We start from the raw sequence: 54,757 nt of genomic DNA, 5'->3' as shown, positions 1-54,757 counted from the left end.
GCGGCGGAGAACGTCGCGTTACCGATGCTGTTCAACCGGCACGGCAGGCAGGAGTCGACGAACGCCGCCGCTGACGCGCTGGCCCGGCTGGAGGTGTCCGACTGCGCCGATCAGCGGCCCGGCGAGCTGTCCGGGGGGCAGCTGCAGCGAGTGGCCGTCGCGCGGGCGCTGGTGACCGGCCCGCGCGTGGTCTTCGCCGACGAACCCACCGGAGCGCTGGACACCCTCGGCGGCGAGCAGGTGATGAGCGCGCTGCTGGGCGCGGCCCGCGCCGGCGGTACCGCCGTGGTGCTGGTCACCCACGACAACCGGGTGGCGGCCTACGCCGACCGCGAGATCGCCCTGCGCGACGGCGCCGTGCTGACGGGGATCAGCCGATGATCGCCATCATGCGGATGCTGAACAGGGGGCGGTCGCGGGCCGAGCGGGCCCGCGCCTGGCTGGTCGCCGCCGGCACGGGGCTGGCGACGTTCCTGGTCTGCACGGCCGTCAGCCTGGCCGACTTCCGGGACGAGGGCGGCTCGCTGACCGGGCTGGCCCTGGCCCTGCTGGCCCTGCCGGTCGCCGGCCTGGTGCACCAGTCCAACCGGCTGGGCTCGGCCACCAGGGAGCGACGGCTGGCCGGCCTGCGGCTGGCCGGGGCCACGCCGGGCGACGTGCGCCTGCTCGGCGCCCTGGAGGGCGGCCGGTCGGCGCTGGCCGGCTCGCTGGCCGGCGCCGCGGTCTATGTGGTCGCCCATCTCTCCGGGCCGCTGATCCAGGTGCCGGTGGTCATGGCCGTGATGGCGCTGGGCGGAGCCCTGTCGGGGGCACGCGCCGGCCGGAACATCATCGCCTCACCGCTGGGCCTGGTTCGCCGTTCGCGCCTGCGGGGGCCGAGAGTGGTGGACCTGCTGCTCGTCGTGGCCGGTGTGGGCCTCTTCGTTGTCGGAGCCGTATGGAAAGGGGGCTTCCCGCTCGCCGGGAAGTACGGGGCGGCTCTGGCCATCACGGCCGGGGTGGTGCTCATCCTGTTCGGGGTGACGCTGGCCACGACCTGGGTGATCAGGGCGTACGCGCGCCGCGCCGGCCGGCGGGCCGGGTCGCCCGAGACGCTGCTGGCCGCGCGGCTGGTCGAGGCGGATCCGAGGGCCTGGGCCAGAGCCCTGTCCGTGGTGGGCCTGACGGTGTTCTTCGGCGCGGGCGCCGGCGCCCAGCAGGCGGGCGTCGGCTACCACCAAGCCCACGCGCTCGTCGACGCCGCGCTCCTGGTGGCCCTGCTGACGTCGGCGGCCGCCCTCGTGGTGCACCAGGCCGAGGAACTGCTCGATCACCGCCGCTCGTTCGCCGCGCTGGCCGCCTCCGGGGTGCCCGAGCGGGCGCTGGGCGGGGTCCTCGTACGGCAGGCGGTCATCGCCGCGCTGCCGATCTGCGTCGTGGCGGCGGTCGCGGGAGTCGTGGTGGTGATCCTGCCCCTCGCCGACACCTACCAGGTGGGGTGGCTCGGCTGGGCGGTCGCCAGGGCCGTGGCCATGGCGGGCATCGGGGTTCTGGCCGCGGTGCTCGTGGCCCTGGCGGCACGCCCGCTGCTGCGCGACGCGCTCCGCCTGGAGAGGCTGCGCGCCTGAGAGAGGCGCCGGCCGTGGACGCGCCGGATCCCCGAGGCACCCGGCCCGGGGATCCGGCGCGCCGCGTCAGCGTTCGCTGGAGGCGGCGCGGTAGTGCAGGTCCTGCACGTACGGCGTCGCGGTGATCGCGTACGGCGAGACCACCTTCGCCACCACGGCCGAACTCCTGGTGACCGAGGCCGAAGCGGTGCCCGCCTTCAGCGGGAACGTCTTGGCGGACACCCCCGCGGGCGCGTCGTAGGTCTGCGTCGTGCCGCCGACCGTGACGGACACCTTGCCCGCCGCGGTCAGCATGGTGAGCACCTCGACGGTGTCCCGGGCCGCGGTGCTGCCGTCGCGCAGCTTCATCAGCTTGGTCTGCGTGTACGACGGCGCGGCCGCGACCGGCTGGATCCGGTGGGTCAGGTACGCCGTGTCGTTGGTGATCTTCGGGCAGCCGAGCTTGTAGCAGGTCAGGTAATAGGCGTTGATGTCGAGATACGTCCAGCCGGCGTTCCTGGAGGGGGCGAACTGGGTGTTCTCGGAATAGTCGTTCCAGGTGGTGAGCTGCGCCCACTCCGCCTCGCCGTCGATGGCCCCCTTCCAGGTGACCCGCAGGTTCTCGGTGTTGCCCGCCTCGTCGAACACGCTCTGGTTGGGACGCTCGTCCTGGACGGACACCGGCTGCATCCAGATCTTGCCCATGCCGTGTGCGCGGTCGATGTTCGTCTTCAGGCCGGCGTTGGCCGCGGGGCTGCGGTTGCCCCAGTTCGAGAAGCCGTAGCTGATGGAGGCGAACGCGTCGCGGTGCTTGTTGAAGTCGACGAACGTGGGCACCAGGGCGACCTTGATGCCGTGCTGCGTCTCCATGGTCTTCATCCAGTCCGACCACCAGGCGGCGGTGCGGCCTTCGGCCTTGAAGGGGGCGACGACGAGGCGGCCGTCGGCGAGCCGGTAGACCGACTTCGACGCGGCCAGCTTGGCCATGGCGGTGGCGAAGGCGGCGCTGTCCAGCGAGGCCAGGCCGTTCATGTCCGGCATGAGCACGATCTTGAAACCGGGGTCCACGGCCTCGGCCGCCTTGACGAGGTTCTGCGCCCGCGTCCACTGCGCGCTGGTCACGGAGAGGATGTCGACGGTGAAGCCGTCCAGGCCGGCGGCGATGGCCTGCCTCACCTCGGTCTTGAGGTCGGCCAGCGCGTAGTCGCCCGTGATCGGGTCGCGTCCCAGCGGCCGGTCGCGCAGCAGCCCGCCGTACGCGGCGTGCTTGCCGCTCTCGCCGTCCGGCTTGAGGTAGTTCCTGGCGTAGTAGTCGCCGGCCGGAGCCTGGTTGTCGAGGGAGATCGGATAGGGGCTGAAGTAGTGCGCGAACACCTTCTTCGCCGAGGCCCGCAGCGCCGCCGTGCCCGGCAGGGTGAAGGGCAGCGGCCCGTCGGTCTGCTCGTCCCCGGTGCCCTCCGTGTAGGTCACCGTGAGCTTCGGTCCCCGGTTCCCGCTCTCGCGCGAGGACATCAGGACGGTCGTGGTGGCGTCGGTCCCGGTGAGGGCGAACGCGTACGTGCCATCCCCCTTGACCGCCGAAGAGACGTCCAGCTTGGCCGTGGCGCCGGCGGTGAAACCGGTGTGCGAGTCGATGACCGGCGCGCTCAGCGCCGGACGCGTGTTCCAGGTGGTGGCGGCCTCGGTCCAGGCCCCCGTCACCGGGCGGACGGAGACGGTGGTGTCCGTCGCTCTGGCCGAGACCACGTCCAGCGTGACCTTGACGTCCTCGGCGTCCTGCGGGATGCCGGTGACCTTGAAGCGGGTCAGCGCGGCACGCTGCCCTGCGGTGGCACTGCCGCACTCGGTGCCGCAGACGCTCATCCAGGTCGCGGTCGCGAAGCTCTTGGCCGGCTCGGCCTGGCTGACGAACACGTCCTCCGCCGCGGCGAACGTCACGCTGACGGGGGCGACGGCGGACGCCTGCACCGGGGTCACAACGACTGTCGCCAGCATGGCGATGCCCGCCGCCGCCCCCGATAACGTCCGATATCGGTTGGCCATGAAACTCCCTTGCCTTGCGGTACGGCCCCGTCTCGGCGGGGCCGTCTTGCACGGCCAAGGATGGATCATGCTCAAGCACCGGATCAGACTTTTCGGATAACTCACAGGGGCCGGACAGCCGACTGCGTCCCCTTCTCCTCCAGGAGACGGGACGCAGTCGGCGGCGAGCCGCTTCTCGATGCAGACCGGTGGTCCGCCCGGAAGCGTCAACGCCGACGTAGGGACATCGTGCCGAGCATGACGCAGGCCAGGCCGCAGGCGACGATGACGATCCCCGTGATGACGTTGTTGACGATCGTGCCGGCGCTGGCTCCGTGTGGGGGCAGCACCCACGGCGCGATGATCGTCCAAACCCCGATGACCGGCACGACGAACGCCAGCCCGTGGATCCGGCCGTACGCCGAGGCTATCCCGGCCGCCAGCAGCGCCAGGGCGATACCGGTGATCAGATTGTTGACGGTCAGGGTCGAGCGCCCGAAGAATCCCACCACCCATGGCGAGATGGCGAGATAGAGACCGCTCAGGAACGTCAGTCCACCGACGGCCTGCCCTGAGGGGCTCTGCGCAGCCATGTCGTATTGAGCTCGCAGGGCTGCTATGTCAGGGTGCTGACCCATGTCTAGTTTCGGATGGAGTGGACTTTCAGCCATGTCCCACACCACCTTCCCCATACCGCGTGGAGGTTTGAATACGTAACCCCTTCCCCCACGGTCACGCCAACGCGCCCACCTGGGCCAACATTTCCCCAAATCGCTTGGGGCGGGCTTGGGCAGGGCGGGCCTATGGGCAGCAGCCGTCCGACGCGGCGCCGGCGGGCACGGCGCAGCAGGCGTCTCCGCGCCAGGCCTCGCGCCCTTCCTTGACCGCGACCGCGGCGATGACCAGGGCGGCGATCGGGTCGGCCCAGGACCACCCGAAGGCGCTGTTGAGCGCGAGCCCCGCGAGGAGCACCCCCGACAGGTAGGTGCACAGCAGGGTCTGCTTGGAGTCGGCCACGGCCGAGGCCGAGCCCAGCTCACGGCCCGCGCGGCGCTGGGCGTACGACAGGAACGGCATGACGACCAGCGACAGGGCGGCCAGGATCAGGCCCGGGGTGGAGTGTCCGGCCTCCCCAGCGCCGAGCAGGGCGCGTACGGCGTCGACGGTCACGTAGGCGGCCAGGGCGAAGAAGGAGATCGCGATGACGCGCAGCGCGGCCCGCTCGCGACTTTCGTGGTCGGCGGCGGAGAACTGCCAGGCCACCGCGGCGGCGGAGGCCACCTCGACGATCGAGTCCAGCCCGAAGCCGATGAGCGCCGTGGAGGAGTCACGACCTCGACTCCCCTGCCTGGGCGGGGCGCAGGGCGACCGCGTGGCCCGTGGCGGCCAGCAGTTGCTCGGCGGAGGCCAGCAGGTCCATCAGCTCGGGCCGGGTCAGGGAGTAGAACGACTGGCGGCCTTCGGCCCGGTAGTCGATCAGATCGCAGTCGCGCAGGCAGGCCAGGTGCTTGGAGACCGTGGACTGGGCCAGCCCGAGCTCGGCCGTCAGGTCGACCACTCGCGCCTCGCCCCTGGCCAGGCGCTGCACGATGCGCAGCCGGGTCTCGTCGGCCAGCGAGTGGAACAGCGCCGCCGCCGGAGGGACCCCGGCGGCGATGTCGGTGCTGACACAGCGACCACCGTCGTTATCAATCGCCACATGGCGATGATAGCGCGTCCTCGCCATGCCGGCTCGGCCGGTCAGGAGGCGTCGTAGCGCAGGCGGGAGGCGGCCACGTACTCGCGGTGCCGCCCGGCCCATTCGATGAGCCCGGCGACCTGCGAGGAGAGCGTCTGGCCGACCGGGGTCAGGGTGTAGTCCACCCGGGGCGGCGAGGTGGGGGTGACGGTGCGCTCCACCAGCCCGTCGCGCTCCAGGCTGCGCAGGGTGAGGGTGAGCATGCGTTGGGAGATGCCCTCGATGGCGCGCTGCAGTTCGGAGTAGCGCATGGGGCCGCCGCCGAGCAGGTCCATCACCAGCACGCTCCATTTGTCCCCGACACGGTCGAGGACGTCGCGCAACCGGCAGGTCGGGTGGTGCTCGCCGACCGTTTCACGCACATCGGTGTGCCTAACGCGGGTCAAAGTGCCTTCTTCCGCCATGACGGCATTGTGGATGAGACTCGATGCGCGCACAAGAAGTAACCAGCGCACAGAAAGTGCTGTGCTCCCCGCCGCCCATCAGGGCCGCGCCGTCCTGCGCGCCTCCTGGCGGCAGGCCATCACAGCTTCCACGGAAAACGGAGTGATCATTATGCGTGCCATGGCTTTCACCGGCTTCGGCGCCGAGCTGGCCGCCGCCGACCTGCCCGTGCCGGAACCGGGACCCGGCGAGGTGCTGGTCCGGGTGCTGGCCTCGTCGGTCAACGGTTTCGACCTGGGCGTGCTGGGCGGCTATCTCAAGGGCGTGTACGACTACGAGTTCCCGGTCGTGCTGGGCAAGGACTTCGCCGGCACCGTGGCGGCCGTCGGCGAGGGCGTGAGCAGCCTGACGCCGGGTGAGGACGTGTTCGGCGTGGTCATGCGCCCGACCCTGGGCCAGGGCGGCTTCGCCGAATATGTGGTGGTGAGCGAGCAGTACGGCCTGGCCAGGATCCCCGAGGGGCTCGATCACACCCGCGCGGGCGTGCTGGGCCTGGCCGGGACCGCCGCGCTCAATGCCGTCGACGCCGTCGCCCCGGCACCGGGCGAGACCGTCCTGATCTCGGGCGCGACCGGCGGCGTGGGCGCGTTCGCCGTCCAGCTGGCCGCCGCGCGCGGCGCCAGGGTGATCGCCACCGCCAGGCCCGGAGCCGAAGCCGCCTTCGTCACCGGACTGGGCGCCACCTGGGCCGTCGACCACGCCGATCTGCCTGCGCAGGTGGCCGCGATCGCGCCGGGCGGGGTGGACGCCGCGCTGCACCTGGCGGGCGACGGCCCGGCGGTCGCCGCGCTGCTGGCCGACGGCGGGCGGCTGGCCTCCACCGTGCATTACGTGCCCGACGAACCCGGCCGGGACCTCAAGGCCACGGCGGTGATGGCCGACCCGAACCCGGACACCCTGGCCCGGCTCGCCGCCGACGCGGCCGAGGGACGCCTGCGCGTACCGGTGGCCCGCGCCTACCCGCTGGCCGAGGCGCCGCACGCGATCGCCGATTTCACCACCGGAACCGTCGGCAAGCTCGCCGTCACGATCTGAGCAAGTAGGCGGCCCTGGTGGGCAGGGGTTCCTCATGCCGGAGCTCCCTGACGTGGAGGGCTTCCGCCAGGTGCTGTCGGAGCACACCGGCGAGCCGATCAGGGCCGTGCGCGTTCGCGACCCCGGGGTCCTGCGCGGCATCGGCGCCGGGCGACTGGCCGCCGCGCTGCGCGGACACCGGTTCGAGCGGCCGCGGCGGCACGGCAAGTGGCTGATCGCGCCCGCCGGCGGGCCGGTGCTGATGCTGCACTTCGGCATGACCGGCTCGCTGTCCTGGCACTCCCCCGAGGAGCCGTGGCACCGGCATGACCGGGTCGTCTGGCAGTTCGACGACGGCGAGCTGCGCTACCGCGACATGCGCAAGCTCCAGGGCCTCCGCCTCGCCGACGACGAGGCGCAGGTGGAGCGGGTGCTCGGCGGGCTCGGCCCGGACGCGCGCGACGTGTCGTACGCGTGCTTCGGCAGGCTGCTGTCGGGCCGCCGCGGACGGCTCAAGCCGGCGCTGACCGACCAGACGTTCGTCGCCGGCCTGGGCAACCTGCTCGCCGACGAGATCTGCTGGCACGCCGGCGTCAATCCCCAGCGCGCCGTGGGTGATCTGGACGAATCCGAACGTGCCGCGTTGTACAGGGCGATGCGCCGGGTCCTGCGAGAATCGATCAAGGCCCGGTGCGTGCCCGCACGTGACGCCTGGCTGACCGGGGCCCGCGACGAGCCCGGCGGTCCCTGCCCGCGCTGCGGCAAGCCCCTGTCCCGCCGCCGGGTCGCCGGCCGTACGACCGTCTGGTGCCCGGGCTGCCAGCCCTTCTGAAGGCATGAAGCTTTCACCGGGGACGCGCCGCTGACCTGCCCCGAGACGCGCCGCGCGAACGATCTCGTTGACGGTCGTTCATGACCTCGAGTCCACTGGTGCGCAAGCCCTCTGCCGGTCCTTCCCCCCAGGAGGCAAGGCATGAAGAAGATCGCGGCAGTGATACTCGTCGTCGCCCTGGCCACTGCGGTCGCGCCGCGGGCCGAGGCGGCGACCGGCGACGGCTCCCCCACCGACGCCAACATCTCCTTCACCGGGCGGTGGGACACCTCCACCCCCACCGCGTACGTGCCGTACTGGGCGGGCGCCTACCTCACCACCGGTTTCACCGGCAGGACGGTCAAGCTGAACCAGCGCAACACCATCGACCTGTACTACAGCATCGACGGCGGCGCGTGGATCTACATCCAGAACGTACGCGGCACGGTCAACCTCACCCCCACGCCGCTGGCCGCGGGGAGCCACACCTTACGCGTCTCCTACCGGGTCGTCGCCGGCTCCTATCACGGTGACGCCGTCTTCCAGGGCCTCGTGCTCGACCAGGGGGCCACGACGTACGCGATCGCGCCCCCGTCCAAGCTGATCGAGTTCGTCGGGGACTCCATCACCGTCGGCACGACCACCTCCAAGAACGCCCTGACCGCGTACGGCTGGCTCATCGGCGAGCGCCTCGGGGCCCGGCACACCCAGATCGCCCAGGGCGGCGCCTGCCTGGTGGCGACCGCGGACGGCTGCGTCGGCCTGGAGGCCCGATTCCCCAAGCTCAACCCCAACGCCGCCACCCCGGACTGGAACTTCTCCCGCTACCAGGCCAACGCGGTCGTGATCAACCTGGGCACCAACGACGTGGGGCACGGCGTGAGCACCACCACCTTCCAGGCGTACTACACCCACCTGCTGCAGGAGGTGCGGGCGGCGTACCCGGCGGCGGCGATCTTCGCGCTGGAGACCTTCACCAGGCGGTACGCCGCGCAGACGCGGGCCGCGGTCACCGCCCGCAACTCCGCGGGCGACGCCAAGGTCTACTACGTCCCCACCGAGGGCTGGCTGACCAGCGCGAACATGTCCGACAACGTCCACCCGAACGACAGCGGCCACGTGGTCATCGCCGATCGCCTGGCACCGATCATCAGCGCCAGGCTCTGAGGGGCCGCAGGATCGCGCGGGCGAGGCCCTTGACGATCTCGGCGGCCAGCACCGCCTGCCCGGCGGCGGCGAAGTGGATCCGGTCCGCGCTCAGCAGGTCCGGACGGTCGTTGACCGGGCAGTCCCACATGTCGACCAGCACGGCGCCGTGGTCGGCGGCCAGGCCGCGGGTGATGTCGTTGACCCGGCGCACCCGCTCGCCCCAGTCCGCGTACCGCGGCACCACGAACGCCCTGCCCAGCGTGAACGTCGTCAGCTGCGCGCCGGCCCCGGCGGCGAACTCGAACACCCGCCTCGACGCGGCCTCGATGGCCGCGTAGTCGGGGTCGGGCCGGAACAGGTCGTTCGCCCCGCAGGACACGTGGACCAGGTCGGGGCCGAACTCGCCGAGCCGGTCCAGCTGCGTTCGCGCCGTCCGGGAGGCGGTCGCGCCGACCTCGGCGGTCTTCAGGTAGGCCAGATCGGGATGGATCCGGCGCAGCACGTCCGCGACGCGATCGGGCCACCCCAGGCTGGCGTATCCGGGACTCGGGTCGCAGGTCCCGGCCGCCAGGCTGTCGCCCACGGTGGCGAAGCGGCGCCAGGGAGCGCGGGCGAGCAGCTCCGCGGCGCGCGCGGCGGACAGGCAGTAGGGATCGGTCTCTTCTGTGAGGGACGAAGTCGTGGTCACGACATAAAAGAGTACGATCGTTCGTACGTATCCTTCAATGGGTATAGTCGGTGAGGACAGACCTCCCCCCGTGAGGGCGCGGCTCGTGCCGTGCCGGAATCGAGGGGTTATGGCTCGTGAGGCGAGTCCCCGGCTTCCCGCGACCCCGGTCATGCGGGTCGCCGTGACGTTGACCGTCAACGGCGTCGATCATCGGCTCGACCTGGACCCCCGCGTGACCTTGCTGGACGCGTTGCGCGACAGGCTGGGGCTGACCGGCACCAAGAAGGGCTGCGACCAGGGCGCCTGCGGCGCGTGCACCGTGATGGCGGACGGCAAACGGGTCCTGTCCTGCCTGACCCTGGCCGCGCAGTGCGAAGGCCGGGCGATCACCACCGTCGAAGGCCTCGCGACCGACGGCGTCCTGCATCCGGTGCAGGAGGCGTTCGTCCGCCACGACGCCTTCCAGTGCGGCTACTGCACCTCCGGGCAGATCATGTCGGCGGTGTGCCTGCTGGCGGAGGGCCGCGCGGGATCCGATGCGGAGATCCGCGAGTTCATGAGCGGCAACCTGTGCCGGTGCGGCGCCTATCCCAACATCGTCGCGGCGATCCGCGAGGCCCGCGACCGGCTGGTGACGGGTGGCCGCGATGCATGAGTTCGAGTACGTCAGGGCGGGCGAGGTGGACCAGGCCGTGGCGACGGTGACCGCCGATCCCGCCGCTTCCTATCTCGCCGGCGGCACCACCCAGATCGACCTGATGAAGGACGGCGTCCTGGAGCCCGACCGGCTGGTCGACATCACCCGGTTGCCGCTCGGCGGCGTCGCCCGCGACGGCGACGTGCTGCGCGTGGGCGCGCTGACCACGATGGAGGAGCTGGCCGCGGACCCCACGGTGGGCGAGCGCCTGCCGTTCCTGCGCGAGGCGCTGCTGCTGGGCGCGTCCGTCCAGCTGCGGAACATGGCGACGATCGGCGGGAACCTGCTGCAGCGCACCCGCTGCCGCTACTTCCGCGACCCCACCGTCCCCGCGTGCAACAAGCGGCGCCGCGGTTCCGGTTGCGCGGCGATACAGGGGGCCGCCAGGATGCACGCGATCCTGGGCGCGAGCGAGCACTGCGTCGCCCTGCACGCCTCCGACATGGCGGTGCCGCTCGTGGCCCTGGACGCGGTCGTCCACCTGCGCGGGACGGGCGGGGAGCGCTCGGTTCCGCTGACGGAGTTCTACCGCGTGCCGGGAGACACGCCCGACGTGGAGAACGTGCTCACGCACGGCGAGCTGATCACCTCCGTGGACGTCCCGCTGCTCGCGCCGGACGCGCGCTCCACCTACCTCAAGATCCGCGACAGGGTTTCCTACGAGTTCGCGCTCACCTCCGCCGCGGTGGCCCTGCGCCTCGACGGCGGCCTGATCGGCGAGGCCCGCGTCGCCCTGGGCGGCGTCGGGACGATCCCGTGGCGCGCGCCCGAGGCCGAACGGGTCCTGCGAGGGGCGCCCCCGAGCCTTGAGGTCTTCATCGCGGCTGCCGAGGCCGCCGTCCGGGACCCGTTCACCGTGGAGGGCACCGCCTTCAAGGTCGAGCTGGCCAAGCGCACCCTGGTGCGCGCCCTGCGAACCGCCGCCGGAGGTGCGAGATGACGACCGTCGAGCAGGTCGGCCTGGTCGGCGAGGGGGTGGACCGGGTCGACGGCCCCCTGAAGGTCACCGGGGCCGCGCGCTACCCCAACGACTTCGGCTTCCCCGAGCTGGCGCACGCCGCGCTCGTCCGCAGCACCGTGGCCGCCGGGCGGATCAGCCGGCTCGACACGGGCGCGGCCCAGGCCTCGCCCGGCGTGCTGGCGGTCATCACCCACCAGAACGCTCCCACGCTGGGGCACGCGCCCGACACGTTCCTGTCGGCCCCGCCGCCGCCGTTGCAGGACGATCGCATCCTGCACTACGGCCAGTACGTCGCCGTGGTGGTGGCGGGCACCGCCGAGGAGGCGACGGCGGCGGCCCGGCGCGTCGAGGTGGAGTACGAGACGACCGAGCCGGTCCTCGACCTCCACGACCCCAGGGCGGAGCTGCTCATCGACCCGTACGAGAGCGACGTCGTCCGCGGCGCCGCCGAGGCCGCGCTGGCCTCGGCCGACGTGCGGTTCGAGGCGACCTACGCCACGGCCGACAACGCCAACAGCCCGCTGGGCCCGTTCACCACCGTGGCCGCCTGGGACGGCGACGCCCTGACCGTCCACGACTCCACCCAGTGGCCCGGCGGTCTGCGCACGGCGCTCGCGCGGGTGTTCGGCGTCCCGGAGAGCGGCGTGCGCGTGCTGGTCCCGTTCGTCGGCGGCGGCTTCGGGGCGGGGCTGCGCGTGTGGCCGCACGTCATGCTGGCGGCGCTGGCCGCGCGTACGGTGGACCGGCCCGTCAAGCTCGTGCTGACCCGCCCGGAGATGTTCACCGGCATCGGCCACCGTACGGCCACGGAGCAGCACCTCAAGATCGGCGCCAACCGTGACGGGCGGCTGGTCGCGATCGACCACGAGAGCACCACGACGCTGCAGATGGCGGGGAACAACCTCGAACCGTGCGCCTCCTACTCGGCGACCGCCTACGCCTGCCCCAACGTCTCCACGCGCGACCGGCAGGTCCGGCTCAACATCACCTGGTGCAACTCGATGCGCGGGCCCGGCGACGCGCAGGGGAACTTCGCGCTGGAGTCGGCCATGGACGAGCTGTCGTACCTGCTCGGCATCGACCCGCTCGACCTGCGGCTGCGCAACTACGCCGAGGTCCACCCGGAACTCGGCCTCCCGTGGTCGAGCAACGCCCTGCGCGAGTGCTACGAGGTCGGCGCCGAACGGTTCGGCTGGTCGCGCCGCCTGCCCGACCCCGGCTCGATGCGCGAGGGCGACTGGCTGATCGGGTACGGCCTGGCCGGCGTCTCGTTCTTCTGGTACCAGGTGCCGTGCCAGGCGAGCGCGACCCTGCGCGCGGACGGGACGGCGCTGGTGCGCAGCGCGGTCACCGACATCGGAACCGGCACCTACACGGTGATGACCCAGCTGTCGGCCGAGCTGCTCGGGCTGGACCTGCCGCAGGTCACCTTCGAGCTCGGCGACAGCGACCTGCCGCCCGGGGCGCACGCGGGCGGCTCGGGCCTGACGGCCGGTCTCGGCAACGCGGTCCACGCCGCCTGCCGCAACCTCGTACAGGCCGTCCTGGACACCGTCCGCGACGATCCCACCTCTCCCCTGGCCGGGTGCGCCGTAGACGACGTCAGCGTCGGCCGCGGCCGGATCCACCGCACGGGATCGCCCGAGGACGGCGAGACCTACACCGACATCCTCGCCGCGCACGGGCTCCCCGAGCTGACCGCCCGCGGCGCCAGCGCCCCGAACGACCCGCAGGAACTCGGCCTGGCGCCCGCCGGCCCGTTCGGCGCGCGGTTCGTGGAGGTGCGGGTCGACCCGGAGCTCGGGCTGCTGCGGGTGGCCAGGGTCGTCTCGGTGATCGACGCCGGCCGGATCCTGAACGAGAAGACGGCCACCAGCCAGATCATCGGCGGCACGGTCGGCGGGATCGGCATGGCCATGTTCGAGGACATGATCACGGACCCGGGATCCGGGCGCATCGCCAACGCCACCTTCGGCGACTACCTGATCCCGGTCAACGCCGACGTCCCCGACATGGAGGTGGCCTTCGTCGGCCGGCCCGACCGGTTCAACCCGATCGGGGTCAAGGGCGTCGGCGAGATCGGCCTCGTCGGCATGGGCGCCGCCATCGCCAACGCGGTCCACCACGCCACCGGCAGGCGCATCCGCTCGCTGCCCATCACGATCGACCAGCTCCTCTAGGGTGTCAGCATGCTCAGGCCGTAGCGGGGCCGTCGTCGAAGCTGGCGTAGTAGGCGGCGGCCATGTCCTCGTCGCCATGGCCCTGGGCGGCGGCGCGGTCGAGGCGTGCGGCGCCGGCGGCGGCGACGTCGAGGCGGATGCCGTGCCGCTGCCCCGCCTCGACGATCAGGCGGGCGTCCTTGGCGGCGGTGGTGACCGTGAAGCTGGGCGGTGAGAGGCGGTCCTCCAGCACCAGGCCGGTCTTGACGCGCAGGTAGCCCATGTCCAGGGGGCCGCCGTCGATGGCGTCGAAGAAGCTCTGCGGGTCCACGCCCAGCGCCTTGGCCAGGGCCAGGACCTCGCCGGCCGCGTTGGTGGCGGCGAGGACCCAGCTGTTGGCCACGAGCTTGAGCCGGGTGGCGCCGGCCGCGGCGCCGTCCTCGCCGGTCCACACGGTACGGGCGCCGACGGCGTCGAACACCGGCGTCACGGCCTGCCGGCTCTCGGCGGGGCCCGCCGCCAGGACGAGCAGTTGCCCGGCCTCCGCGGGCTGGCGGGTGCCGAGGACGGGGGCGTCGTAGAAGACCAGGTCGTGCTCGCGGGCGAAGGCGGCCAGTTCGCCGATCGCGTCGAGGCCCGCGGTGGTCGACTGCACCCAGGCGGTGCCGGGGCGCAGGGCGGGCGCGGCCTGCCGCATCACCTCCAGCACGGCGGCGCCGTCGTAGAGCATGGTGAGGACGACGTCGGCGTCGCGTACGGCGTCGGCGGGGTTGTCGGCGATGTGCGCCCCCTCGGCGGCCAGCGGTTCGGCCTTGTCCCGGGTGCGGTTCCAGGCGCGTACGGTGTGCCCCGCGCGGGCGAGGTTGCGGGCCATCGCGGCACCCATGATCCCGGTGCCGAGAACGCTCACGGTGAGGTTGTCGGTCATGACGTCGCCTTTCTGGCTCGTTGTGCGGCCCGGAGCGGGCTCGGTTCAGGACGCGGCGCGGACGAGGCCGTCCAGCCAGGCCTGGTGGCCGTTGAGCATGGGGTTCGGCCTCTGCGCGGCCAGCTCGGCGGCCGGCCGGCCGATCTGGGTCTCCTGGGTGAGGATGCGTACCCGGCCGCCGGGCAGGTCCTCCACCAGCCAGGCGTGCAGGACGTCGAGCCGCTCCTCGGGCCCGCCGTTCTGCGCGGCCGTCCAGGACAGGCGGCCGGGGACGCCCTCGCCCGGCGGCCGGAACTCGACGACCTGGGCGTCGAGGGGCGGGAAGCCGAAGGTGCCGAACCTGAAGCGCACGCCCTCGCCCAGCTCGGGGCCGCCGCCCTGGGGGAAGCTGATGTCGGCGACGTTGTCGTAGTACGACTCCCAGGTGGAGGTGTCGACAAGGTAGCGCCAGACGCCGGCGGCGGTCAGGCCCTTGACGATCACCTCGTTGGACACGAAGTTGTCGCCGGTGCCGGGCAGGTAGCGCTCCGGCCAGTTGATCGCGTTCTGGGTGGTCATCGTGGTCTTTCCTTTCATGGTGCCGCCACCTAGGCAACTCCCCCTACGCTAGGCAACTAAGCCATCGGAGAACCAATAGGAGGGTCGATGACCGACATCGGCATCCCAATGGAAGACCTCGGCCGGGAGCGGACTCCGTCCCACGTCGACCTCAACCTGTTGCGCACCTTCCTGGCCGTCTATCGCGCCGGCTCGTTCACTGCCGCGGCGCCGTCGCTCGGGCTCTCCCAGCCGACGGTGACGGCCCAGATCCGCACGCTGGAGCAGCAGACCGGGCGCGAGCTGTTCACCCGGCTCCCCCGCGGCGTGGAACCCACCCAACCGGCCCACGAGCTGGCCGCCCAGGTCGCGGATCCCCTCGACGCCCTCGCCTCCTTCCAGAGCCGCCGCGGCCTGCTCGCCGGGCACACCGATCCGGTGCACCTGGCCGGCCCCTCCGAGCTGCTCTGCGTCCGGGTCCTGCCCGCGCTGGCCCCGCTCGTCGCCGAGGGCGTACGGCTGCGCGTCGCGACGGGGCTGACCGAGCCGCTGATCGAGGAACTACGCGCGGGCCGCCACGACCTGGTGATCGCGACCAGGCGCCCCCGTGGCCGCGCGCTGGTCTCGGTCCCGCTGGCGGACGAGGAGTACGTGCTCGTCGCCGCACCCGCCTGGGCGCACGTGGCCGGGGCCGCCGACCCCTGCGCCGCGCTCCGTGACGTCCCCCTCATCACCTACGCCGAGGATCTGCCCATCGTGCGCCGCTACTGGCGCCAGGTCTTCGGCAAGCAACTCTCCGCCGCCGCCGCGGTCACCGTGCCGAACCTGTACGCCGTCGTGTCGGCGGTCAACGCGGGCGCCGGCTACAGCGTGCTGCCCCGCTCGCTGTGCGAGGAGTACCTGGCCTCCGGCAGGCTCGCCCTGCTCCACGACCCGGTCGAGCCACCGCTCAACACGCTCTTCCTGGTCCAGCGGCCGGGCGCCGACGCCAACCCGGACGTCGCCCAGGTCCGCGACCGCCTCCAGCGCGCCGCGCGCACCTGGTAACCCTGCTGCTGACTCGTCAAGGTTCGCGGAGGTCGCGCAGTGCGGCCGTGAGCCGGTCGATGTCGGCCGCGGACGTGAACAGGGCGGGCGTGACGCGGACGGCGCCGCCACCCGACATACCCGTCCGGGCGACGGTGAAGATCCGATGTTCGCGCATCAGGCGGTCGGCGACGGCGATGTTGTCGGCCTCCGTGGTGCGCCCGCGCAGGCGGAAGGCGGTGATGGCGCCGTACGTGCCGGGCTCGTCCGGGGTGAGGATCTCCACGTTCCGGACCTCGCGGAGCGGGCGCACCCAGCGATCGCGCAGGAACCGCAGCCGGGCCTGCTTGACCTGCGCCCCGAGGGTGTCGTGGAAGTCCAGGGCGGCCTCGACGGTGAGGAAGGGCGCGACGTTCATGGTGCCGGAGTGGACGCGCGAGCGGATGTCGGTGGCGGGGTAGGTCTCGTCGGCGTAGAGCGGGTCAATGTCACCCAGGCGCTGCTTGCGGACGTAGAGGAACCCGGCGCCCAGCGGCGCGCCCATCCACTTGTGCAGCGAGAAGACGGCGAAGTCGGCGTCGAGGTCGGGGAGGGTGAAGTCGAGCTGCCCCCAGGAGTGCGCGGCGTCCACGATCACGTCGACGCCCCGGGCGCGGGCCATGGACACGATCCGGCGCACCGGCGTGACCAGGCCGGTGCGGTTGTTCATGTGGCTGAGCAGGAGCAGCTTCGCCTTCGGATGCTCGCGCAGGGCGCGCTCGTAGGTGTCCAGCACCGCCTGGCGGGTGGCGGGCTCGGGCATGACGATCCGCGCGACCTCGGCGCCGCGCCGGTCCTTCAGCCAGTTCATGGCGTACTGGCCGCTGTGGTAGTCCAGGTCGGCGTACATCACCTGGTCTCCGGGACGCAGGCGGCGGTAGCCGGAGATCAGGTTCTGCAGGGCCTCGGTGCCGCCCCGCGTGAGCGCGATCTCGTCCCTGCTGACGCCGAGCATGCCCGCCAGGCGATCGCGGATCTTGTCGGCCCCGGCCTTGTACGTGGTGCGCAGCAGGTGGGAGTTCTGCTCGTTGAGCAGGTCCACGTTGCGGTGGTACGCCTGCCGTACGGGCTCCGGCATGACGCCGTAGTAGCCGTTCTCCAGGTTGACGAAGTCCGGGCTCACCCGGAACCGGCGCGCGACGGCGGCCCAGAAATCCTCATCCCTGGCCAGCCGCTCGGCAGTCGCGCCGCGCGGGGCGATCGGCGGTCCGGCGACGGCCAGCGCACCGAGTCCGGCGACGACCCCGCGTCTCGAAACGGTCATAGAAGACTTCACCACCTGACATCAAATGGGACGCGCGAATCCCCAGTGTGGCGCCGGTCGCCGCGCACTCTTCTTAAAAGCGCCCTGCGGGATGAACAACGACAGCGGCTTTACCGGAATCTTTGAATTCGCCGGGCGCGTCCGGCGGCCGCGCGGGCATTATCACCGGTGATGCTCACGACCCGAACCATCCGTTCCCGCCGTCCGGCCGGCCGGCTGACGGCGCATGCGGCGCTCGCGCTCGCGCTGCTCATCGGCGTGGTGTTCGCCCATGGCGGCGCGTGCGCGGCCGTGGAGCTGTCGGAGCCGGTCGCCCACAGCGTCGATCTGAAGGACACCGCCGTCTACAGCGCGCGATGCCTGCACCGCGAGCTGCCGCCGCGCCACCAGCACGGCACCGAACAGGACTGCTCGGCGATCAACCCGGCCGACACGCCGATCTCCGCGGCGATGTCCGCGGCCTCGTCCCTCCCGTCGGCGCAGGCCGCCGCGGCGGCCACGACGGTCCCGGCGAGCGCCGCCCGGCCCGCCTCGCCATATCTGGAAAATCTCTGCGTGATGCGCATATAGGACCGCGACGTCCATGAGCCGTCCCATGTCCGCTGGGATTCGCGGCCATTCGTCATGCCGCGAATTGCGTCACTCACTTCGGGGATTCACCAATGTCATCACAAGCTACTTTTGCGCGCCCGCAGAAGACGCCGCTCGCCGGCTTCTCATCGCTTTCCCTAGCCGTCGGCAATACGCCGCTGGCATTCATCTCCGAGCCGTTCGTACCGGGCGGAGGGTTCTGGGCCAAGCTGGAAGGGTTCAACCCGGGCGGCATCAAGGACCGTCCCGCCCTGCACATGGTGCGCCAGGCCCGGGCCCGAGGGGACCTCCGGCCGGGGGCGACGATCATCGAGTCCACCAGCGGCACCCTGGGGCTCGGCCTGGCCCTGGCCGGGATCGTCTTCGGCCATCCGGTCGTGCTGGTGAGCGACCCCGGCATGGAGCCGCTCATGTGCCGGCTGCTCTCCTCCTACGGCGTACGCCTCGAGATCGTCCACGAGCCACACCCGGCCGGCGGCTGGCAGGAGGCCCGCCGGGAACGGGTGCGGCGCCTGCTGGCCGACATTCCCGGCTCGTACTGCCCTGACCAGTACAACAACCCGGACAACGCCGACGCCTACGCGGGGCTCGCCCACGAGTTGCTGGGCCGGTTGCCGCACATCGACACGCTGGTGTGCTCCGTCGGCACCGGCGGGCACAGCGCCGGCATCCACGGCGTGCTGCGCCGCCACTTCCCCCGGCTGAAGCTGGTCGGCGTCGACACCGTCGGCTCGACCATCTTCGGCCAGCCCGCCCGGCCCCGCCTGATGCGCGGGCTCGGCTCCAGCATCCATCCCCGCAACGTCGCCTACGACGCCTTCAGCGAGGTGCACTGGGTCAGCCCGGCCGAAGCGGTCTGGGCCTGCCGCGCCCTGGCCGCCCGTCACTACGTCTCGGGCGGCTGGAGCACGGGCGCGGTCACCCTGGTGGCCCGCTGGCTGGCCCGCACCGCCCCCGACCAGACCGTCGTGGCGATCTTCCCCGACGGGCCGTGGCGCTACTGGAACAGCATCTTCGACGACGACTACTGCCGCGCCCACGGCCTGCTCGACCCGGTCCCGGCCGAGGAGCCCGACCTTCTGGGCGAGCCGGGCGAGCGGGAGGTGCACCGCTGGACGCGCTGCGCCACCGTGACGGACCCGCTGGCAGGCCGGCGATGAGAGACACGCTGCGGCAGTTCCGCTCCTTCGAGCGGCCGATCCAGCTCCTGCAGATCAACCAGGCGGGCATCAACCTCGGCTTCTACATGCTCATGCCCTACCTCGCCCAGCACCTCTCGGCCGGTGCCGGCCTGGCCGCCTGGACGATCGGGCTGATCCTGGGCCTGCGGAACATGAGCCAGCAGGGCATGTTCCTGATCGGCGGCACCCTGGCCGACCGGCTCGGCCACAAGCCGATGATCATGCTCGGGTGCGCGCTGCGTACCGTCGGCTTCGCCCTGTTCGGGCTGACCACCTCGCTGCCCCTGCTGGTCCTGGCCGCCGCCGTGACGGGTTTCGCGGGGGCGCTGTTCAACCCGGCCGCGCGGGCCTACCTGGCCTGCGCGGCCGGGGAGGGCAAGGTCGCCGCCTTCGCCGTGTTCAACGTCTTCTACCAGGCCGGCATCCTGCTGGGCCCACTGGCAGGGCTCGCCCTGCTGCGGACGGGGTTCACGGCCGTGTGCCTGTCCGCCGCGGCCATCTTCGCGGTGCTGACCGTCCTGCAGGGACTGTGCCTTCCGGCCCGGCGTGCTCCCGTGCGGGAGGAGCGGCAGCCGGTGCTGCGGGAGTGGCGGCGAGCGTTCGGAGACCGGGAGTTCGTGTCCTTCGCCGCGGCCATGATCGCCTCGTACGCGCTGTCGTACCAGATGTATCTGGCCCTGCCGCTCGAGGTGCAGCGCCTCGGCGGCGGCGAGGCGGGGGTGATGGCCCTGTACGCCCTCTCGGCGCTGCTCGGCATCGCCGGCCAGGTCCGCCTGACCGCCTGGTGCTCGGCCCGGTGGACCCGCGGCCAGGCGATCAGCCGCGGCCTGGCGCTCATGGGGATCGCCTTCCTGCCGCCCGCAGCGCTCGCCCATCCGGCTCTCGCGCCGGTGTGGGCGATGGTGCCCGTCGTGATGTGCGTCCTCCTGCTCACCCTGGGCACGCTGGTCGCCTTCCCTTTCGAGATGGCCACCATCGCCGACATGGCGGGAGATCGCCTGATCGGCACCTATTACGGGCTGTACAACCTGCTGTCCGGGGTGGGGATCCTGGCCGGGAATCTCGTGGCCGGCGCCCTGGTCGACGCGGCGCGCTCCACCGGGTCCGCCGGCCTGCCGTGGCTGCTCCTGGCCGTCGCGGGGCTGGCCTCCGCCGCGGCCGTCAGGCGGCTGGACCGGCGCGGCCGGCTCTCCCCCACCGGCCGGACCGCGGCTACCGGTGACCGGTGGCAAGCGGCGCCGGGGCGGTAGCCTTCTAGCCGGAGCGGAACACGGCAGGGGGCGACGGTGCAGCTCGGCAACCTGGAGCGATCGGTCATGGAAGCTCTGTGGGAGCATCCGGACGGCATGTTCGCCCACGTCCTCGCGGCCCGCCTGCCGTCCCGGCCGGCCACCACGACGGTGCTGACCGTCCTGATGCGCCTGTCGAACAAGGGCATGGTCTCCCGCGAACGCGTCGGCCGGGCACACCTCTACAAGGCCACCGCCGGCAAGGACGCGTTCGTCGCCGAGGCCATGCGCGCCGCCCTGGACGAGGCGGGCGACGTCGCGGCGGCCGTGCAGCGCTTCGTCGGAACGGTGACGCCGGAGGTGGCCGCCGCCCTGCGCGAGGCGCTGGGCGAGCGCGACGGATCCGCGCCGTGATCGCCTGGCTGGTCGCGGCCGGGGTCGCGCTGCTGCCGGTGGTGCTGGGCGACCGGGCCGCGCGCGGGCTGGCCGGGGCGGCGTGGACGCACCGCAGCCCCCGCGCGGCGCTGGCACTGTGGCAGGCGATCGGGCTGGCCGCCGGGCTGGGCGCGGTCGGTCTCGGGCTGGTGGCCGCGGTCGCGCCGCTGGCCGCGGTGTTCCCGCACGGGGCGCACACCCTGGCACTCCAGATCGTCAGCGGGCCCGGCCTCGACGGGCTCGGGCCGGTGCAGCTCCTGGCCCTGACCTGGTCGGCGGGCCTGATGAGCTGGCTACTCATCCACACCGTACGCACCACCACCAGGACGATCCGGGAACGCCGCCGCCAGCGCCTGCTGGTCGACGTGGTCGCCGATCATTCGCCGACGCACGACGCCTACGTGCTGCCCGTGGCCGAGCACGTCGCCTACTGCGTGCCGGGCCGGCACCGGCGGATCGTCCTGAGCCGGGGGACCCTGGAACTGCTGAGCCCGCAGGAGCTGCAGGCCGTTCTCGGGCATGAGCGGGCGCATGCCCGAGGCCACCACGACCTGGCCCTGCTCCCCTTCGTGGCGTTGACGCACGCCTTCCCCTGGCTGGCCTGCTCCCGGACTGCCCGGCAGGCGGTCGCGGTGCTGGTGGAGATGATCGCCGACGATCACGCCGGCCGGGCGCACGGCACGCTGCCGCTGGCCCGCGCCCTCGTCCGGATGGCCGCCTCCGCGTCGAGCCCGGGCCCCGCCGCGTCGAGCCCGGGGCCTTCCGCTTTCGCCCTGGCCGACACCGGCGTCGTCGAACGTCTGCAGCGACTGCTCACCGAACGCCGGCCGCCCCGCTGGGTGCCGGCCGCGGCCTACTCGACGGCCGGCCTGCTGCTCAGCGGGCCGATGACCGTACTGATCGCACCGCTGGTCTGCGTCACCCTCTGACGGCGCGACCGCGCATGACCCGCCTGTTCCTCGCCGCGGCCTTCCTGCTCCCCTCCGCCAGGGGACTGCTGTCCCCGAGGCGAGCGGATACGCGCGCATGGCGTCCTGGGCAGCGCCGCTCTGGGCCGGGACGACGGCGCTGACCGTGCTGTTCGCGCTGTCGGACCTCCTGGCGGTCCCCGTCTCGGGGCTCACCGGCGCGCTGCCGTACGCCGAACTCGCCGGGGAAGGTCCCGCGCCTGTGGCGGGATGACCGGGCGCCGCGCCGCGCCCGGTCGGACGGTTTGCCGTCAGCGCTCGATGAACACCGGGTTGGAGTAGAACCACAGGTCGGCCCACGGGTCGGAGCCGTGCGGGTCGGGCTGGGGCTCGAGCTCGTCGGTGTTGGTGCCGCGGACGCGGACGTACATGGGGCCGTCGATGTCGCGCAACGTGTGCCGGACGACGACCTCGTCGCCCTCGCGCCGCCACTGCCGGGGACCGTACCGGGCCTCGACCTTGGTGGTGGGGTTGGTGTCGGAGGAGCGGTCCTCGGCCGGGCCGGTGACGCGGCCGGTGATGATGTCGAGGCGGTTCACCTGGGGGCGCTCGCCCTTGGCGTTGGCCGTACGCGGCACTCGGAAGCGGACCTCGACCTCGGCGTCACGGTCGCCGCCGCGCAGCTCGAGGGTCTCGCCGACGCTGACGGTGTTGCCCTCGGCCTGGCCCTGGGCCTGCCCGGCGCGGGAGACCGTGAGGTCGAGCTGGTCGATCAGGTCGCCGATGACGACGAAGATCCGGCCGTTGCGCAGCCCGTCGAGGATGTCGGCGTAGTCCCAGCCGGCGTGCACGTACGTCTTGGAGTACTCGCCCGGCCAGAAGTCGCTGCCGCCCTCGCTGTAGTGCCGGTGAGAGTCGGACGTGGAGGTGATCCACCAGCGGCGCCCCTCGCCGAGCAGCGAGTCCCACAGGCCGCCGAGCCGGGCGGTCATCTGGTCGAAGCCACCCATCGTGGGGTAGTTGCCGTAGCCGCCGCGCTCGCCGTCCGGGTCGATGCTGCCGTCCTTCCTGAGCGTGCCGGCCTGGTGGCCGGGGGCGCCCTCGAAGCCGTGCGCGATCTCCGGCGCGGTGTCGTTCCAGTTGCGGAACTCCGCCGGGGTGTCCTGGCCGTAGACGCCCAGCCCGGTGGCGGAGCGGGCGGGGTGGTTGGCGAACAGCAGCGGCTTGTGCGGGAGCTGCCTCATCACGCGCAGCGCCTCCAGCATCTTCTGCTCGGTGTCGAACGACGGGTCCGCGGGGAACGGGTCACGCTTGGAGAAGCGGCTCTCCAGCTGGAACAGGATGTCGCGCTCGGTGGTCACCTTCGGGATGATCAGGCTGGAGTGGTCGGCCGCGGGCGTGTCCAGCTCCATGCCGTAGAACTGCAACACCCGCGGCACGGACCGGCGCGCCTCCAGCAGGCTCGGATACCTCTGCTCCGCGTCCAGCTTGGAGTGCAGCGGGCCTCCGTGGTCGGTCGACACGATCCAGGCCAGCCCGAACTGCTGCGCGTGCGTGGCGTTGACCGACAACGGGTAGATCGCGTCCCCGCCGAGGATCGGCTTGGGCGGGGTGGTGGAGTTGTCGTACCCCACGCTGAACTCGCTGTGCACATGGTGGTCGCCGGGCAGCCAGCGCCGGCGGCCCGCACCGGGTCGCCGGTCGTCGGCCCAGGCCGGACCGCTCAGGCCGCCGACGGCGACCGCGCCGACCAGTCCACCGGTGACGGCGAGCAACCGCCGTCGCGTCACGAGCTCGGGTTCTACAGAAGCAGACATCGAGGATAGTTCCTCTCAAAAGGGCGCTATACGTCCGCAAGAGTCCATCCATCACACGTGACGTGCCATCAACGGATCCTCGGCCCCGAGAAGAACAGTCGGAGACCGGCGACCGCGCGATATGGCCGCGGCGCTCGCTGTTCACCGGCGCCATCGCCACGGCGACCGTGTGTACATCCAGGGCCGGGCCAAGGGCTGAGCGAACGGGCTCGCCGTCCCCAGGTCGAGCGGGGCCGACCACTTGGCGCGGGCTGTCAGGGCGTCGCCAGCTCGAACCGCTTCACGCTGACGGCTCCCCCGAGTGCCTGGGTGGCGTAGTTGAAGACGGCGAAGCGGTAGCCCATGAAGAACTGCCAGGCGTTGTTGAGCGCGAATCCGGACCCCAGGGAGGTGAAGGTGACGCCGTCGGTGCTGTAGGAGAAGCGGCCCTGCCTGCCCGCCCCCGGACGGATGTCGGCATTGGCGCGCAGCCAGATCCGGCCTCCGGAGACGCCGGCTCCGGCCACCTCGGTCCCGGTGCCGGTGGTGTTCCAGTTGCTGTCCATGGTGAGGTTGTTGACCGTCACCACCCTGGTCGCGCCGCCGTCGCGTTTGACGCCGATCCACGCGGACGAGTCGCGCAGCAGCGCGAGCCCCGCCAGGTCGCCGTCTCTCATGGCGGAATAGTCCAGCTCGACGGTGGCGGTGGAGGTGGGGCCCTGAATCCGGTGGGCGTCACCGTGGGCGTGGTCGTCGGCGTGCTTCCGGTGCAGGGGTGCCGTTGACGGCGAAGTCGGTCGGGGCCGGGTTGCCGGCGTTGTCCCATGAGCCGTTGAAACCGAAGGACGTGCTCGCTCCGGTGGCCAGCGAGCCGTTGTAGGCGGCGTTGGTGACGGTGACCTGCGCGCCGGATTGGGAGACGGTGCCGTTCCACAGCTGGGTGACCTTCTGCCCGGCGGTGAAGGTCCAGGTCAGCCGCCATCTGGTGAGCGGATCACCCAGATTGGTAACGCTCACATCGGCACCGAGCCCGTTCGCCCACTGGTTGGTCACGCTGTAGTCGATCCGGCATCCGGCCGCGGCCTGGGCGGTGGGTGCGACCAGGAGGCCCGCTGCGGCGATCAACGCGGCGACGGCGACCATCGCTCACCTTGAAGCAAGCGTTGACAGGCTTCTCCCAACCGAGCTGCGCCACGTAAGTTATGAGCGTTTGGACGGTAACTTTCGCGCACCCAAAGAGTCGGATGGCGGCGCGGCACCGTCAAGCGTCCGGCTTGTGGATCATTGCCGTGGCCGCTCACGACGGACGTTCCCATCTGCGTGACCTCACGGCCCGGCAGGGGGGCGAGCTGCTGAAAGCTTCACCTCACGGCGAGAACGCCGTCACTGACGCTTCGGAGGAGCGGTGCTGCCGCGGACGATGAGCTCCGTCGCGAATTCGACGCGGTGCTGCGGCAGGGGTGTGCCGTGGGCGAGCGCCACCACCATCCGGGCGGCCGCCATCGCCATCTCGGTGAGCGGTTGGCGGATCGTGGTCAGCGGCGGGACGGCCCAGCGGATCGACGGCAGGTCGTCGAAGCCCACGACGCTGAGGTCGTCCGGGATGCGCAGCCCGAGCTCGTGAGCCGCGCGGTAGACGCCCAGCGCCTCACCGTCGTTGCAGGTGAAGATGGCGGTGGGCGGGTCGGGCAGGCGCAGCAGCCGATGGGTGCAGGCCAGGCCGTCCTCGATCTGGAAGTCGCCCCGGCAGATCAGCTCCGGGTCCACGGGCACGCCCTCGGTGTCCAGCGCGGCGCGGTAGCCGTCGAGCCGCGCCCGGCTGGACAGGGCGTGGTCGGGGCCGGTGATGACGGCGATCCGGCGGTGTCCGAGCTCCAGTAGGTGCCGGGTGGCCGAGAGGCCGCCGGTCCAGTTGCCCGCGCCCACGGACGGCACCCGGTGACCGGGGTCGCCGGTCGGATCCAGGAGGACGAGGGGGATCTCGCGACGGGCCAGCCGCTCGCGCTGGAGCTCGGTCAGGCCCGAGAAGACCGCGATGACGCCGGTCGGGCGGTGGCTGAGCACGCCCTCGAGCCAGTCGCTCTGGGGGACGTGACTGCCCTGCAGCTCGGAGACCGACACGGTCAGCTGGTGCTCGCGCGCCACCTGACCGACTCCCCTGATGATCTCCGTCGGGTATTCGCCGGCGAGCTCGTGGAAGACCAGCTCCACCGCGGCGGCCGGGTCGACGCGGCGCCGCTGCCTGCGGTAGCCGTGCTCGCGGATGAGGCCCTCGACCAGCGCGCGGGTCTCTGGCGCCACCGCGGAGCGGCCGTTGACCACTTTGGAGACCGTCGCCGCGGACACGCCGGCGAGCTGGGCCAGCTCCGCCAGAGTCAGCGGCTGGGTGCCGGACGACTCCCCGGTGGCGGTCATGGCCGTAGTTTAACGGCAAGGTCCAGGACGACCTTGGTGGAATGCGGTGCGGCGGGTCACGCCGCACCGCAGCCAGGTTTCAGCAGGTGGAGTTGGTCTGGGTCAGCAGGCCCAGGCGCCAGGGCAGGGAGTTGTAGTCGCCGCCGGCGTTGGGGTCCAGGCCCTGGTAGACGTACTGCATCTTGCAGGGGCTGATCGGCAGGGTCTGGTCGTTGCCGGCGCGGATCATCTCGCCGTGGCTGATGTCCCGGGTCCAGGCGGTGCCGCTGAAGGTGACGTTGTTCGCCCGGGCGAACGGGTTGCTCTCGCTGGCCGCCAGCTGCGTCCAGGACCCGGCGATGCTGCTGGAGGTCCAGGACCGGAACCAGCGCCTGCCGTCCGAGCCGATCGCCTCGACCAGCAGCAGGTACTGGTTGGAGCCCTGCACCTTGTAGACGTTGGACGCCTCGAACAGGTTGTTCCTGGTGTCCTGCATGGCGATGACCGTGTTGGTGAACCCGTTGGGGAAGCTCGCCCGCGTCGTCTGCGACCGGTAGAGGTGTCCGTTGTCGTCCGAGGAGAACAGGTAGCAGTTGGCGTCGTCGCAGATCACCCACATGTCGACCCAGTAGCCGTTGCCGATGTTCTGCCGGATGATGTCGGGCATCGCGGAGTAGAAGTTCTTCGGCGCGCTCCACCCGTTCGGGTTGCTGATGTCGGGGTTGGTGGAGTACGAGGCGTTACCGGTCTGGTAGACCAGGTACCACAGGTTCTGCGGCGCGAAGTAGAACACCTGCGGCGCGGCCCGGTAGCCGGTGCCGATCGGGGTGCGGTCCAGGTAGTAGTGCGTGGCCGAGCCGGCCTGCGACCAGTCGGTGAAGCTCAGGTACACCAGGTTGTAGCCCGAGGAGTTGGCGGTGCTGGCGAACACGTGGTACTTGCCGTTGTGGTAGACCACCGACGGGTCCTTGATGCCCGCGATGTTGTGCGTGGCGTCCGACTTCGGCGCGATCAGCTGACCGCTGGAGCTCCACCGCAGGCTTGAGGGCAACGTGCCCCCGGGCGGGTCGGGGTCGGTCGGGCCGGAGCCGCCGCCCCAGGTCCACTTCTGGTTGTTGCCGCCCGAGCAGGAGTACAGCTGGAGCTGGGTGCCGTTGCCGGTGCCCGCGCCCACGGCGTCCAGGCACAGCCCGGACTGCACCCCGACGATGGTCCCGTCGGAGTTGACCCGCCACTGCTGGTTGGCGCCGCCCCAGCAGCCGTAGATCTGGATGATCGCGCCGTTGCCGCTGCCGCCGGCGTCCAGGCACTTGCTCCCGTACACCTTGAACTCACCCGCGGAGCTCAAGGTCCACTGCTGGTTGCTGCTACTGGAGCAGTCCCACAGCCGCACCCGGGTGCCGTCGGTGGTGCTGGAGTTGGGCACGTCCAGGCAGCGGCCGGAGGCCACGCCCTTGATCTGCCCGCTGCCGCTGGGCGGTGTCGTCGGGGTCACCGTGGGCGTGGGGCCCGGTGTCGCGGCGTTGAGGGCGTTGAGGACCGCGTCGTAGGCGGGCTTCTTGTTGCCGCCGCTGAACAGCAGCGGGGTGTCACCCGACCGCCAGGAGTCCTGGTCGCGCACCCCCCACACCGTGATGCCGGCGCAACGGGCCACGGCCAGGCAGTCGTTGGTCACGGCGGCGTACGTTTGCGCGGAGGCGCCCTGGATGTCCAGCTCGGTGATCTGCACGTCCACCCCGAGGGCGGCGAAGCTGGAGATGGTGGTGCGGTAGTTGCTGTTGTACGGGCTGCCGCTGTTGAAGTGCGACTGCAGGCCCACACAGTCGATCGGCACGCCGCGCTGCTTGAAGTCGCGGACCATGTTGTAGACGCCCTGCGTCTTGGCCCAGGTCCAGTTGTCGATGTTGTAGTCGTTGTAGCACAGCTTGGCGGCCGGGTCGGCGGCGCGCGCGGTGCGGAACGCCACCTCGATCCAGTCGTTGCCGGTCCGCTGCAGGTTGGAGTCGCGCCGCCCACCGGAGTTGCCGTCGGCGAACGCCTCGTTGACCACGTCCCAGGCGTAGATCTTGCCCTTGTAGTGGGCCATCACGCCGCTGATGTGGTCGATCATCGCCTGACGCAGGCTGCTGCCGGACAGCGACTGCATCCAGCCGGGCTGCTGGGAGTGCCAGGCCAGCGTGTGCCCGCGCACCCGCTTGCCGTTCTGCACGGCCCAGTTGTAGACGCGGTCGCCGTTGGCGAAGGTGAACTGGCCCCGGTTCGGCTCGGTGGCGTCGATCTTCATCTCGTTCTCGGCCGTCACCATGTTGAACTCACGGTTCGCGATCGTGGTGTACTGCGAGTCGCCGAGCCTGCCCGCGCTGATGGCGGCGCCGAAGTAGCGCCCACTCTGCGCGGCGGCCGCGCCGAGCGTGCTCGCCGCGGCATCGGCCCGAAGCGGCGCCATCAGCGCCGCGATCACGGCGAGCACGGCGACAGCGCCGACGATCAGGGAGCAGCGTAGGCCGCTGATGGATCGCCGGGTTCCGGGTGGGGACATGGCGTTTTCGCCCATGCCTGAGCCTCCATAAGCAAGTCATGGAAAGGGGAAACGCGGGCACAGCCCACGGGATCGACGCCGCGCCCCACCACCGGGGAACGCCCACCACCAAGGCGTCGCAGATCTCGGGGACTCAGTGTGGAAACTTCACCGAAACCTGTCAAGAGCTTCTGGAAAGTTTCGATCTCCCTGTCGACCGAACCCGCCTTCGCCGCCGCTTCAAGCTGCGAGCAGGGTACGCCGAAATTTTCGGACGCCTCCGGGATCGTCGATGAAAGTTTCATCCCAGCGTCCTCGTCGAAGAGGCGCCTCCACCCGACATGACACCAGCTGAGCCCCGCCCGGCCGCCGACGCACGCCGGCACAGCGCCCGTCAATCCCTTGACTGCACCTCCGCTCCTCGTATTTGCTCCGCCCACCACCACTTTCCATCGCCCGACGAAGAAAGGAACGCGGCCGACGAACGAAAGTTAACGCTAACAAGCCATGATGGTGAGCAAACAAAACACGCATGAGGCTCATCCAACAGAGCATGCAGCGATTCAAACGTGCCGGATCGGCAGTGATGGCGGGCGCCCTGCTGACGTTGGCCGTGTGCAGCCTCCCGGCATCCGGTGACGCCACCGCGGTCAGTGCGCAGAGCTCGGCGACCACAGACTCCGCCCGCGGAGAAGGGTCGGCGCCCAAGCGCTGCCGTACCGAGGCCCTCTCCGCGCACCTCGGGCGGCAGGATCCCGGGGCGGGAAACGTGTACGCGCCGCTGGTGCTGACCAACACCTCCGCCCAGACCTGCTGGGTGTACGGCTTCGTGGGGCTGGTCATGTTCGACGGCAACGGGGACGCCCTGCGTACGCGGGTGCGCAGGGAGAACGTCCGGCCTCACCGCGTGGTGCTGAAGCCGCGCGCCTCCGCTCACGCCCGGCTGCACTGGGGGATGGTGGAGACCGGAGCCGAGAAACGGTGCCCCACATCGGCACGGCTGATGATCATTCCTCCGGACGAGGTGGCCCACCTGGAGATCCCGTTCACGGCGAGGGTGTGCGATGACGGCCGCATCGACGTACGGCCGCTCGCCCCAGGTGCGCACCCTTGACGTCCCGCCTGCACTACGAAGTGCGCGCGCCCTGGCGAGCCGAGTCCTGCGCTACTTGATGATCGACCGGCGAGAGCGGTGGCGAAGACCGTCACCGGCAGAGTCCGAGTTCCGGCTTGCTGGAGGCTGGGGAAGCGGCACCGGCCGGCCAGCAGATGGCCGAGGCCGACGATGCCCACGATCATCGGCAAGGCGAGTCGCCTGCCCTCCGCCAGACCCGGCAACCCGCTTGCCTGCTCAGCCCGGCAGGGTCTCTCCGCCGATGGGGGCCAGGACCTCGCCCGTGTAGTACGAGGACAGGCGCCCGGCGGCGAAGAACACGTACGACGGGGCGATCTCGTCGGGGTCGGCGGCCCGCTTCATCGGAACCTGCTTGCCGAACTGCTCCACCTTCTCCTCCGGCATGGTCGCCGGGATGAGAGGAGTCCAGACAGGGCCCGGAGCCACCGCGTTGACCCTGATGCCGCGCTCCACGAGGCTCTGCGCCATCGAATAGGTGAAGGCGTTGATCGCTCCCTTGGTGGCGGCGTAGTCGATGAGCCCTTTGTTCCCGCGCAGCCCGTTGACCGACGACGTGTTGATGACCGCCGAGCCCTCGCGCAGGTGCGGCAGCGCCGCCTTGGTGATGCGGTAGTAGCTGTGAATGTTGACGTCGAAGGTGTGCTGCCACTGCTCCTCGGACAGCTCTTCCAGCGATTCGACGGGCTGCTGGTAAGCGACGTTGTTCACGACGATGTCCAGGCCGCCCAGCTCCGAGATCGTCCGCTCGACGACGGAGGCGCAGTGGTCGCGGTCACCGAGGTCGCCCGGGATGAGCACACATCGCCGGCCCGCCGCCTCGACCAGCTTCAGCGTGTGCGCGGCATCCTCGTGCTCACTCAGGTACGCGATCGCGACGTCAGCGCCCTCCTTGGCGAACGCCACGGCCACCGCCCGGCCGATGCCGGAGTCGCCTCCGGTGATCAGGGCGCGCTTGCCTTCCAGCAGCGCGCTGCCGGTGTAGTCACGCATCTCGTCACGCGGCTCGGGCTCCATGCGTTCGGTGTGTCCCGGGTATGGCTGCTTCTGTGCGGGTGGCGTACTCTCCGGTCGTTCTGGCATGGCCGTCGCATGCCCGAACACACCCGGGATTAACGCCCGTCGCGCGGCTGGTGGTGCGGGGCGATCTGCGAGGCCGGCCGCCTCTGGCCCGGCATGCTAATGGCCTGACGTAGCAAGGGGGAAGGTGGTGCGCGGCTCCACCTGCCAGAGGAGGCGGTGGATCTCCGCGGCATTGGCCAGTGGGTGATGCTGGAACGTTCCGGCCTGCCGGGCATGCTTTCCCCGGGCCGAGATGGCCAGACTGATGGATATGGGTGCCTCGAGGGCCTTGCCGTACTGCAGCCACTGCTCGGCCTTGTCGGTACGCCCGGCGGCGCGGTAGTCGTGGGCCACGTGCCGGCAGATGTCTGCCGGGATGGTGCCGAAGAAGTAGTCACCACGACAGGGGGTGGGCCCGATGGCGATCTCGGGCAGTACGTGCCGGACCCGCTGCAGGAACTGATCGCCCTCATGGAGTGCGTCCCGATTCACCAGCAGGATGCCCAGCTGCAGGTTGGCCCAGGCGTATCGGTCAGCGCAGGGACCCGAGACGCAGAGCGCGTCCGCGGCCTCCCAGAGAGCGGCGCCGCGGGGGCCGAACCAGTCGCGCATGCGCTCGTGGGTGAGGCTCTTCTTCTCGCCGATGGCGGTCAGCGCCGCGTAGGTGGCCTCTTGCTCCACCGGCTGCGGCAGTTCCAGCATCGGCTGGGGGCGGACAGGTGGTTCGGTGCGGGGCGCGGGGAGGGGGTCGGTCGGCTCGCGGGGCCGGCTCTCCGTGACCGGCCAGTTGTGCGGGACGAGGTCGGGCGTGAGGCCGTCCCATTGCTCCATGACCTGATCAAGCAGCAGGTCAGCCAGTGCGGACGAGGAGCCGGGCATCGGCACGGCCAGCCTCTCCAGCGGTGACACCGGGACCGACACCATCACCGCGCCGCCGTCGTCACGGGTCTCCGGTGGGGGCGGCGCCGGCGGGATGGCGTCGGACTGGCTGGGGCGGGAAGGACTGGCCGGGTCCGGGCCGGGAACGGGTTCAGGCGGATCGCAGGCCGCCGGCGTCTCCGGGGCCTCCAGCAGGGCCGAGTAGTGCTGGTGCCACGCCATTTTGCTGCCGAGCACGACCTCGGGGTCAAGGCCGGTGTTCGCCACGTAATGCCGGCACGCGGTGAAGAACTCCGCCGCCCACCTCCAGCGGGGCGGGTTCTTGCGCGCGCCGGTCAGGACGTTCTGCACTGCGGTTTTGCTCAGCCGTCGCCCTGACAGTCTGACAATCTCACCATATGACGGATTTCCGGCCTTTTGCCGGAGTGCGACCAGCGCTGCCACGCAACGGGCCGCCGGCGTTGCGGCCGGAGGGATTTCACGCATGGGCGATCTGCACCGCCAATCCTGATCGCCATTGACGAGGAAGTGAGGCTCCGATTCTCCCGTACCGGCGCAGAGCTGAATGCCCTACGCGTTTCCCCCACCAAGGGCCGTACCATCTCGGAACGGCCCTAACCTGGGCGTTTATCGTGGCGTCGACATTGCGACAGAGGGCGTTCCGGAACGATCCGGAACGATGTGGAACGGCGCGCGAGCCTCAGGAGAGGCCGCGGCCCGGAACGATCCGGAACGATCTCTTTCCCGTTCGCCTGTGCTTCATGTGGCAGGAAAGGGTTTTCCGATATCAGCTCGTTCCGAATCGGTCTGTTCTGGTCTTCCTGATCGTCATGACGGTGACGGGCGTTAAGCATTGGATGGTGAACATCACCCGTCTCGCCTTACGGCGGTCGCGCGGCCTGTGACGCGCCGGCGTCACCGGTCTCGCACGCAGCCCCGACCTGGCCCGAACCGGCCGAAGGTCACGGCAACTGCGACTTAACCGCACCGGGGGCGAGAGATCCCCGCAAATCCTCCGGGTGAAGCCGACACCTGTGCCGTTTCCGCAGGTGAGCCCTTTGATGCCGAGCAATCCGGCAGCTCGGGCATCAAACCGCGCATCTGGTAATTCAACGGTCACTCAAGGTGAGACGCTTCGGACTGTGGCGATTTGGTTGCGAATGTTGGGACTGCGGGGTTAGGTGTGACTCGACAGTCTCCGGAACGGCGGCCCGGACCTGGAAAGGGGGCAACCGGAAGGAGGCATGTCACGGCTCGCTGATGGATACCGCCCCATGCATCACAAATGAGGCGGAATGTCCGAAGCGGGCCTTTTCTCGTTATCGGACGAAATCGTCTGACGAAAAGGTTGAAAGGAGAACAATGCCAGAAAGGCCACCAGAATCTGGCTCGGGCCGCGAGCCCGAGCCGGCGGACTCCGAGACACCCCCGCCCTCCACCTGGATCGGGGAGGTGGCGCGGATGGTCCGGGATGTAGTTGACAGCACTCCCCGGACCATCCGCCTGTGCATCCTGATCGCGGTTGCAGCCGCGGCGTGGTTCCTGATCAAGTAACCACGTGATGCACGGGTGATGCAGGCCCCAGGCTAATCGCCATCCGAGACCAGATGCCCGGTTTAGCAAGATCGAAGGCTTCTTGTCCACAAAAGTGGTGACTTGTCCTGGGGCCTTTGCGTGCCGTTCACCCATGGCGTACGAGAGAGAGATCCTTGCCCCCGCCCGCCAACGGACAAACATTCCGCCGTGATCGCACAGCGTACGATGCGCCGCCGCCGCTCCCCAACCCTCCCCCGCAATTTGGTGAAATTCGCAAATGCACATGCATCTGAGAGTGCAGGCAAGATGATCAGCTCAGCCGGCGGCCCGTCCCACAACATCAACGCGGCGTCCTGGCCCGCCCCGCTCGCCGGCGTGCGCCCGTCGGGGCTGAAGGCCGCCGGCCCGGCGGCGGGTTCAGCCGCCCTTCCGGCCGTCCCGCAACGCCGACTCGATCTGCCTGGCCAGGGCGAGCGTCTGTTCAGGGTTCAGCGCCCTCAGGCCGGTGGCGGTGACCTGCACCTCGGGCCCGTCCTTGCCCTGCTTCACGGTGATCTTCACATCGGTCCTGCGGTACCGCAGCCAGGCGATCACCATGCTCGCCACGGCCGCCACCACCTCCGGCGCGTCGGCCAGCACCTGCACCGCCTCGGCCACCGGGCCCAGCGCTCCGTCGGGAGGCGGCTTCTCGACCAGCCGGAGCGCGGCGCGCAGCTCGGGCTCCCGGCGTAACCAGGCGTACAGGTCCCGTGCCTCGTCCGGCGAGTCCGCCACCAGCAGCGCGCCCCAGTCACCGCCGTCAGGTCGTTGCGCCATCATGGCCCCTTCCAGGCTCGCGTGCGCGGCCCCGCATACCACGACCGGTACCGGGATATCGCCCCGCGCGCCTGCTTCGCTACCGGTCGCCGGTGCACATGACGGTCCTCACTTGCGCCATCCCCTGACACGGCAGGACGGCGATGAATGAATCCGCGCCTGAGCTCCACCCGACCATGAAGCCCAGGAGGTCGGCCGCCCGAGCACCTTTAGGGGTTTCCCACACCCAGGAGGAACGATGACGCCTTCCCGGCGTGAGTTCGGCATGCTCGCCATCGGCGGCTTACCCGCCACCCTGATCCCATCCGCCCCGGTCGCGGCCCAGGTCGTGCAGGACGTGCCCTGGGGCGGTCCGCTCGCGCCCGACCTGCCGCTGGCCAAGGCCTATGACACCGCGGCCAGGGCGCCGGCGGAGGTGGACGACAACCCGATGATCCGCTGGCAGTACCGGGTGTGGTGCCAGACCGGCTACCGCAGCCCGAGGAACGCGGCACCGGCCAGCCCGTCGACCGGCCCGTCGATCCGACCAAGGACTTCGTCTCCCCGATGGGCTTCCTGTACCAGGACTACGTCCAGCCGATGCCCGCCGGCGGAGTCCAGTTCATGGACAACGCCTGGTATTTCGGTACCGACTACACCGGCCTGGTGATCGTCCGCACCCCCGACGGGCTGATCATGCTCGACGCCCTCACCACCCCGCAGGACATGCAGAGCCAGTTCCTCGACCAGGCCGCCGCCGCGGGCCTCGACCCCGGGGACATCCGCTACGTCTTCCTCGGACACCGCCACGGCGACCACATCGGCGGCGCGAACCTGATCCGCGACAACCACGCGCGGCGGGCCAAGTTCGTCATGGGGCAGCCGGACGCCGCCGCCGTCGCCGAGGACCTGGCCGAGCTGCGGGCACACCGCCACGAGTACACCGAAGAGGAGTACCGGGCCCGCCTCGCGCGCCTCCCCAGCCGGATCGACATCGAGGTCGAGGCCACGCCCGGCCACACCGTCGGGATGAAACGCATCCGGATCGGCCGGCGCACGGAGGCCGTCGCCATCCTCGCCCCCGGCCACACCGAAGGGCAGATGCACGTCATCGTTCCCGTCGTCCACCAGGGCGAGACCCACAAGCTCCTGGTCTGGAGCGGCAACGACAACGCCGACGCCGCCGCCCAGTACGCCGTCTCCGCCGACTACGTCCAGGGCCTGGCCGGTCTGGAGGGCGCGGACACCTTCATCAACACCCACGCCTACCAGGGCGGCGTCTTCAGCCATCTACGCGCCCTCAAGGCGGACCCGGCGGCGCCCAACCCGATGATCATGGGCAGGTCCGGGGTCCAGCGGCACATCGAGATCTTCGGCCACGCTCACCGCGCGCTCGCACAGCGGTTGATCGACGGCACGTGGAAGCGGATGCAGCCAGGTGCCGGCTCGGCCACCCGCGTGCGGAGCGAGGTGGCCGAGCATGGGGGTGTCAGGCCTCCGCGTGCCGGTCGAGGCCGAGCGTGGCGATGAGATCTTCGTGCAGCTCGAACCAGACACGATGGCAGGAGTCGACGTCGGTGCGGTCGACCCAGGCGCCCTCCCCCGCTCGGACGCGCGCCAGGGCTGCGGTGAACCGGGTGTCGTATCCGCGGAACCGGGTCAGGACGCTCCCGAGCCGGTCCGCGAGTGGCGCGAGCGCGCGGTCGATGCCCGCGAGCTCGTAGAGGATCCGGGCGTCCCAGGCGAAGTCGGAGTGGTCGTTGGCGGCGAGCCGATCGCCGTCGGTGGGCCGGAGCTGCCAGTCGGTGCAGGCGCGCCGCAGGATGGCGTTCAGCGGGAGGAACTCGCGGTAGACGTGACGGACCTCGTCGGCACCGCCGACGTGGGCGAGCTCGGCCGCGAGTTGTCGCTCGTTCCCGGCTCGGCCCGATTCGGTCAACGACCAGCCTCCCGTGCCGGCGAAGGCGGCGTACTGAACCCAGCCACGCGCCTCGGCGTCGTACAGCGTCTCTTTTGTCTCGGCCACATCGAGTCCGTACCGGTGAGCGATCACCGGCGTGTCCGCGAACCCGGTGATGCGCACGGCGTGCAACGTCAGGAGGCCGGGCGACGAGTCCCGCGTCACGAGCCGGCGTCCTGTCGTGCCGCCAGGCGGTTGTAGTGCTGCTGGCACGCCTGCGGGGAGTTGAACCCCAGCGCGTGCGCCATCTGCGCCCAGGTCAGCCCCGCGCTCCGGGCCATGAACAGCAGGCCGGACTCGAGCCCTTCGACCTCGGCGCGGGCGGCGGGCAGGAGGGCGAGCGCGCTCAGGACGTCCTCCGGACCCAGGTCGGCGTGGCGCCAGACGGCGAACTGCACGAGGTCGACCGCCGACAGCGGGGCGGGCGGGGGCCGCCACGGGCGGGCGTCGAGCGAGTCCGCGCCCAGGCTCAGAAGACGCTCACGCGCGTCCTGCTCGCGTCGGGCCTGGACGTGTTCGTCGTGCCCGGTGTGAGCGATGTCGTGCTTGCGTTCCATGTGACTCATGATGGAGAATCAACGAAATGTTGTCAATAATTTGTTGAAGGGCGGAACGGGTGATCGTACCCCTGATGGAGGCCGTCGCCGACACGTGCGGTGGCAAGGCCGGTGCGCTCGGCGCGTTGCTGCGCGCGGGCCTGCCGGTTCCTGACGGCTTCGTCGTACCGTTCGCCGCTTACCTCGCCGCCGTCCGCGACCTGGACCTCGGCGAGTCGGACGATCCCGACGCGACGCGGCAGGCGATCGAGGCCCGCCCGGTCCGGGCCTCGGTGATCGACGCGCTGGGACGCGCGCTCGACGAGCTCGGCGATCCGCCCGTGGCGGTGAGATCATCGGCGGCGAACGAGGACACGGGTCAGGCCTCGGCGGCCGGCCAGCACGAGAGCTTCCTCGCCGTGCGCGGGGTCAGCGAGATCGCCGATGCCGTACGTGCCTGCTGGGCCTCGCTGTTCTCGCCGCGTGCCGTCGACTACCGCCGCGACGACCGGCCGTCCGACGATCCGGCGATGGCCGTCATCGTCCAGCGCCATCTGGATGCCGAGGTGTCCGGGGTCATGTTCACCCCCGCCGCCCTGGGCGGCGTGACCGAGATCGAGGCGTCCTGGGGCCTCGGCCCGAGCGTCGTCGGGGGCAAGGTCACCCCCGACGCCTACCGCGTAGCCGGGGACGGGTCGGTCACCCGCACCATCGCCGACAAACGGACCCGCCTTGACCGACGCGGCACGCAATTGGTCGTCCGAGAAGTGCCCACCCCTGCCAGGGAACGGCCGGCGATCGACGACGCGACCGCCACGCAGCTCGCCGAGCTGGGCGAACAGATCGCCGCCGCACTCGGTGGACCGCAGGACATCGAGTGGGCGATCGTCGACGGCCGCACCTGGGTGCTGCAAGCACGGCCGGTCACCGCCGCGCCCCCACCGCCTTCCGGCGCCTCGGACGCCTCACCCGCCGCCCTCACCGGAACGCCAGGCAGCCACGGGACCGCGACCGGCACCACGAGGATCGTCCGCGGTCCCGGCGACTTCGCGCGTGTGCGCCCGGGCGACATCCTCGTCTGCCCCTTCACCGACCCGGCCTGGACGCCGCTGCTGCGCGTCGCCGCCGGCGTCGTCACCGAGACGGGAGGCGTGCTCTCCCACGCCGCGATCGTCGCCCGCGAGCTCGGCATCCCCGCCGTCCTCGGCGTCCCGGACGTTATGAGCAGGCTCCACGACGGCACGGTCGTCACCATCGACGGCACCACCGGCGCCGTCACGGCGACGCACGCGTAACCCCCGGCAGGGCCGACACCTACGGATCGAAAGGAGACGGGCATCGCGCCCTCACCCCTCATGGCGACACGACACCTCTACCTGGCCCGCCACGGCGCGGCCGACGCGTTCGGACAGCTCACCGACGTCGGGCACCGGCAGTCGAGCCTGCTCGGCGAACGGCTCGCCCGCGTACCGGTCGACGCCGTGTGGCACTCCCCGCTGCCACGCGCCACGGCGAGCGCACACGAACTCGCCCGGCAGCTACCGAACGTGCCCGTGGCCGAGGCCGCCGAACTCCTCGACCACGTGCCCTACGTTCCCAGTGCGGCCGAAACACCCCGGTCCTGGGCCGGCTTCTTCGACGGCTACGACGAAACCGAGGCGGCCTCCGGCCAGAGGCTGGCCGAGGCCCTGGTCGCCCGGTTCGCGAAGGTCCCCGGCCCTGGGCCCCGGCCCGACACGCACGAGGTCCTGGTGACGCACGCCTACCCGATCGCGTGGCTGGTGCGGCACGCACTGGACGCGCCCCCGTCCCGGTGGCTCGGACTCAACAGCGCCAACACCGCACTGACGGTCATCGAGTACCGCGACGGCCTGCCTCCCACGATCGTGATGTTCAACGACATGAGCCACCTCCCGCCCGACCTGCGCTGGACCGGTTTCCCCGAGAGCACGAGGCCGTAGCACGCTCAGCGGGCCGGGGAAGGGGCCGGGCCGCGGCGATCATGGCGTCGCGGAGTGACTCGCCTGCGCGGCGACATCTCGGTCCGCGATCCACGCGCAGCCGCTGGCCGGGCTTCCGGCGCAGGCGATGACCGCGTCCAAGTGGTCACGGGTACGGGCCAGCGCGGCGATCTGGGTATCGATGCGATCACGCTCGGCCGCCAGCATGGCACGCGATTCGGGGGTGCTGACCTTGGCATCGACGCAGGGCAGCAGCTCGGCGATGGTCCGGCTGGACAGGCCGGCGGAGTAGAGCATCTGGATCAGCTGAACGCGGTCGGCCGCCGACTCGGGATAGTGACGCTGCCCGGACCCGCTCCGGTCCGCCTCCAGCAGCCCCTGCTCCTCGTAGTAACGCAAGGCCCGCACGCTGACGCCCGACCGCGCCGCCAACTCGCCGATCCGCACCGTGACCTCCATCACAACACTTGCCTCTGACGTCAACGTCAGGTTTTAGCCTATCCAGCATGCAGATCAACGGAGCACATGTGCTGGTCACCGGCGCCAACCGGGGCCTGGGCCGGCAATTCGTCCTTTCCCTCCTCGACCGCGGCGCCGGCAAGGTGTACGCCACCGCCCGCCGTCCCGACCTCATCGACGTACCGGGAGTCATCCCGCTGCGCCTGGACATCACGGACCCGGCGTCGGTCGCCGCCGCGGCCGCCGCGGCCCCCGACGTCAAGATCGTCATCAACAACGCGGGCATCTCCACCGGCGCGAACCTCGTCACCGGCGACCTGGACACGATCCGCCGCGAGATGGACACCCACTTCTACGGCACCCTCAACGTCATCCGCGCCTTCGCGCCCCAACTGGCCGACGGCGCGATCCTCAACGTCCTGTCCGCGATCTCCTGGCTCGCCTTCAACGGCGCGGGCGCCTACCACGCGGCCAAGGCCGCCGAATGGGCGCTCACCAACAGCGTCCGCCTGGAGCTGGCCGACCAGCGCACCCTGGTGACGGGCCTGCACCTGGGCGCCGCGGACACCGACATGATGGCCTGGTACGACGGCGACAAGACCGCCCCCGAGACGATCGTCGCGGCAGCCCTCGACGGCGTCGAGGCGCACCGGCCAGAGGTGCTCGCCGACGCCTGGAGCCGCCAGGTGAAGGCGTGGCTGTCCGAGGACCCGAGCGTCATCTACCGGGAAGCAGAGGCCGCCCTCACAGCCTGACCTTCAGGCTCGGGCCCGGCCGATCGCCCGGTGCGGCTCGGCGCGCGGGGCTGGGCCAACCAGCTGTGGCGGCTCGGCGACGACCTCGCCGTCCGGTTGCCCTGGGTGGTACACCTGGCTGCCCTCCCGGGTGGATCTGCCCGGCGCGGTGTCGCATGTCGCTGTCGCGCCGGATGCTCGGCTGATCGTCGCGTTCGGCCACGACATGGCCGTCCTGGCACTCCGGAGCCTGGCAGCGGAGCGGGAGTCGTGACAGTGTCGAAACGCACGGCCCAGGAGCGTAAGCCCGGCAATCCGGCCGCGCCGGGGCGTCATCGAACCAGGTGAAGGTCATCGCCGGTCGCGCCGGTCTCCGGCTGGAGCCTGGGCGGCGCCTTGCCCTGGCCGGTGCTCAACCTGCCGGGCGGGCTGCTGGTGGCCGCCGCGGCACCGACGATCAACCCTGTCCGTCGAAGCGGCACACATCGAGGACGCGGTTGCGCAGCCACCGGTGAGCCGGGTCCGCGTCGAGACGTACGTGCCACAACAACGACACCGTCACCTCGGGGGCGCGGAACGGCAACTCGAAGGAGCACATTCCTTGCCGCAGGTCCACGGTGTGACGATCCGGAACCGTGGCGACCAGGTCCGAAGCCTTCGCCAGGGCCAAGGCGGCGCTGAAGCCGTCGACGACCGTCACGACGTCCCGGTGGCGGCCCGTCGGGCGAAGCGCCTCATCCACCAGTCCCTCCGTCAGACCGCGCCGCGAGACGTGCACGTGTCGCGCGGAGGCATAACGGGCCGCCGTCACCTTCCCGGTGCTCAGCGGGTGCTCACTCCGCACCACCCCGATGAACCGGTCGGTGAACAGGGGCTTGCTCAGCACGTCCGGAGCCAGAGCGTGCTCGATGACGCCCGTCTCCAGGTCGACCATGCCTTCCCGCAGAGGAGCGACGTCCTTCTTGGTCTTCTGCAGGAAGCGCAACCGCACGCCAGGTGCCTCTCTGCCGACTCTGGCGACCAACTCGGGTCCGAATCTTTCCACGAACCCATCGCTGCCACGGAACGCGAAAGTCCTCTCCAGCGTCGCCAGGTCCAGCTTGTCGGCCGGCCGCAACACCTCCTCCGCCTCCTGGACCAGGCCGCGCACACGGTCGCGCAGCTCCAGGGCGCGGGGCGTGGGCACGAGCCCCCGTCCGGCGCGCACCAGCAGCGGGTCACCCGTGGCTCGCCGCAATCGTGCGAGCGCGCGGCTCATCGCGGACGGGCTGAGCGCGAGCCGCTCTCCCGCCCGCGTCACGCTGCCCTCCTCGAGCAGAACGTCCAGCGTCACCAGCAAGTTCAGATCGGGCCGCGCCATGCGGACACGATCCCACAGATCAGCTCACACATGGCGTCTCATGCACAAATGACTTTCCATCATTGCGTCTTCCGCCACGTCGAGAGGCGACCTACGGTCATGGCGAACCCCTCGACTTCAGGAAGAAGCCATCATCTTGAGATCAGCAACTCCTCCGAGCACCGAGCCTGAGCAGGCATCGCCTGCGCGCCGCCCGCCACTGCTCTGGGCGCTCAGCGCGCTGTCGCTGTCGATGCTTCTGCCCTCGCTGAGCATCAGCATCGCCAACGTCGGCCTGCCGAACGTGGCTGTGGCCTTCGACGCGGCCTTCAACGAGGTTCAGTGGGTGGTGATCGCCTACCTCCTGGCCGTCACGACACTGATCGTCGGAGCCGGTCGGCTCGGCGATCTCGCCGGCCGGCGCCGCCTGATGTTGAGTGGCATCGCCGTGTTCACCCTCGCGACGCTGCTCTGCGCTCTCGCGCCGAACCTTGCCCTCCTGATCGCCGCCCGGGCGCTCCAAGGGGCCGGCGCCGCCTGCATGATGGCGCTGACCATGGCCTTCGTCGGAGAGACGGTGCCCAAAGACCGCACCGGCAGTGTCATGGGACTGCTCGGAACGATGTCGGCAGTCGGCACGGCGCTCGGCCCGTCCCTCGGTGGCGTCCTGATCGAGGTCTTCGGCTGGCGTGTGATGTTCCTCGCCTGTGTGCCGCTCGGCCTTGTCACGCTCGTCCTCACCTTCAGGGTGCTGCCCGGCTCCGCGCCGGCGCCGACCTCCGCAGGCCGACGGTTCGACACCGTGGGCGCGGCGTTGCTGGCGGCCACCCTGGGCGCCTACGCGCTGGCCGTGACGATCGAAGGGAACTCCTTCGGCCCGCTGACCGTCGGATTGCTCATCGCCTCGGGAGCAGGCCTCGCGCTGTTCGTCATCACCGAGAGCCGGGTCTCGTCCCCGCTGCTCACCCTCTCGATGCTCCGCGACCCCGTCCTCGCCTCCGGCCTGACGACGAGCGCCCTGGTCTCCACCGTCATGATGACCACTCTCGTCGTGGGACCCTTCCATCTGGCACGGGCACTCGAGCTCGACCCGGCCTTCGTCGGTCTGGCGATGTCGGCGGGCCCCGCGGTGTCCGCCCTCACCGGCGTCCCGGCGGGCCGCGCCACCGATCGCTTCGGCGCCGGCACCATGGTGGTCGTCGGGCTCAGCGGCATCATCGGTGGCGCCGTAGTGCTCTCCTTGATGCCCACGGCAGCCGGTGTCATCGGATACGTCGTGCCCCTGGTCGCCGTGACCGCCGGTTACGCGCTGTTTCAGGCGGCCAACAACACCGCGGTCATGAAGGACGTCTCCCCTCACCGGCGTGGGCTGGTGTCGGGCATGCTCAATCTCTCCCGGAACCTGGGCCTCATGACCGGCGCATCGGTCATGGGCGCGGTCTTCGCCTTCGCCGTCGGCACGAGTGATGTCACCACAGCCGCGGCGGCGGAGACAGCTCGCGGAACGCGCTGGACTTTCGCCGTCGCGGCTCTCCTCGTGGCCTTCGGCCTGGCCTTGGTCCTGGTACTCCGGCTGCGTTCTCGGCGCTCGGGTGCCTGACCACGGGCACCGGCCGTGGCGCGCCACGGCCGCACCACCCAGCTCCGCGCCGGTGCTCAGCCGTCCTTCGGCCGGCGGCCGAACCAGTCGAAGCCGGCCCGGGCCTCTGCCCTCCACGCCCAGCGGCTCGCTGGTCGCCGACGGAGGCAGGATGTCGTGGGTGCGGGTGTCGATGGCCGGCGTGAGCGTACCTGGCGGCACCGGGTGCCGGGCCACGCATTGGCGCAGCGGGCCGATCCGGGCGATCAGCAGCGCGTGCCCGTCGCCCACCTCCAGGTCGTAGTGGGGGGCCTCGTCCATCCGGATGGACAGCCCGGCCGTGGCCGATCCCGGATCGAGCAGGACGTCATTACTACCGGGACCCCAAGGGGTTGCATCCTGCCCGTCGCCACGTAACGTCCCGAGCAGCGACCCTCGCCACGGGAGGAGAGATCGGCATGTCCGACGATGAGGCACAGCGCGTTTTCCAGGTGGTCGACTCGTTCGAGCCCGGCAATTTCGTGCGGTTGCTGGCGGAGGACGCCAGGATGGTGTTCGGCAATGCCGAGCCCATGGTGGGACGCAACGCCATCGCCGAGGGACTGCGGATATTCTTCGCGACCATCGCGGGCCTCGCGCACAGGGTCGTCAGAACGTGGCAGGTCGACGCCGACACCATTGCCGAGACCGAGGTGACATACCGGCGGCTCGACGGCAAGGACGTCAGCGTCGTGGCCGTGTCCATCTGGCATACCCGTGACGACGGTCTGATCTCGGACTACCGCGTCTTCGTCGACCTGGCGCCCGTCTATGCGGCGTAGAGCCACGTCTACTACGGTGCGTGCGCCCAACTCCAAGACCGTCACCGAGTGAGCTTGTTCCGGGCGTCGCGACGGGCGCGGGCGTAGACGCGTACAGCGCCAGCCTCGCAGACGACGCCGAGCACAAGGAGGGCCGCCACCGTAGGCCGATGAAGGCCGGTTCCACCGTCATCGGCCCCGCCGAACTCGCACCCTCCGCCGCCTCGTCAACGACGGAGTCTCTGCCACCGAAGCCGCCCGCACCCTCAAGGTCGTCAGATCCACATCGGTGGCCTGTTCTGCCGTATCGGGTGGCGACCTTCAGACGAGTGCCCCGGACACCAGCCCGTCAAGCTCGGAGGCTGATTCCGGGGTCAGCCGGTAGAACCCCTGCAGGCTGATCGAGCGCTCAAGACGTCCGTCCTCGGTGACGTATTTGAGCGTTCGTGTCTTGCCTCGCGCGTTCCGCCAGGTGAGCCGGGACAGAAGATCGCCGGGAACCGGCAGGTCGAACCGGACGGGAGTCGCGTCGACATGGATCGGCTCGGCCCCGCAGCCATGGGCGCCGAGCATCGCCCAGTCCTCGTGACCGGGGCAGGCCGGGTCCTCCCAGTGCACTGGGAGGGGCCCACAGCACTCGCCGCGAACGAGGTCCACGATGCGCATGCGGCTGACCACGTGGACGACGTAACGGTTGACGTGCAGCGCGTACACCTCGTCGCCAGGCTGTGCGCCCGTCCAGGCCGGCAGCGACTGGTGAGCGCCGCTGAACGCGACCAGCGGCCGCTCGCCCACGCGACCGTGCTTGCGGAGGGCCCGGCAGGTGTCGTGTGTCCAGAGAACGGTGAAGGCGTCCGGCATGGAGCGATCTTACGGATAATGCCGATAAATCACGCATGACTTCGACAGCCTCGGAGCGCGTGCGGCCAGAAGAGCGGGCTGAGCGCGCGCCGGTCGGCGTCGGTGAGCCCGCTGCGAGGTGGGCACCGCTGGGCGTCCTTGCGAGGGCGGCCAGTCCGTCCCGGGAAGGACGCCCACCATGTCTGGTCCGGGATCCTGGTCCGGTCCGAGAACCAACCTGCGAATCTGATCATCACACCACGCATGAGGTCATTTCAACGAGCGAGCGCGTGGCTGGCCGCGTTCGTCATCGGCCTGCCCGCGCTGGGCTTGGTCGCGGTGATCCTCGCGTTGCGGGGGCGGTCGTGGGTGCTGTTCTCGGTGCCGTACCTGGTGCTGTTCATGCTGGCCTACCTCGCAGGCCTGATCCTGCTCGCCCTGCTGCGCTTCCGGCCGGACTGGCTGCGCGCGCTGATGGCGGCCGTGGCCGTGTACGCGATCGCATCGGTCACGCCGTTGGTCGGCACGATGACCCATTATCCGTACCACGTGGTCAGGTGCGGCGGCCTGCCCGTCGTCGCCACCGGCTTCGCGGCCGCCATGAGCTACAACGTCCCCGGGGATGAGGGCTACGCGGTGACGCCATTCGACGAGACGTTCTTCTGCACGGAGAAGGAGGCCAAGGCCGCCGACTACCGCCGCTACGACTTCTGACCCGGATCACCGGGCCCGGCGATGTTCGGAGAAAATTGCGATGTCGTCCCGCAACCGGTGGGGCGTCGGGCCTGAGTCTTGGGCGATGCCGCAGGAGCGCCTCCGCACCGACTCCTTGCCGCGGCCACCTTCCAGGTGACCTACCTCACATCGCCAACGCTGTCGCGCTCGAGGAAACGGGTGGGGACGACCGTGCGGCGGCCCTTCCCACCGCCGTCCGACCCGGGTTCTGAGAGCTTGGCGAAGAGCTGCTCGGCCGCCGCGCGCCCCATGTCGTACGCCGACTGCACGACGACGGAGATCCGGGGCCGCACCAGCGTGGTCCACTCCAGATCGTCGAACCCGAGCAACGACATCTGCCCCGGAATTTCCACCCCCCGATCCGACAACAGCCAGAAGGCGCTCTTGGTCATGTAGCTGTCGGCCGTGAACAGCGCGCTGGGCGGGTCGTCGAGCGCGAGCACCGCCGCCACCGCCGCCATCCGGCTCTCGGGTGAGCTGCCCTGAGAGACGAGGGAGATGAGCTCGCGGTCGGCGGGCAGCCCGGCCTCCGACAGCGCCCGCAGATAGCCGCGCACCCGGTCGAGCGACGGACGGGACGGGCCCGCGACGCTCGTACGGCTCTTGCCGATGCGCAACCTGGGCGGCTCCTCGGGCTGCACCGAACCCAGGTACGCGATGCGGCGGTGCCCGCGGCCGATCAGGTGCTCGATGGCGCCCGCGGTGGCGGCCTCGTTGTCGGCGATCACGCTGTCGATGCCGGCGTCGCTGAGCTGGCGATCGAGGGAGACGACCGGGACACCGGCCTCCGTGACCGCGTCGATGTGGGCGTGCTCGCGCACCGACACCGGCGTGATGACGATGCCGTCCACCTCGTGCGACAGCAGGACGCGGGCCGCCTCCCGCTCCTGGGCGAGCTGGTCGTCGGTGTTCATGACGATGACCTTGGAGCCCTGCTTGAGCGCCACGTCGCAGATGCCGCGCATGGCGCTGGAGAAGAAGGCGTCGGAGATGTCCGCGCAGATGAAGCCGATGATGTCGGACTTGCCGCTGCGCATGGTACGGGCGACGCGGTTGGGCTCGTAGCCGAGCTCCCTGGCCGCCGCGGTGACCCGGTCCATGACCTCCTGGCTCGAGTAGCCGTACCCGCCGAGGGCGCGCGCGGCGGTGGCCCGGGAGACGCCCGCGCGGGCGGCGACGTCCTTGATGTTGGGGCGCGCGCCTTTGGCGGGTTTCCGCGGTCCGGGCTCGGTGGCCACGATCACGTCCTTCTCGGAGAGGGTTGCGGGGCGGTGGCAGCGTAACTCACAGGACGACCATGGTGCCCATGCCGGCCGCGCGGGCGCGGGTGCGGGCGCGCCAGGCCAGCACGGCGTCCTGGACGCCGAGGCCGTTGCCGTGGAAGATCAGGATCTGGTCGTCGCCGGTGCGTCCTGGGTCGTCGCCGCGCAGCACGCCCGCGAGGGGCCGTAGCTCGTCCGGGGTGAGAACGCCTGCCTCGACGGCCTCCAGGATCGGGCCGTTGGCCCGCAGCGCCTGGGCGGGCAGGTCGGTGAAGGTCAGGTGGGCGCGCCTGGCGCAGTCGAGGTCGAGCTCGCGCCGGTCGGGCGCGTACGAGCCCATGGTCAGCACCGTCGTGCCGGGCCGCAACCAGGCCCCTTCGACGACCGGGGTACGGCTGAGCGTGCAGGTGGCGATCACGCTGGACCGCGCGCAGAGATCGGCCGGCGACGCCGCCACCTCGACCGGAGGCCCGGCCGCCCGGCCGCCCGGCGACGAGGCCTCGGGTCCGAAGGGCCGCCGATCGAGGTGGCGTTCGCCCGAGTGCAGGCGCGGGCTCCACACCAGGACGCGCTCGACCGGCATCAGCTCGCACATCAGGCGGACGAACTCGGCGGCCTGGACGCCCGCACCGAGCACCCCGACGGTGTGCGGTCCCGGCAGCGCGAGGGCGCGGGCGGCGGACACGAGCCCGCCCGCCGTTCGGAGCGCGGTGATCGTGGCGCCGTTGAGCACGGCGACGGGTGCGCCCGTGCCCGGGTCGTGGAGGGTGACCGTGGCCTGGACCGCGGGCAGGCCGAGCGCGGCGTTGCCGGGATGCTGCGTACCCGACTTGATCACCACGCCCGTCTCATCCTGTACGGCGGCGCTGTGCACGAACGCCATGCCGTCCGGCGCGAAGGTCGCGTGGTGGGTGTGCGCCGACCGCACCCGTTCCTGATCGGCGGCCAGGAGGAAGGCGTGGTCCTGGGTGGCCACCACGTCGGCGGCGGTGAGCACGGCCCGGATGTGCGCGTCCGACAGGACGAGGACGTCCATCACAACACCCTGGCCAGGAACGAGCGGGTGCGCTCGTGGCCGGGGGCGCCGAAGATGTGCTCGGGCGTGCCCGACTCGACGATCGCTCCGCCGTCCATGAACACCACGTGATCGGCGACGTCACGGGCGAAGCCCATCTCGTGGGTGACCACGACCATGGTCATGCCGTCGTCGGCGAGGTCCCGCATGACGTCGAGGACGTCGCCCACGAGCTCGGGGTCGAGCGCGGAGGTCGGCTCGTCGAACAGCATGAGCTTGGGCCGCATCGCCAGCGAGCGGGCGATCGCCACCCGCTGCTGCTGGCCGCCCGACAGCGACTCCGGGTACGCCTCCGCCTTCTCGGCCAGCCCGACCTTGGACAGCAGCTCCATGGCCTGCTCGCGGGCCGTCCTGCGGTCGAGGCCGTTGACCACGATGGGGCCTTCGGTGACGTTCTCGATGACGCGGCGGTGGGGGAAGAGGTGGAAGCCCTGGAAGACCATGCCCATCCGGCGGCGCTGCACCGCGAGCTGGGAGGAGGTGAGCTGGTGCAGGCCGCCGTTCTTCCAGCGGTAGCCCATCGGCTCCCCGTCGAGGTAGACGTGGCCGCTGTCGGGCACCTCCAGCAGGTTCACGCAGCGCAGCAGCGTGCTCTTGCCCGATCCGGAGGGCCCGATGACGCACTGCACCTGGCCGGCGTGCACGTCGAGGGACACGTCGCGCAGCACGTGGTGGTCGCCGAAGCTCTTGTTGACCTTCTCGACGCGCAGGAGGGGAACGCTCATGACGCCTTTCCGAACGAGGGGAGGAAGCGCAGCCGCCTGGTCGTCTCCACGGGGGTCGCGCGGGAGACCCGCAGCCGTTGCTCGACGTGCTGCTGGGCCACGGTGAGCAGCGTCGTCAGCACCAGGTACCAGATGGTCGCCACGAGCAGCAGCGGGATCGTCCTGTAGTTGCGCGAGTAGATCATCTGCGCGCTGTACAGCAGGTCGGGCGTGGCCAGCACGCTCACCAGGGACGTGAACTTCAGCATCGAGATGAGGTCGTTGCCGATCGGCGGGATGACGATGCGCAGCGCCTGCGGCAGCACGACGCGGCGCATCACCTGGTAGCGGGACATTCCGATCGCCAGGGCGGCCTCCGTCTGGCCCTTGGAGACCGCCTGGATCCCGGCGCGGATCATCTCCGCCGCGTACGCGCTCTCGGTGAGCGCCAGGCCGAGGATGGCGGCCGAGAACGACGAGATCACGGTGTTGGTGTCCCATTCCGCCAGCGTCGGCCCGAACGGGACCCCGATCGAGATGACCGGGATGAGCGTGGCCAGGTTGAACCAGAACACCATCTGCACCAGGGGTGGCACGCCGCGGAAGAACCACAGCCACAGCCAGCTCACCGACCTGGACAGCGGGTTGGCCGACAGCCGCATGATCGCCAGCAGGATGCCGGTGGCCAGCCCGATCACCATGGCCAGCACGGTCAGCTCCAGCGTCGTCAGCAGGCCCCGCAGGATCTCGGCGTCGAAGAGATACTGCAGGACCACCGACCAGCGCAGGTTCTCGTTCGTCACCAGCAGGTGCGCGAACGCCGCGATCACCAGGACGAGCGCCGCCCCGCCGGCCCACCACCACGGATGCCGGAGCGGCACCTTCCTGACACCGTCGGCGCTGCGGAACTCCTTGGTCTGCACAGCCATCCTCAGCCTTCGGGGTTGGCCTGGTTGATGAGGACGGCCTGCTTGAGATCGCCCTGGCTGGTCACGCCCCACTGCGAGCGGATCTTGGCGTACGTGCCGTCGTCGATGACCGCCTGCAGCGCGGACTTGAGCGCCGGGCCGAGCGGGCTGTCCTTCTTCACGCCCAGCCCGTTGTAGACGGCGTTGACCAGCAGGTCGGAGACCTCCATCTGGCCGCTCTGCTTGGCGCTGTACTTGAGCTTGCCGGAGCCGGCGGCGACGAGCTGGACGCGGCCGGAGGTCACCGCCAGCTCGGCGGACGGCTGGTCCTTGAACTGCTCGATCTTCATCGGGTTGGCGCCGCAGACCTTGGGATTGTTCTCGGTGAGGTACTTGTACTCCCACGCGCCGGTGAGCACCGCGACGGTCTTGCCGCAGGTGTCCTCGATCTTCTGGATGCTGAGCCCGGCGCCCTTCTTCCAGCCGAACGCGGTCCCCTCTTTCTGCAGGGGTACGAAGTCCAGGCTCTCCAGCCGCTCCTCGGTGACGCCGAGCGAGGCCACGGCCACGTCGTAGCGGCCGTTGTCGAGACCGGGGATGATCATGTCGAAGCCGGTGGCGGTGTAGTCGAAGCTCACCCCCATCTTGGCGGCCATGGCCTTGGCCACCTCGACGCTCCAGCCCTTGATCTCGCCGTTCTCCGCGTACTCCTCGGGCGCCCAGTCGCTGAAGACGGCGACCTTGGCGGTGGTCAGGTCCGGCGGCACGAGCTTGGCGACGGCGGGGTCGGCGGCCTGCCGGACGGTGGCCGCGGCGGCGGACGGCCTGGCTTCGGTGGTCTGCGAGCCGCAGGCCGACAGGAGCAGGGCCGCGCACGCTGACAGAGCGGTGAGCGCGGCGCCGTGGCGGCCGGCGCTGGTTCCGGTCATGTCGTTTCCTTTGCTGGTCAGGGGGATGGTTGGGGGGTGCTGAGCTCAAAAGTCAGGAGTGAAGGGTGCTGATCTCGGGGGTCAGGGGTGAGGGGTGGCCGAAGGCGCCGTACGAGGTGCAGACCTCGGCGGCGGACGCGCACGCGCGGCGCAGGATCTCCCGCCCGCCGAGCCCGGCCGTGAGCCCGGCGAGCGCGTACGCGATGAACGTGTCCCCGGCGCCCAGCGTGTCCACGAGGTCCACCGGCACGGCCGGCTCGGCGAGCAGCCGGTGCCCGTCGAACAGCAGCGCGCCGCCCGCCCCGCGCGTCGCCAGCGCGGCCCGCGCCCCCTTCGCGCAGGCCCAGCGCAGCAGGTCCGCGGCGTCCCGCTCGTCCAGGTGGGAGGCCGAGAAGAACGCGTAGGTGACGTACGGGATCAGCGCGGCGGCGTAGTCGTCACCGGTGTGGGCGTCGAAGTCGAACGACAGCGGCACCCCCGCCGCGACGGCCGGAAGCTGGTCCTCCAGCAGCGCCGAGTAGCTGGAGTGGACCAGCTCGTGCGCGGCGATGAACTCCATGTCCCGCTCGTCGAGCCGGAAGCGGGCCACGCCCCGGTCGTAGGGGCCGAAGCTGCGCTCGCCGCCGACGTTGACGACGGTGGCGTAGCCGGTCGGGCCGTCGAGCCTGCGCAGGCGGGAGACGTCCACGCCCTCGGCCCGCAGCGCCGCCTCCAGCCGTTCGCCGCGCTGGTCGAGCCCGGCCGCCCCCACGTACGAGGCGCGCGCGCCCGCGCGGGCGGCGTGGACGGCGACGTTCACGCAGTTGCCGCCGGGGTACATGTGCCCGGCCTCGACGTAGCAGTCCATGATGTTGTCGCCGACGGCGGCCAGCCGCATCAGTACTCGACCCGCCACATGTAGCGGCGATCGGTCAGCGGCCGGCCTGAGTAGGACTCGAAGTGCTGAGCCAGCCGGGCGGTGACGGCGCTGGCCATGACGAACGAGCCCAGGGTGGCCCGCTGGCTCTTCGGTACGCCGGGCAGCGTGAGCGTGGCGCCGTCGATGACGTGGTTGCGCTCGTTGTACCGCTCCAGGAAGCGGATGGCGCGCTCGCCCATGGGCCGGGTGGCGTCCTCGCCGAGCAGCACGATCACCGGCACGTGGCCGTCGACCACCTCGAACGCGCCGTGCAGGAACTCCCCGGAGCCGGTGGCCACGGCATGCTTGAGCTGCATCTCCTGCAGGTAGCAGGCGGCGAAGGTCTGGGCGGCGCCCTCCAGTGGGCCGGCGCCGAGTACGTACACGCAGGGTTCGTCCACGCAGGCGGCGGCGATGGCGCGCAGCCGGTCGTCCAGCTCGTGCACCGAGGTCTCGAACGCCTCGGCGCAGTCGCGGAAGACGGCGACGGCCTCGTCGTAGTCGTCGGCGACGCCCTGGGCCTTGAGCAGGGCGTAGGCGATGAAGCCCTGGAGCACCTGCTTGGCCTCGACGCTGCGGTGGAGCACGATGTCCGCCGCCTCCTTGGCCACCACGCTCTCGGGGTCCTTCGTCACCAGCAGCACGGGCGCGCCGGCCTCACGGGCGAAGCGGACGGCCCGCCCCGTCTCGGCCGTGCCGCCGTTGGTGCTGCCGGCGATCACGATCGAGTCGGGGCCGAGCGCGGCGGGCCCGCGCAGGACGAACTCGTCGGCGTTCAGCGCGACCACGGGGATCGGGGAACGCTCCAGCAGGAAGCGCATGGCCCCGAACATGAACAACGAGCCGCCACAGCCGACCAGGTAGATGGCACGCGTCGTGGGCCTGAGCGCCTTGTCCACGAAAGCGGTCACCTGGGCCTCGATCTGCGGCGTCACCGCCTGCTCGAGATCGGCGCGAAACGTCTCGGAAAGACTTTCCAAGGATCGGAGGGGCTGGTGGACCTGCGATATCATGGCATTCCCTTGTGAGATCGATCTCAGATTGGGGTAGATGATGCCCGTCCCGTGATCGCGCCGTCAAGAGCCCGTCTCCGATCCCGTTGCCCCGTACGTCGCGTGCGAGGGGAGAACGAGCATGCCGGCCAGGAGCGGTACGAGCAGATCATTACCCGCGGCCGGGAGCCGGTCGACCTCCAAACGCGGCCGGCCCCGCGGCGGGTGGGCCGCGGGGCCGGGCGGGTGGGTGGCCGGGGTCAGATGGTGATGGCGATTTTGCCGGCGGGTCGGCCGGTTTTGAGGTAGGCGATGGCGTCGGGGGTCTGGGCGAGGGGGTAGGTGCGGTCGAGGACCGGGGTGAGGGCGCCGGAGTCGATGAGGTCGGCCAGGGTATGCAGGTCGGCGGCGGGCTCGGTGGACATGAGGCCGGTCAGGCGCTGGCCGACGAAGGGCGACAGCAGCATCGCCCGGATTTGGCGGTCGGCGCCCTGGAGCACGCGTCCGTCTCCGGGCCCGCCGACGATGACGAGCGTGCCGCGGGGGGCCAGGGCGCGGCGTAGCTGGGCTAAGGGGCGGTTGCCGGCCGTGTCGAGGATGAGGTCGTACCGGTCGGTGCCGGTGGCGAAGCCCTCGCGGGTGTGGTCGATGACGCGGTCGGCGCCGAGGGAGCGGACCAGGTCGGTCTTCGCGGTGCGGCACACGCCGGTGACCTGGGCGTCGAAGGTCTTGGCGAGCTGGACGGCGAAGCTGCCCACGCCGCCGCCGGCGCCGGTGACGAGGACCCTCTGCCCGGCGGTGAGCCGGCCGGCGTCGCGCAGTCCCTGGAGGGCGGCGCAGGCGGAGACGGGCACGGTGGCTGCCTGAGCGAAGGTGAGGGTGGCCGGTTTGGGGGCGAGCTTGTCCTGGTGAGTGCGGGCGTACTCGGCGTACGCACCGTCGCAGGTGCCGTAGACCTCGTCGCCGGGACGGAACCGAGTGACGTTGGCGCCGACGGCTGCGACGCGGCCGGCGACGTCCATGCCCGGGACGGGGTTCTTGGGCCGGCGCAGCCCGAAACCGGCGGCGCGCACCACGTAGGGCAGGCCGGTGATGACGTGCCACACACCCTGGTCGACGCCGGCGGCCTCGACGCGGACGAGCACGTCGTCGGCGCCGATGGCCGGGATGGCCATGTCGCGCAGCTCGAGCTGCGCCGGTGCGCAGTAGGTGTCGCGGGCGATCGCGATCATCGTCGTCTTCGTCATGGTCGTCTCGATCCTGGTCGGGGTGCTCGTGCGGGTGGCCGTCGGGACGGTGACCGGGGTGGTCGTCGGGTTGGTCATGGGGAGTTGTCCTCTCGGATGAGGTGGGGTCGGGCCCGGCTCAGGCGGCCGTGGGGACGAGCCGGTCTCGTGGGGTGGGTCGTTTTCGGGTGTGGCGGGCCGGGCCCGCGAGGCGGTGGCTCGCGCGCCGGGCCGGGTTGGGGGTGGGTCAGGTGTCGGTGTCGGGGTAGCCGAAGACGTCGTCGAGCGGCACGTTGAAGACACGGGCTATCTGGAAGGCCATCTCCAGCGACGGCGAGTAGCGGCCCTGTTCGATGGCGATGATGGTCTGCCGGGTTACGCCGAGACGGTCGGCCAGCTGCGCCTGCGTCATCTCGCCGTTCGCGAACCGCAGGGCCCGGATCGAGTTCGTGACCTTCGTGGGTTTGACCATGGCTAGAAGCCCCGGCGGTACAAGACGATCTTCACGATCGACGAGGCGAGCATGGCCAGGACGAACGCCAGGTACAGCGCGTTGGCGATCCAGAAGTGGGCGGCCTCCGCCATGGCCAGGGCGAGCGGGACGATCGAGGCGATGCTCATGACGTAGAACCCGACGTGTTCGCCCAGCCGGTGGATCTGCCGGTCGCGCTCGTCGGTCCGGCCGGCCTCCCTCGGCGAGGCGATGGCGGCTGCGATGCTGGCGACGATGCCCAGGCCGATCCCGGCACCGATGGCAATGAGCATCGGCCGCACGTAGGCGATCCTCGCGACGTCCGCGCCCGGCACCTTCGACAGGACGGTGACGAAGTAGACCGCGGCGACGCCGACGCCGACCACGACGTAGATCCACGAACGTTTCTCTTCGGAGGACATGCCCCACTCCCATGTATAGAAACTTTGACATGGTCCAACGTAAAGCAGGGCAGACATGATGTCAACAATCTTTTACCATGGCGCCCCGGCCGTACGCGCCGAACAAGCCGCATCGAGGCGGAGAGCCTGCCCACGTCGCGCGCCCGTGGACCTCCGAAGCCGACGGCCAACCCCATGACGCAAACGCCATGACGGCGGCCGCCGGCGGCGGCCAGGCCCTCGGCGAGGCGTGCGGCCAAGGCCTCGGCGTAACCTGCGGTGACGCGCCTTCCTGGAAGGAGCGCAGCGTCGAGTGCGCGGCATCGCCATGGGCCACGCCGGGATGCTGTACTCGCTGCCGTCGCGGGACCTGATCGCCGACTCCATCGAGTACATGACCCAGGCGCACTGCGCCGACGCCCTGGTGTGCATCTCCAACTGCGACAAGATCACGCCCGGGATGCTGATGGCCTCGCTGCGGCTCAACATCCCCACCGTGTTCGTCTCCGGCGGCCCGATGGAAGGGGGACGCGCGGTGTTGAGCAACGGTACGGTCCGCACCCGCCTGGACCTGATCACCGCCATGTCCGAAGCCGTCAACCCCGCCGTGCCGGACGAGGACCTGGCCCGAATCGAGGAGGCGGCCTGCCCCACCTGCGGATCGTGCCCGGGCATGTTCGCTGCTCCACCTCCAAGTCGGAGAGCGGGATCTCGCAGCCCGGCACGCCGAACTGGAGCAGGGCCTCGGCTACCGGCCCCGCCACCGCGACCGCCCTCTTTCCACCGCGCTGCGCGCCTACGCCGCCCTGGCCCAGTCCGCCGACAAGGGCGCCGTACGCGAAGTCGCGGACCGCTGAGCCTCAGTGAGGTCTCCTCCGCCTCCCGGACGACGCGGTGCGATATTCCCGCACGACCAGGTCAGTGAGCTCCTGCACGGAGGTCCGGGCGGTCGGCTTGTCGAATGTGATGCTGCCGTGCTGGAGGAGGTTGACCCGGTCGCAGACCTCCAGGACCTGGGCATAGTTGTGGGCGATGATCATTATGGAGACGTCGCCGCGGGATTTGAGGTCGCCGACCAGGTCGAGGATCTGCCTGCCCTCCTTCGCGCCCATCGCGGCCAGCGGCTCGTCCAGCAGGAGGATCCCGGAGCGGGAGTAGGCGGAGCGGGCCACGGCGATGGCCTGGCGCTGGCCGCCCGACAGTTTGGCCACCTCCGCGTCCACCGACGGGATGGTGACGCCCATGTCGTCCAGATATTCGCGGGCCAGGCGGCGCATTCTGCGGTTGTTCAGGAGGCAGCCGAACAGGACCGGCTCGCGGTTGAGGAACATGTTGTGATAGACGCTGAGCTCGTTGATCAACGCCAGGTCCTGGTAGACGGTGTCGATGCCCAGCGAGCGGGCGTGGTCGACGGACCTCAGGGACGTCTCCCGGCCGTCGAGCAGG

At 70.8% G+C, this 54,757-nt stretch carries 55 protein-coding genes and 2 pseudogenes (2 of these 57 only partly in view); 24 read left to right on the top strand and 33 right to left on the bottom strand.

Features of this window, described 5'->3' with window-relative positions:
* Both ACIBI9_RS46615 and ACIBI9_RS46610 read left to right on the top strand, forming a co-directional pair.
* Window positions 1-381, top strand: partial view of an ABC transporter ATP-binding protein gene (locus ACIBI9_RS46615; RefSeq protein WP_397232749.1) — the 3' portion only. It extends 285 nt beyond the left edge of the window; 381 of the gene's 666 nt are visible here — the last part of the coding sequence; its start codon lies beyond the left edge, outside the window; the stop codon is at window positions 379-381.
* A gap of 8 nt (window positions 382-389) precedes the next feature.
* Window positions 390-1,607: a hypothetical protein gene (locus tag ACIBI9_RS46610; RefSeq protein ID WP_397232747.1), complete on the top strand. Its 1,218-nt coding sequence runs from the start codon at window positions 390-392 to the stop codon at window positions 1,605-1,607.
* A gap of 66 nt (window positions 1,608-1,673) precedes the next feature.
* Here the strand turns inward: ACIBI9_RS46610 and ACIBI9_RS46605 are convergent, their stop codons facing one another.
* From ACIBI9_RS46605 to ACIBI9_RS46585, 5 genes and pseudogenes are all read right to left on the bottom strand, one after another.
* Window positions 1,674-3,629, bottom strand: a complete 1,956-nt coding sequence (locus ACIBI9_RS46605) for an endo-1,3-alpha-glucanase family glycosylhydrolase (RefSeq protein ID WP_397232745.1) — start codon at window positions 3,627-3,629, stop codon at window positions 1,674-1,676.
* Between the two features lie 206 nt (window positions 3,630-3,835).
* On the bottom strand, window positions 3,836-4,201 hold the full coding sequence (locus ACIBI9_RS46600; protein ID WP_397232743.1) for an SPW repeat protein: 366 nt from the start codon (window positions 4,199-4,201) through the stop codon (window positions 3,836-3,838).
* A 208-nt stretch (window positions 4,202-4,409) separates the two neighbouring features.
* Window positions 4,410-4,934: pseudogene (locus ACIBI9_RS46595) on the bottom strand (cation transporter); the annotation flags it as partial.
* A gap of 1 nt (window position 4,935) precedes the next feature.
* Entirely contained in the window at window positions 4,936-5,307 is a 372-nt protein-coding gene (locus ACIBI9_RS46590; protein ID WP_397232741.1) for an ArsR/SmtB family transcription factor, read from the bottom strand.
* A gap of 41 nt (window positions 5,308-5,348) precedes the next feature.
* Window positions 5,349-5,708, bottom strand: coding sequence for a winged helix-turn-helix transcriptional regulator (locus ACIBI9_RS46585; RefSeq protein ID WP_397232739.1), 360 nt, complete (start codon window positions 5,706-5,708; stop codon window positions 5,349-5,351).
* A gap of 202 nt (window positions 5,709-5,910) precedes the next feature.
* On the opposite strand from ACIBI9_RS46585, the gene ACIBI9_RS46580 reads away from it, so the two are divergent.
* From ACIBI9_RS46580 to ACIBI9_RS46570, 3 genes are all read left to right on the top strand, one after another.
* Window positions 5,911-6,825 (top strand): NADP-dependent oxidoreductase, encoded by a 915-nt coding sequence (locus tag ACIBI9_RS46580; RefSeq protein WP_397232737.1) that lies wholly within the window; start codon window positions 5,911-5,913, stop codon window positions 6,823-6,825.
* Between the two features lie 34 nt (window positions 6,826-6,859).
* Window positions 6,860-7,636, top strand: a complete 777-nt coding sequence (locus tag ACIBI9_RS46575) for an Fpg/Nei family DNA glycosylase (protein WP_397232735.1) — start codon at window positions 6,860-6,862, stop codon at window positions 7,634-7,636.
* A 141-nt stretch (window positions 7,637-7,777) separates the two neighbouring features.
* Window positions 7,778-8,782 carry a GDSL-type esterase/lipase family protein gene (locus ACIBI9_RS46570; RefSeq protein ID WP_397232733.1) on the top strand — a complete coding sequence of 335 codons (1,005 nt, stop codon included), beginning with the start codon at window positions 7,778-7,780 and terminating at the stop codon, window positions 8,780-8,782.
* Here ACIBI9_RS46570 and ACIBI9_RS46565 read toward each other — a convergent pair.
* A complete protein-coding gene (locus ACIBI9_RS46565) occupies window positions 8,766-9,452 on the bottom strand; it encodes an SGNH/GDSL hydrolase family protein (RefSeq protein WP_397232731.1) in 687 nt (228 codons plus the stop codon). The genes ACIBI9_RS46570 and ACIBI9_RS46565 overlap by 17 nt on opposite strands.
* A 151-nt stretch (window positions 9,453-9,603) precedes the next feature.
* On the opposite strand from ACIBI9_RS46565, the gene ACIBI9_RS46560 reads away from it, so the two are divergent.
* Genes ACIBI9_RS46560 through ACIBI9_RS46550 form a run of 3 tightly spaced genes read left to right on the top strand, consistent with a single transcriptional unit; the run spans window position 9,604 to window position 13,272 of the window.
* Window positions 9,604-10,089 carry a (2Fe-2S)-binding protein gene (locus ACIBI9_RS46560; RefSeq protein ID WP_397232729.1) on the top strand — a complete coding sequence of 162 codons (486 nt, stop codon included), beginning with the start codon at window positions 9,604-9,606 and terminating at the stop codon, window positions 10,087-10,089.
* Window positions 10,082-11,071, top strand: a complete 990-nt coding sequence (locus ACIBI9_RS46555) for an FAD binding domain-containing protein (RefSeq protein ID WP_397232727.1) — start codon at window positions 10,082-10,084, stop codon at window positions 11,069-11,071. The genes ACIBI9_RS46560 and ACIBI9_RS46555 overlap by 8 nt, the downstream gene beginning before the upstream one ends.
* Complete coding sequence (locus tag ACIBI9_RS46550; protein ID WP_397232725.1) at window positions 11,068-13,272, top strand: xanthine dehydrogenase family protein molybdopterin-binding subunit; 2,205 nt, start codon at window positions 11,068-11,070, stop codon at window positions 13,270-13,272. The genes ACIBI9_RS46555 and ACIBI9_RS46550 overlap by 4 nt, the downstream gene beginning before the upstream one ends.
* 13 nt (window positions 13,273-13,285) lie before the next feature.
* On the opposite strand, the gene ACIBI9_RS46545 is transcribed toward ACIBI9_RS46550, so the two are convergent.
* Together ACIBI9_RS46545 and ACIBI9_RS46540 are read right to left on the bottom strand one after the other, a co-directional pair.
* Window positions 13,286-14,179 (bottom strand): NAD(P)-dependent oxidoreductase, encoded by an 894-nt coding sequence (locus ACIBI9_RS46545; protein ID WP_397232723.1) that lies wholly within the window; start codon window positions 14,177-14,179, stop codon window positions 13,286-13,288.
* A gap of 45 nt (window positions 14,180-14,224) precedes the next feature.
* Entirely contained in the window at window positions 14,225-14,755 is a 531-nt protein-coding gene (locus ACIBI9_RS46540) for an SRPBCC domain-containing protein (protein WP_397232721.1), read from the bottom strand.
* A gap of 69 nt (window positions 14,756-14,824) precedes the next feature.
* Between ACIBI9_RS46540 and ACIBI9_RS46535 the strand changes: the two genes are divergently transcribed.
* On the top strand, window positions 14,825-15,763 hold the full coding sequence (locus ACIBI9_RS46535) for a LysR family transcriptional regulator (protein ID WP_397232719.1): 939 nt from the start codon (window positions 14,825-14,827) through the stop codon (window positions 15,761-15,763).
* Window positions 15,764-15,779: 16 nt separating this feature from the next.
* On the opposite strand, the gene ACIBI9_RS46530 is transcribed toward ACIBI9_RS46535, so the two are convergent.
* Window positions 15,780-17,045: an aminotransferase class V-fold PLP-dependent enzyme gene (locus ACIBI9_RS46530; protein WP_397232717.1), complete on the bottom strand. Its 1,266-nt coding sequence runs from the start codon at window positions 17,043-17,045 to the stop codon at window positions 15,780-15,782.
* Window positions 17,046-17,216: 171 nt separating this feature from the next.
* On the opposite strand from ACIBI9_RS46530, the gene ACIBI9_RS46525 reads away from it, so the two are divergent.
* From ACIBI9_RS46525 to ACIBI9_RS46500, 6 genes are all read left to right on the top strand, one after another.
* The gene (locus tag ACIBI9_RS46525; protein ID WP_397232715.1) at window positions 17,217-17,615 is read left to right on the top strand and encodes a hypothetical protein; all 399 of its coding nucleotides are present in this window, start codon (window positions 17,217-17,219) and stop codon (window positions 17,613-17,615) included.
* A gap of 92 nt (window positions 17,616-17,707) precedes the next feature.
* Window positions 17,708-18,796, top strand: coding sequence for a PLP-dependent cysteine synthase family protein (locus ACIBI9_RS46520; protein WP_397232713.1), 1,089 nt, complete (start codon window positions 17,708-17,710; stop codon window positions 18,794-18,796).
* Window positions 18,793-20,067, top strand: a complete 1,275-nt coding sequence (locus ACIBI9_RS46515) for an MFS transporter (RefSeq protein WP_397232712.1) — start codon at window positions 18,793-18,795, stop codon at window positions 20,065-20,067. Before ACIBI9_RS46520 ends, ACIBI9_RS46515 begins: the two co-directional genes overlap by 4 nt.
* Before the next feature lie 36 nt (window positions 20,068-20,103).
* Window positions 20,104-20,460: a BlaI/MecI/CopY family transcriptional regulator gene (locus ACIBI9_RS46510; RefSeq protein WP_394491278.1), complete on the top strand. Its 357-nt coding sequence runs from the start codon at window positions 20,104-20,106 to the stop codon at window positions 20,458-20,460.
* Window positions 20,457-21,410, top strand: coding sequence for a M56 family metallopeptidase (locus ACIBI9_RS46505; RefSeq protein WP_397232711.1), 954 nt, complete (start codon window positions 20,457-20,459; stop codon window positions 21,408-21,410). The genes ACIBI9_RS46510 and ACIBI9_RS46505 overlap by 4 nt, the downstream gene beginning before the upstream one ends.
* A gap of 97 nt (window positions 21,411-21,507) precedes the next feature.
* On the top strand, window positions 21,508-21,663 hold the full coding sequence (locus tag ACIBI9_RS46500) for a hypothetical protein (RefSeq protein WP_397232709.1): 156 nt from the start codon (window positions 21,508-21,510) through the stop codon (window positions 21,661-21,663).
* A gap of 37 nt (window positions 21,664-21,700) precedes the next feature.
* Here ACIBI9_RS46500 and ACIBI9_RS46495 read toward each other — a convergent pair whose 3' ends face one another.
* The 5 genes from ACIBI9_RS46495 to ACIBI9_RS46475 all read right to left on the bottom strand — a co-directional run bounded on the left by ACIBI9_RS46495 (window position 21,701) and on the right by ACIBI9_RS46475 (window position 28,133).
* Window positions 21,701-23,206, bottom strand: coding sequence for a phosphoesterase (locus ACIBI9_RS46495; RefSeq protein ID WP_397232707.1), 1,506 nt, complete (start codon window positions 23,204-23,206; stop codon window positions 21,701-21,703).
* A 254-nt stretch (window positions 23,207-23,460) separates the two neighbouring features.
* Window positions 23,461-23,910, bottom strand: a complete 450-nt coding sequence (locus ACIBI9_RS46490) for a hypothetical protein (protein ID WP_397232868.1) — start codon at window positions 23,908-23,910, stop codon at window positions 23,461-23,463.
* A 10-nt stretch (window positions 23,911-23,920) separates the two neighbouring features.
* A complete protein-coding gene (locus ACIBI9_RS46485) occupies window positions 23,921-24,328 on the bottom strand; it encodes a cellulose binding domain-containing protein (RefSeq protein WP_397232705.1) in 408 nt (135 codons plus the stop codon).
* A 240-nt stretch (window positions 24,329-24,568) separates the two neighbouring features.
* Entirely contained in the window at window positions 24,569-25,600 is a 1,032-nt protein-coding gene (locus ACIBI9_RS46480) for a LacI family DNA-binding transcriptional regulator (protein ID WP_397232703.1), read from the bottom strand.
* Between the two features lie 79 nt (window positions 25,601-25,679).
* Window positions 25,680-28,133 (bottom strand): non-reducing end alpha-L-arabinofuranosidase family hydrolase, encoded by a 2,454-nt coding sequence (locus ACIBI9_RS46475; protein ID WP_397232701.1) that lies wholly within the window; start codon window positions 28,131-28,133, stop codon window positions 25,680-25,682.
* 517 nt (window positions 28,134-28,650) lie between these two features.
* Between ACIBI9_RS46475 and ACIBI9_RS46470 the strand changes: the two genes are divergently transcribed.
* Window positions 28,651-29,211, top strand: coding sequence for a DUF4232 domain-containing protein (locus tag ACIBI9_RS46470; protein WP_397232699.1), 561 nt, complete (start codon window positions 28,651-28,653; stop codon window positions 29,209-29,211).
* A 237-nt stretch (window positions 29,212-29,448) separates the two neighbouring features.
* Here the strand turns inward: ACIBI9_RS46470 and ACIBI9_RS46465 are convergent, their stop codons facing one another.
* The 3 genes from ACIBI9_RS46465 to ACIBI9_RS46455 form a co-directional block, all read right to left on the bottom strand.
* Window positions 29,449-30,312: an SDR family oxidoreductase gene (locus tag ACIBI9_RS46465; RefSeq protein WP_397232697.1), complete on the bottom strand. Its 864-nt coding sequence runs from the start codon at window positions 30,310-30,312 to the stop codon at window positions 29,449-29,451.
* A 96-nt stretch (window positions 30,313-30,408) separates the two neighbouring features.
* On the bottom strand, window positions 30,409-31,521 hold the full coding sequence (locus ACIBI9_RS46460) for a hypothetical protein (RefSeq protein WP_397232696.1): 1,113 nt from the start codon (window positions 31,519-31,521) through the stop codon (window positions 30,409-30,411).
* A gap of 1,602 nt (window positions 31,522-33,123) precedes the next feature.
* Window positions 33,124-33,525 carry a hypothetical protein gene (locus ACIBI9_RS46455; RefSeq protein ID WP_397232694.1) on the bottom strand — a complete coding sequence of 134 codons (402 nt, stop codon included), beginning with the start codon at window positions 33,523-33,525 and terminating at the stop codon, window positions 33,124-33,126.
* Window positions 33,526-33,978: 453 nt separating this feature from the next.
* Between ACIBI9_RS46455 and ACIBI9_RS46450 the strand changes: the two genes are divergently transcribed.
* Complete coding sequence (locus ACIBI9_RS46450; protein WP_397232692.1) at window positions 33,979-35,031, top strand: MBL fold metallo-hydrolase; 1,053 nt, start codon at window positions 33,979-33,981, stop codon at window positions 35,029-35,031.
* On the opposite strand, the gene ACIBI9_RS46445 is transcribed toward ACIBI9_RS46450, so the two are convergent.
* Together ACIBI9_RS46445 and ACIBI9_RS46440 are read right to left on the bottom strand one after the other, a co-directional pair.
* Complete coding sequence (locus ACIBI9_RS46445) at window positions 34,991-35,626, bottom strand: transcriptional regulator (protein ID WP_397232690.1); 636 nt, start codon at window positions 35,624-35,626, stop codon at window positions 34,991-34,993. The genes ACIBI9_RS46450 and ACIBI9_RS46445 overlap by 41 nt on opposite strands.
* Entirely contained in the window at window positions 35,623-36,018 is a 396-nt protein-coding gene (locus ACIBI9_RS46440; RefSeq protein ID WP_397232688.1) for a DNA-binding protein, read from the bottom strand. The genes ACIBI9_RS46445 and ACIBI9_RS46440 overlap by 4 nt, the downstream gene beginning before the upstream one ends.
* Before the next feature lie 59 nt (window positions 36,019-36,077).
* On the opposite strand from ACIBI9_RS46440, the gene ACIBI9_RS46435 reads away from it, so the two are divergent.
* A complete protein-coding gene (locus tag ACIBI9_RS46435) occupies window positions 36,078-37,292 on the top strand; it encodes a PEP/pyruvate-binding domain-containing protein (protein WP_397232686.1) in 1,215 nt (404 codons plus the stop codon).
* A 60-nt stretch (window positions 37,293-37,352) separates the two neighbouring features.
* Window positions 37,353-37,958: a histidine phosphatase family protein gene (locus ACIBI9_RS46430; RefSeq protein ID WP_397232684.1), complete on the top strand. Its 606-nt coding sequence runs from the start codon at window positions 37,353-37,355 to the stop codon at window positions 37,956-37,958.
* A 39-nt stretch (window positions 37,959-37,997) separates the two neighbouring features.
* On the opposite strand, the gene ACIBI9_RS46425 is transcribed toward ACIBI9_RS46430, so the two are convergent.
* Window positions 37,998-38,405 (bottom strand): MerR family transcriptional regulator, encoded by a 408-nt coding sequence (locus ACIBI9_RS46425; protein WP_397232866.1) that lies wholly within the window; start codon window positions 38,403-38,405, stop codon window positions 37,998-38,000.
* A gap of 59 nt (window positions 38,406-38,464) precedes the next feature.
* Between ACIBI9_RS46425 and ACIBI9_RS46420 the strand changes: the two genes are divergently transcribed.
* A complete protein-coding gene (locus ACIBI9_RS46420; RefSeq protein ID WP_397232682.1) occupies window positions 38,465-39,172 on the top strand; it encodes an SDR family oxidoreductase in 708 nt (235 codons plus the stop codon).
* A gap of 436 nt (window positions 39,173-39,608) precedes the next feature.
* Here the strand turns inward: ACIBI9_RS46420 and ACIBI9_RS46415 are convergent, their stop codons facing one another.
* Window positions 39,609-40,511 carry a LysR family transcriptional regulator gene (locus ACIBI9_RS46415; protein ID WP_397232680.1) on the bottom strand — a complete coding sequence of 301 codons (903 nt, stop codon included), beginning with the start codon at window positions 40,509-40,511 and terminating at the stop codon, window positions 39,609-39,611.
* A gap of 136 nt (window positions 40,512-40,647) precedes the next feature.
* Between ACIBI9_RS46415 and ACIBI9_RS46410 the strand changes: the two genes are divergently transcribed.
* Window positions 40,648-42,090 carry an MFS transporter gene (locus ACIBI9_RS46410; RefSeq protein WP_397232678.1) on the top strand — a complete coding sequence of 481 codons (1,443 nt, stop codon included), beginning with the start codon at window positions 40,648-40,650 and terminating at the stop codon, window positions 42,088-42,090.
* 437 nt (window positions 42,091-42,527) lie between these two features.
* Window positions 42,528-42,890: a nuclear transport factor 2 family protein gene (locus tag ACIBI9_RS46405; RefSeq protein WP_397232676.1), complete on the top strand. Its 363-nt coding sequence runs from the start codon at window positions 42,528-42,530 to the stop codon at window positions 42,888-42,890.
* 300 nt (window positions 42,891-43,190) lie between these two features.
* Here the strand turns inward: ACIBI9_RS46405 and ACIBI9_RS46400 are convergent, their stop codons facing one another.
* The gene (locus ACIBI9_RS46400) at window positions 43,191-43,730 is read right to left on the bottom strand and encodes a hypothetical protein (protein ID WP_397232674.1); all 540 of its coding nucleotides are present in this window, start codon (window positions 43,728-43,730) and stop codon (window positions 43,191-43,193) included.
* Between the two features lie 243 nt (window positions 43,731-43,973).
* On the opposite strand from ACIBI9_RS46400, the gene ACIBI9_RS46395 reads away from it, so the two are divergent.
* Window positions 43,974-44,423 carry a hypothetical protein gene (locus tag ACIBI9_RS46395; protein ID WP_397232672.1) on the top strand — a complete coding sequence of 150 codons (450 nt, stop codon included), beginning with the start codon at window positions 43,974-43,976 and terminating at the stop codon, window positions 44,421-44,423.
* Window positions 44,424-44,563: 140 nt separating this feature from the next.
* Here ACIBI9_RS46395 and ACIBI9_RS46390 read toward each other — a convergent pair whose 3' ends face one another.
* The 10 genes from ACIBI9_RS46390 to ACIBI9_RS46345 all read right to left on the bottom strand — a co-directional run bounded on the left by ACIBI9_RS46390 (window position 44,564) and on the right by ACIBI9_RS46345 (window position 53,332).
* Window positions 44,564-45,682, bottom strand: coding sequence for a LacI family DNA-binding transcriptional regulator (locus ACIBI9_RS46390; protein ID WP_397232671.1), 1,119 nt, complete (start codon window positions 45,680-45,682; stop codon window positions 44,564-44,566).
* 46 nt (window positions 45,683-45,728) lie between these two features.
* Window positions 45,729-46,742 carry an ornithine cyclodeaminase family protein gene (locus ACIBI9_RS46385; RefSeq protein ID WP_397232669.1) on the bottom strand — a complete coding sequence of 338 codons (1,014 nt, stop codon included), beginning with the start codon at window positions 46,740-46,742 and terminating at the stop codon, window positions 45,729-45,731.
* Window positions 46,742-47,506, bottom strand: a complete 765-nt coding sequence (locus ACIBI9_RS46380; RefSeq protein ID WP_397232667.1) for an amino acid ABC transporter ATP-binding protein — start codon at window positions 47,504-47,506, stop codon at window positions 46,742-46,744. The genes ACIBI9_RS46385 and ACIBI9_RS46380 overlap by 1 nt, the downstream gene beginning before the upstream one ends.
* Entirely contained in the window at window positions 47,503-48,414 is a 912-nt protein-coding gene (locus tag ACIBI9_RS46375) for an amino acid ABC transporter permease (protein ID WP_397232665.1), read from the bottom strand. The genes ACIBI9_RS46380 and ACIBI9_RS46375 overlap by 4 nt, the downstream gene beginning before the upstream one ends.
* Window positions 48,415-48,416: 2 nt before the next feature.
* The gene (locus ACIBI9_RS46370; RefSeq protein WP_397232663.1) at window positions 48,417-49,322 is read right to left on the bottom strand and encodes a transporter substrate-binding domain-containing protein; all 906 of its coding nucleotides are present in this window, start codon (window positions 49,320-49,322) and stop codon (window positions 48,417-48,419) included.
* A gap of 52 nt (window positions 49,323-49,374) precedes the next feature.
* Complete coding sequence (locus ACIBI9_RS46365; RefSeq protein WP_397232661.1) at window positions 49,375-50,199, bottom strand: PfkB family carbohydrate kinase; 825 nt, start codon at window positions 50,197-50,199, stop codon at window positions 49,375-49,377.
* Window positions 50,199-51,200, bottom strand: coding sequence for an SIS domain-containing protein (locus ACIBI9_RS46360; protein ID WP_397232659.1), 1,002 nt, complete (start codon window positions 51,198-51,200; stop codon window positions 50,199-50,201). The genes ACIBI9_RS46365 and ACIBI9_RS46360 overlap by 1 nt, the downstream gene beginning before the upstream one ends.
* Before the next feature lie 272 nt (window positions 51,201-51,472).
* A complete protein-coding gene (locus ACIBI9_RS46355; protein ID WP_397232657.1) occupies window positions 51,473-52,537 on the bottom strand; it encodes an NAD(P)-dependent alcohol dehydrogenase in 1,065 nt (354 codons plus the stop codon).
* Window positions 52,538-52,685: 148 nt separating this feature from the next.
* Window positions 52,686-52,910 (bottom strand): helix-turn-helix transcriptional regulator, encoded by a 225-nt coding sequence (locus ACIBI9_RS46350; RefSeq protein ID WP_397232655.1) that lies wholly within the window; start codon window positions 52,908-52,910, stop codon window positions 52,686-52,688.
* A 2-nt stretch (window positions 52,911-52,912) separates the two neighbouring features.
* The gene (locus tag ACIBI9_RS46345) at window positions 52,913-53,332 is read right to left on the bottom strand and encodes a hypothetical protein (protein ID WP_397232653.1); all 420 of its coding nucleotides are present in this window, start codon (window positions 53,330-53,332) and stop codon (window positions 52,913-52,915) included.
* A 298-nt stretch (window positions 53,333-53,630) separates the two neighbouring features.
* On the opposite strand from ACIBI9_RS46345, the pseudogene ACIBI9_RS46340 reads away from it, so the two are divergent.
* Window positions 53,631-53,996, top strand: a pseudogene (locus ACIBI9_RS46340) (dihydroxy-acid dehydratase); the annotation flags it as partial.
* A 175-nt stretch (window positions 53,997-54,171) separates the two neighbouring features.
* Here ACIBI9_RS46340 and ACIBI9_RS46335 read toward each other — a convergent pair.
* Window positions 54,172-54,757, bottom strand: partial view of an ATP-binding cassette domain-containing protein gene (locus ACIBI9_RS46335; protein ID WP_397232651.1) — the 3' portion only. It continues 203 nt past the right edge of the window; only the last 586 of its 789 coding nucleotides appear in the window; its start codon lies beyond the right edge, outside the window — the gene reads right to left on this strand; the stop codon is at window positions 54,172-54,174.

This window comes from Nonomuraea sp. NPDC050451, assembly GCF_044458585.1.
This window is presented reverse-complemented; position numbering and strand designations above follow the sequence as displayed.

Coding starts and splice junctions, on each gene's coding strand:
- ACIBI9_RS46610 (WP_397232747.1), top strand. CDS start 390: ATGCGGATGCTGAACAGGGGGCGGTCGCGGGCCGAGCGGGCCCGCGCC.
- ACIBI9_RS46605 (WP_397232745.1), bottom strand. CDS start 3,629: ATGGCCAACCGATATCGGACGTTATCGGGGGCGGCGGCGGGCATCGCC.
- ACIBI9_RS46600 (WP_397232743.1), bottom strand. CDS start 4,201: ATGGCTGCGCAGAGCCCCTCAGGGCAGGCCGTCGGTGGACTGACGTTC.
- ACIBI9_RS46580 (WP_397232737.1), top strand. CDS start 5,911: ATGGCTTTCACCGGCTTCGGCGCCGAGCTGGCCGCCGCCGACCTGCCC.
- ACIBI9_RS46575 (WP_397232735.1), top strand. CDS start 6,860: ATGCCGGAGCTCCCTGACGTGGAGGGCTTCCGCCAGGTGCTGTCGGAG.
- ACIBI9_RS46570 (WP_397232733.1), top strand. CDS start 7,778: ATGAAGAAGATCGCGGCAGTGATACTCGTCGTCGCCCTGGCCACTGCG.
- ACIBI9_RS46560 (WP_397232729.1), top strand. CDS start 9,604: ATGCGGGTCGCCGTGACGTTGACCGTCAACGGCGTCGATCATCGGCTC.
- ACIBI9_RS46555 (WP_397232727.1), top strand. CDS start 10,082: ATGCATGAGTTCGAGTACGTCAGGGCGGGCGAGGTGGACCAGGCCGTG.
- ACIBI9_RS46550 (WP_397232725.1), top strand. CDS start 11,068: ATGACGACCGTCGAGCAGGTCGGCCTGGTCGGCGAGGGGGTGGACCGG.
- ACIBI9_RS46545 (WP_397232723.1), bottom strand. CDS start 14,179: ATGACCGACAACCTCACCGTGAGCGTTCTCGGCACCGGGATCATGGGT.
- ACIBI9_RS46540 (WP_397232721.1), bottom strand. CDS start 14,755: ATGAAAGGAAAGACCACGATGACCACCCAGAACGCGATCAACTGGCCG.
- ACIBI9_RS46535 (WP_397232719.1), top strand. CDS start 14,825: ATGACCGACATCGGCATCCCAATGGAAGACCTCGGCCGGGAGCGGACT.
- ACIBI9_RS46530 (WP_397232717.1), bottom strand. CDS start 17,045: ATGACCGTTTCGAGACGCGGGGTCGTCGCCGGACTCGGTGCGCTGGCC.
- ACIBI9_RS46525 (WP_397232715.1), top strand. CDS start 17,217: ATGCTCACGACCCGAACCATCCGTTCCCGCCGTCCGGCCGGCCGGCTG.
- ACIBI9_RS46520 (WP_397232713.1), top strand. CDS start 17,708: ATGTCATCACAAGCTACTTTTGCGCGCCCGCAGAAGACGCCGCTCGCC.
- ACIBI9_RS46515 (WP_397232712.1), top strand. CDS start 18,793: ATGAGAGACACGCTGCGGCAGTTCCGCTCCTTCGAGCGGCCGATCCAG.
- ACIBI9_RS46500 (WP_397232709.1), top strand. CDS start 21,508: ATGGCGTCCTGGGCAGCGCCGCTCTGGGCCGGGACGACGGCGCTGACC.
- ACIBI9_RS46495 (WP_397232707.1), bottom strand. CDS start 23,206: ATGTCTGCTTCTGTAGAACCCGAGCTCGTGACGCGACGGCGGTTGCTC.
- ACIBI9_RS46485 (WP_397232705.1), bottom strand. CDS start 24,328: ATGGTCGCCGTCGCCGCGTTGATCGCCGCAGCGGGCCTCCTGGTCGCA.
- ACIBI9_RS46480 (WP_397232703.1), bottom strand. CDS start 25,600: ATGACCGCCACCGGGGAGTCGTCCGGCACCCAGCCGCTGACTCTGGCG.
- ACIBI9_RS46475 (WP_397232701.1), bottom strand. CDS start 28,133: ATGGGCGAAAACGCCATGTCCCCACCCGGAACCCGGCGATCCATCAGC.
- ACIBI9_RS46470 (WP_397232699.1), top strand. CDS start 28,651: ATGCAGCGATTCAAACGTGCCGGATCGGCAGTGATGGCGGGCGCCCTG.
- ACIBI9_RS46465 (WP_397232697.1), bottom strand. CDS start 30,312: ATGCCAGAACGACCGGAGAGTACGCCACCCGCACAGAAGCAGCCATAC.
- ACIBI9_RS46455 (WP_397232694.1), bottom strand. CDS start 33,525: ATGATGGCGCAACGACCTGACGGCGGTGACTGGGGCGCGCTGCTGGTG.
- ACIBI9_RS46440 (WP_397232688.1), bottom strand. CDS start 36,018: ATGGAACGCAAGCACGACATCGCTCACACCGGGCACGACGAACACGTC.
- ACIBI9_RS46430 (WP_397232684.1), top strand. CDS start 37,353: ATGGCGACACGACACCTCTACCTGGCCCGCCACGGCGCGGCCGACGCG.
- ACIBI9_RS46420 (WP_397232682.1), top strand. CDS start 38,465: ATGCAGATCAACGGAGCACATGTGCTGGTCACCGGCGCCAACCGGGGC.
- ACIBI9_RS46415 (WP_397232680.1), bottom strand. CDS start 40,511: ATGGCGCGGCCCGATCTGAACTTGCTGGTGACGCTGGACGTTCTGCTC.
- ACIBI9_RS46405 (WP_397232676.1), top strand. CDS start 42,528: ATGTCCGACGATGAGGCACAGCGCGTTTTCCAGGTGGTCGACTCGTTC.
- ACIBI9_RS46400 (WP_397232674.1), bottom strand. CDS start 43,730: ATGCCGGACGCCTTCACCGTTCTCTGGACACACGACACCTGCCGGGCC.
- ACIBI9_RS46395 (WP_397232672.1), top strand. CDS start 43,974: ATGAGGTCATTTCAACGAGCGAGCGCGTGGCTGGCCGCGTTCGTCATC.
- ACIBI9_RS46385 (WP_397232669.1), bottom strand. CDS start 46,742: ATGGACGTCCTCGTCCTGTCGGACGCGCACATCCGGGCCGTGCTCACC.
- ACIBI9_RS46380 (WP_397232667.1), bottom strand. CDS start 47,506: ATGAGCGTTCCCCTCCTGCGCGTCGAGAAGGTCAACAAGAGCTTCGGC.
- ACIBI9_RS46375 (WP_397232665.1), bottom strand. CDS start 48,414: ATGGCTGTGCAGACCAAGGAGTTCCGCAGCGCCGACGGTGTCAGGAAG.
- ACIBI9_RS46370 (WP_397232663.1), bottom strand. CDS start 49,322: ATGACCGGAACCAGCGCCGGCCGCCACGGCGCCGCGCTCACCGCTCTG.
- ACIBI9_RS46365 (WP_397232661.1), bottom strand. CDS start 50,199: ATGCGGCTGGCCGCCGTCGGCGACAACATCATGGACTGCTACGTCGAG.
- ACIBI9_RS46355 (WP_397232657.1), bottom strand. CDS start 52,537: ATGACCAACCCGACGACCACCCCGGTCACCGTCCCGACGGCCACCCGC.
- ACIBI9_RS46350 (WP_397232655.1), bottom strand. CDS start 52,910: ATGGTCAAACCCACGAAGGTCACGAACTCGATCCGGGCCCTGCGGTTC.
- ACIBI9_RS46345 (WP_397232653.1), bottom strand. CDS start 53,332: ATGTCCTCCGAAGAGAAACGTTCGTGGATCTACGTCGTGGTCGGCGTC.